Genomic DNA, 54,713 nt, shown 5'->3' on the forward strand with positions numbered 1-54,713 from the left:
CGCCGGCGCACCACCGCCCCCAGATCAGCTACGTCGACCACGACCAGTCCTGGGAACTCTTCTCCAAGCTCTTTCCCGGCATCGGCCCCGACGACCTGCCCGAGGGCAAGGCCTGGGCGGTGGAGCGGGTTTCGCTGTCGACCCACGCCGGCACCCACATGGACGCGCCGTGGCACTACCACCCCACGACCGACCATGCGCTGCAGGAAGGCGGCCGGCCCGCGCCCGGCATCGACGAAGTCCCGCTGGACTGGTGCCTGAAGCCCGGCGTCAAGCTCGACTTCCGCCACATGGAAGCGGGCTACGTGGTCACGCCCGCCGACATCCAGGCCGAGCTGAAGCGCATCGGCCATACCCTCCAGCCGCTGGACATCGTCGTGGCCAACACCCGCGCCGGTGCGCGCTACGGCCAGGAGGACTATTGGGAAAGCGCCTGCGGCTTCGGCCGCGCCGCCACGCTGTGGCTGCTGGAGCAGGGGGTACGGGTGGTCGGCACCGACTCCTACAGCTGGGACCCCGCCTTCAAGTTCGTGGTCGAGCGCTACGAGCGCGACCGCGACCCTTCCATCATCTGGGAAGGCCACAAGGCGGGGCGCGACATCGGCTACTTCCAGATGGAGAAGCTGACCAACCTGGACCAGTTGCCGTCCCATGGCTTCACCATCAGTTGCTTCCCCATCAAGATCAAGCACGGATCGGCCGGCTGGTGCCGCACCGTCGCCATTCTCGATTGACCCGCGAGGCGCGCGACGCCTCGTCCAAGACAACGATCCCGGAGACTCCCCATGACCTTCCTTTCCTGCGCCCGCCTGGGCGCCGCCCTCGCGCTGGCCGCCTGCGCAGTACCCGCCGCCGCGCAGGCGCCTGCCTCGTACCCCGACCGGCCCGTCCACGTCGTCGTGCCGTTCCCGCCGGGCGGCATCGTCGACAACGTCACCCGCAACCTGGGCGCGCGCCTGTCGGCCGCGCTGGGCCAGACCTTCATCGTGGAGAACAAGGCCGGAGCCGGCGGCTCGATCGGCGCCGCCCACGTCGCCAAGGCCGCGCCCGACGGCTACACCCTGCTGGCCGCCTTCGACACCCACGCCGTCAACCCGCTGCTATACAAGCTCAGCTTCGACTCCGACAAGGACCTGGCGCCGGTCGCCTTGATCGGCACCTCGCCGCTCATCCTGGTCGTCCATCCCTCGGTGCCCGCCCGGACCGTGCCTGAGCTGGTCGCGCTGGCCAAGGCCAAGCCCGACGCGCTGAACTACGCCTCCACCGGCGCCGGCAGCTCCAACCAGCTGACCGCGGAACTGTTCAAGGCCACCGCCGGTGTCGAGATGAACCACGTGCCCTACAAGGGCGGCGCACCCGCCATCACCGACGTGCTGGGCGGCCGGGTGCAGGTCATGTTCGTCAGCGCCAGCTCGGTACTGGCCCATATCAAGGCCGGCAAGATGCGGGCCCTGGCCGTCACCACCCGGGAACGCATCCCGGCCCTGCCCGACGTGCCGTCCATCAGCCAGTTCTACCCCGATTTCGAGGCCCGCTCGTGGATAGGCCTGCTGGCTCCGGCCGGCACGCCCCCCGCCACCGTCTCGCGCCTGAACGCCGAGGTCTACCGCGCCTTGCAGACGCCCGAGATGCGGACGTTCTTCGACGCCCAGGCCATCCAGCCCGGCAGCGGGTCGCCCGAGCAATTCGGCGCATTCCTGCGGAACGAGACCAAAAAGTGGGGCGAAATCATCAAAAAACAGGACATCCGGGTGGAATGAGACGGCCGGGAAACCCGCGTGGCGCAAGACCCACGCGGGCGGCTTGCAAGTTTTGAGAATATTATCAATAATTAATCTCATTACGACGTCCACTGCGGCGCCCAACCGCGCCGCAACGAGTTCCGCCATGTACGTTTGTGTCTGCAACGCCATCACCGAACGCCAGATCCGCAGCAGCGTGGAAGCTGGCGCGACTACCCTGGCCGACCTCCAGTTCGACCTGGGCGTGGCGACCTGCTGCGGCTCCTGCGCCGACACCGCCTGCCAGTACCTGCCGGCCGGCGCCAGCGCCTGCGAGCACGCCTACGAAGCGTCCATCTCGGCCGCCAACGGCCGCACCGAAGCCACCGAACTCCCCCCGCCCCGCGCCACGACGCGCCGCTTCCCCATCCACGTCGTCGGCGCCGGCGCCGGCGCCGCCAAGGCGGCGTAGGGGTCCCCCCCCTACGCCCTTCGGGCGCCCCCCAGGGGGCGAAACCGGCGGACTGGCAAAGCCAGATCCGCGGTTTCCTGGGTCTAGTACCTGTTTCTTGGCACGTCACACTGTTGCTACCGCTGGCAGCCAGCGATAGCAACAATGCTACGCGCCAAGACAGCGGTACTAGACCCAGGATGCGGTGGATCCGGCTCCGCCGGTCCACCCGCATCGCCCCCTTGAGGGGGCCCGCGTCAGCGGGTAGGGGGTGGGCTTTCCTTGCGCGCGGCAGCGCGTAGGGGGGATCATTATCATTGTCACTTTCCTAGGCCATTACGGGCGGACGTACGGCCTGCTTGCCTGGCGTCAACAATGCTAACCTTGCCGGATCCATGAATTCTGCAGGGGAAAGAACATGAAAGGCGACAAGACCGTCATCCAATACCTCAACAAGCAGCTCACCAACGAGCTGACCGCCATCAACCAGTACTTCCTGCATGCGCGCATGCTCAAGCACTGGGGCCTGGGCAAGATGGGCAAGCACGAGTACGACGAGTCCATCGAGGAAATGAAGCATGCCGATCGCCTGATCCAGCGCATCTTCATGCTGGACGGCCTGCCCAACCTGCAGGACCTGCACAAGCTGCTGATCGGCGAGAACGTCCCGGAAATCCTGGAATGCGACCTGAAGCTGGAGCTGTCCTCGCAGGTCGTGCTCAAGGAAGCCATCGCCCACTGTGAAAGCGTGCGCGACTACGTGTCGCGCGATCTGCTGCAAGACATCCTGGACGACACCGAAGAACACATCGACCACCTGGAGACCCAGATCGGCCTGGTGGACCAGGTCGGCATCCAGAACTACCTGCAATCGCAGATGGACGAGCAGGGCTGATTCCCCACCCCGCCCGCAGCAAAGCCCCGCCACGCGGGGCTTTTTGCTTTATGCGCGTTCCCGGCTTCACGGAACGCGTCTTGCTGCCCGGTTGGCTTACTTCGACAGGAGACCGCCATGGCCACCGTTCAGGGCAGCAACCCGCTTTCCAAACATACCGACGACGTCCTCAAGGACGAGAACCGCAGGATGCCGGCGGCGGAACTGCCGCGCGAAGACAAGGACAAGCCGGCCGCCGGCGGCGGCGACGAGTTGAACGTGGATGAGCTGGAGGAAGCGGAACGCGGCGGCCCGCCCCGTTCAGGCGGCGGGCCGGACTGAGCGCGGCGTCAGTTATTGCCCGTCGCGGGGCATTCGGCGATGCGGCCCCAGCGATTATCGGTGTTGCAGTATTTCCACCGGGCTTTCTCGTTGCAGATGACCCGGCCGACGACGCCCTGGGAAGCGCAGCGCGCCAGTTCGGCTCGCAGCGACTGGATCCAGGGCTCCTGGCCGCCGGCCGCGTCGGCTCCGGCCACCACGGTGGCGACCTGCTGCGAAGGCGGCTCGACGATGATGCGCGGAGACTGGGCGGCCGCCGGGGGCTCGGCCAGGTGGGCGGGCAGGGGGCTGCCCGGGTTCACCGTCTGCATGTCGGGCGCGATGGTCGAAAGCAGGGTATCGGGCTGCGGTTGATCGGCCGCGGATACCAGGGGAATGGGCGCGCTCGGCTGCACCGGGCGCGATGGGACGCCGCGCGAGCCGTCCACCCTGGGTTGCGGGGGTTCGGGCAGGTAGGTTTCCTGGTCCACCGCCGCCACCGGCGCTTCGCCCGGGCGCCCCTGGGCCACGGGCACGGGCGCCTCGGCCGCGCGGTCGACGGGAGCATTCCAGGACAACCAGAGCCCGAACAGCACTCCCACCACCACGACCATCGCCACGAAGGCCAGGCCCATCAAAATGCGGTTACGCATGTGTACACCTCTTCACTGTGGACCGGCGGCCCCGCCGGTCCCCATGCCCGGGCGGGCCCGTCAGGCGAAAGCGGAATCGCCCACCCTGGTCTGGAACACCTGTCCCCCGTGCTCGCGCAGGGCATGGAACTGCACGTTGGGATAGAGCTCCTGCGCCACCCGCAGCTGCGCCGACGATCCGATCAGGAAAGCGGGCGCCTCGACTACATCGTAGGCGATGTGCTGCATGTTGGCGTCCATGAACTTCTTCAGGTCCTTGGGGTTCTCGGCCGTGATCCAGCGCGCCATCGAATAGCGCGCCGGCAGCATGCGCGCGGCCACGCCGTATTCGGTCTTGAGCCGATGCGCCACGACCTCGAACTGCAGCTGGCCGACGGCCCCCAGCAGCAACGGGCCTCCGGCCACCGGCCTGAACACCTGGATGGCGCCTTCCTCGCCCAGCTGGGTCAGGCCCGTGCGCAACTGCTTGGTGCGCAGCGGATCGGCCACCTCCACCGCCTGGAACAATTCGGGCGCGAAGAACGGCAGTCCGGTGAACTGCAGCGCCTCGCCTTCGGTCAGCACGTCGCCCAGTTGCAGCACGCCGTGGTTCGGAATGCCGATGACGTCGCCGGCATAGGCCTCGTCCAGCAGCTCGCGCCGCTGCGACAGGAACGAGACCACGTTGTTGGGCCGCGTTTCCTTGCCGGTGCGGCAGACCTTCAGCCGCATGCCGCGCTCGAAACGGCCCGAACAGACGCGCACGAAAGCCACGCGGTCGCGATGGGCCGGATCCATGTTGGCCTGCACCTTGAAGACCACGCCGGTGAATTTCGGTTCATCGGGCTGGACCTCGCGCTGCAGCGCATGGCGCGGACCGGGCGCGGGCGCCTGCTCGACCAGCGCGTCCAACACTTCCTGCACGCCGAAATTGTTGATGGCCGAGCCGAAGAACACGGGCGTCTGCTTGCCGGCCAGGAACTCGGCCTGGTCGAACGGCGGCGCGGCGCCTTCGATCAGGTCGATCTCGCCGCGCGCCTGCTCGAACGCCGCGCCGAAGCGGCGCGCGATCTCGGGGTTGTCCAGCCCGTCGATGATTTCGTCGTGCTGCTCGCTCAGCCTGTCGCTGCCGGCCTTGAAGACCCGCATCCGATCGCGCCGGATGTCGAACACGCCGCCGAAGGACTTGCCCATGCCGACCGGCCACGCGAAGGGCACGGCATCCATGCCCAGGTGGGACTCGATCTCGGACAGCAGCTCCAGCGGCTCGCGCACCTCGCGGTCCATCTTGTTGACGAAGGTGATGATGGGCGTATTGCGTGCCCGGCACACCTGCAACAGCCGGATGGTCTGCGGCTCGACGCCGTTGGCCGCGTCGATCACCATCAGCGCCGCATCCACGGCCGTCAGCACGCGGTAGGTATCTTCCGAGAAGTCCTGGTGGCCCGGGGTGTCGAGCAGGTTGATGACGGTATCGCGGTATTCGACCTGCATGACCGAGGACGCCACCGAAATGCCGCGCTGCTTCTCGATCTCCATCCAGTCGGACGAGGCGTGCCGCGAGGCCTTGCGTGCCTTGACGCTACCGGCGATCTGGATCGCGCCGGCGAACAGCAACAGCTTTTCGGTCAGCGTGGTCTTGCCCGCGTCGGGGTGGGAAATGATGGCGAAGGTGCGTCGCCGGGCGACTTCGGAGGATATGGTCATCGCGCGGAATTTTAACCGGAGACGGGATCGGGCGCTTGATCCGTCCGGCCGCCACGGCAGCAAGCGCCGTGCCGCGGCGGCTCGGCTCCGCCCACCGCGCATTTAGTCCTATTCAATACTCCAACTTGATTTTAGTCTCAAATGGTATTAACCTTGGCTTGCATGCACGACACAGGAAAGCATCATGGCCATTCCTGCTTCCAAGACCCCTGAACTGACCAGCCAGGCCGCCACCGACGCGGCCCTGCGCACCTTTTTCCGGATCGCCCAGGCTTGGCAGCTCAATGCCGAAGAGTCGGCCACCCTGCTGGGCGTCCCGCGCTCGACCATGTTCCGCTGGAAGACCGGCCGCGCGCCTGCGCCGCTGCCGCGCGACACGCTCGAACGCCTGTCGCTGGTCTTCGGCATCTACAAAGCGCTGCAGGTCCTGTTGCCCGTCCCCGAACGCGCCGACGCCTGGCTGCGCCGCCCCAACGACGCGCCCCTGTTCGGCGGCCGGCCGGCCCTGGAACGCATGCTCACCGGCATGACCAGCGACCTGTACGTGGTGCGCACCTATCTCGATGCCCAGCGGGGGGGCTGGACATGACGCCTGCCGTTGCCGAGGTGCAATGGACGCCCTGCCACCGGCTCGTCCCCAGCCGCTTTCCGCCCGCCGGCCTGTACGACCGGGTGGCCGATCCGGCCGACCTGGACGTGGTATTCGCTATCGAGAACCTGACCAATCCGCGCGTGCGCGACGAAGCCGGGAACCTGCGCCTGGTCCCGCCGGAAGACCGCATTTCCGGTCCGGGCACCACCCCCATCATGGCGGCCTTCACCCATCTGAATCCGGCCGGCAGTCGCTTCACGGACGGCACCTGGGGGGTGTACTACGCCGGGGAAAGCCTGGAAACCGCCGTGGCCGAGACCATGCACCACCGCGCCCGTTTCCTGGCCGCGACGCACGAGGTCGCCATCGAGATCGACATGCGCCACTACGTGGCCGACCTGGCCGCGCCGCTGCACGACCTGCGCGGCCTGCGGCCGGCCTTGCCCGCCATTTACGATCCGGACGACTACACGGCCAGCCAGGCGCTGGCCCGCCAGCTCCGGCTGGCGGGCAGCTGGGGCGTAGCCTACGACAGCGTCCGCCGCCCCGGCGGCCAATGCGCGGCGGTGTTCCGGCCGCGCGGCCTGTCCCGCTGCCGCCAGTCCCAGCACATTGCGTTCGTCTGGGACGGCCACCGCATGAGCGGGTGGTATTCCAAGTCGGCATTGCGGTCGGTCTGATTTTTCAAGCCTCGTTCCACCGGCCGCCCGGGCTGCCTGCCCCGTGCCCGGCCTTGTGGCTCGCGGGTTTCCTGGCTGCTACCGCCGGTCCACTGATGGGAATCGATTATTGGCGCAATTTCGATTTTCGAATATGGTTACGTCGAACGCGGGGCGCTGATATCGTCACAATTGGTATCAAGCGCAGCAGATCGCGGCGTGCGGCCGCAACGCAGTACGGATATCCGCGCCAGGGCACCGTGCCCTGGCGCGCAAGACCTCATTCCTTATCCGGAGGAACACGACAATGAAAATACGTTTGTGGGGTTGTGTACTGGGCATGGCGCTGAGCGGCACGGCCGCGGCGCAGACCCCGTTGAAGATCGGTTTCGTGGGCGAGATGTCGGGCCAGCAGGCCGAGTACGGGCTGCAGATGAGCAACGGCGCCAAGCTGTTCCTGCAGGAACACGGCGACGTGGTGGCCGGCCGCAAGATCCAGCTCATCATCAAGGACGTGGGCGGACCGAACCCCGAAGTGGCCAAGCGCGTGGCGCAGGAACTGATCACGCGCGACAAGGTGGAATTCCTGGCCGGCTTCGGCTTCACGCCCAACGCGCTGGCGGTGGCGCCGCTGGCCACCGAGGCCAAGATTCCGATGGTGGTCATGAACGCGGCCACCTCGTCCATCACCGAGCGCTCGCCCTACGTGGTGCGCACCTCGATGACGCTGCCGCAGAACGCCTACGCCATCGCCGACTGGGCGCTGAAGAACAACATCAAGACGGTGTACTCGCTGTACGCCGACTACGGTCCGGGCCAGGACGCCAACGCCCAGTTCCGCAAGACCTTCACGGGCGGCGGCGGCAAGATCGTGGCCGAGGTGGCGGTGCCGCTGAAGAACCCGGAGTTCGGCCCCTACATGCAGCGCATCAAGGATGCCAAGCCCGATGCCGCCTTCCTGTGGTTCCCCTCGGGCGAGCTGTCGGTACTGATGCTGCGCGCCTACCGCGAGCGCGGCCTGGAGCAGGCCGGGATCAAGGCGCTGGGCACCGGCGACGGCACCGACGACATGTTCCTGGACAGCATGGGCGACGTGGCGCTGGGCCTGACCACCTCGTTCCACTATTCCGCCGCCCACGACTCGGCCAAGAACAAGGCCTTCATCAAGGGCTACGAATCGCAGTTCGGCACCTCGATCCGCCCCAACTTCATGGCGGTGGGCGGCTATGACGGCATGGCGCTGATCTACGAGACCATCAAGAAGCTGAACGGCAAGATCGACGGCACGAAGGCGGTCGAGGCCATGAAGGGGGCCAAGTGGGAAAGCCCGCGCGGGCCCGTCATGATCGATCCGGAAACGCGCGACATCGTGCAGAACATCTACATCCGCAAGGTCGAACGCCGCGGCAACCACTTGTACAACGTCGAGTTCTCGCATCTCGACGCGGTCAAGGACCCCGGCAAGGCCAAGTAAACGCAGCACGCGCCCGGTCCGCCCGCTTCGGCGGGCCGGCATAAGTTTTTTAGACCGGTGAAAAAGCATACGCGGCTGGATCGGCCGCGGCCGGGCGCGGACAATGGCAACACCGCCCAGAAGGACCCTGCATGAAGCCGTCTTGCCGGTCTGCCATGGTCCCTGCGGCGGAGCGATCTGCAGGAGATCATGGACTGTCCTAACCGCATTCCGCGGCCCGCCTTCGTCCGGGCCGCCATCTTCCCCCCGCACGTCACCTGGAAGCACACATGGGCATCGTAATCTTCGACGGCCTGGCCTACGGCATGTTGCTGTTCCTGATCGGAGTCGGCCTGTCGATCACCATGGGGTTGATGAACTTCGTCAACCTCGCCCATGGAGCCTTCGCCATGGTGGGCGGCTACGTGGCCGCGCTGGCCATGAGCCGCCTGCAGGTACCGTTCGTCGCCAGCCTGGCACTGGCCTTCATCAGCGCGGCCGTGGTGGGCGCGCTGCTGGAGTTCGTCTTCTTCCGCCGGCTGTACCGCGCGCATCCGCTGGACCACGTGCTGCTGTCCATCGGCATCGTGTTCGTGTTCGTGGCGGGCGGCACCTACCTGTTCGGTCCCACCATGCAGCCCTTCACCGCGCCCGAATGGCTGCGCGGCCAGATCTCGCTGCTGGGCATGGACGTGGGCGCCTACCGGCTGTTCCTGATCGTCGTGGGTTTTGCCGTGCTGGCGGCGCTGCTGCTGCTCATCAACAAGACGCGCTACGGCGCCATGGTGCGCGCGGCGGTGGACAACCAGCGCGTGGCCGCGGGCCTGGGCGTGCGGGTGGACCGACTGTTCTTCCTGACCTTCTCGTTCGGCTGCGGCCTGGCGGGGCTGGGCGGCGCGCTGGGCCTGGGCATGCTGGGGCTGGATCCGTCCTTCCCGCTGAAATACATGATCTATTTCCTGATCGTGGTCTGCGTGGGCGGGGCTGGCACCATCGTCGGTCCCTTCGTCGCAGCCGTGCTGGTGGGCATCGTCGACGTGGGCGGCAAATACTACATGCCCGAACTCGGCGCCTTCCTGATCTACGTGTTCATGGTGGTCGTATTACTCGTACGCCCCCACGGCCTGATCCCCAAGAAGGGGCTCGTATGACCAAACTCAATCTGAATCCGCGCCAGATCGTGGCGCTGGAAGTGGTGTTCTGGCTGGCGCTGGCCTCGACCTACTTTCTCTTGCCCGAGAAGCTGGTCCTGATCACGCAGATCATGATCACCGGCCTGTTCGCGATCGCGCTGGACATCGCCCTGGGCTACGCCGGCATCCTGACGGTGGGCCATGCGGCGTTCTTCGGCATCGGCGCGTACCTGGCGGGCCTGCTGGCCAAGTACGGCTGGGGCGAACCGTTCTCCGGGCTGCTGCTGGCGCTGGCGGTGTGCGCGGTGCTGGGCTATCTGCTCAGCTACCTGATCGTGCGCGGCAGCGACCTGACGCGGCTGATGATCACCATAGGCGTGTGCGTGCTGTTCTTCGAGCTGGCCAACCGCCTGACCCCCATCACCGGCGGCGCCGACGGCCTGCAGGGCGTGGACATGTGGCCGGTGCTGGGCCAGTTCCGCTTCGACCTCTGGGGCAAGACGGCCTTCATCTACACCTTCTGCATCGTGCTGCTGATGTTCCTGGCGGTGCGCCTGATGCTCAAATCGCCCTTCGGGCTGGTGCTGCGGGGCATCCACGACAACCGGCGGCGCATGCTGGCCATCGGCTCGCCGGTGGATTCGCGCCTGCGCCTGGCCTATTGCTTCTCGGCCGCCATCGCCGGCGTGGCCGGCGCGCTGTTGGCGCAGACCACGCAGTTCGTCGGGCTGGAGATGCTCAGCTTCAACCGCTCGGCCGAAATCCTCATCATCCTCATCCTGGGCGGCACCGGGCGTCTGTACGGCGGCCTGATCGGCGCCCTGCTGTACATGACCGTGCATGATTTCTTCTCCGACTTCGATCCGAAGTTCTGGATGTTCTGGCTGGGCATCTTCCTGATCCTGGTGGTCATGATCGGCCGTGGCGGCGTGCTGGGCGTGCTGTCCAAGGCCTTCAAGGTAAGGGAGCAACGCCCATGACGACCGCGACCCTCGCGACGCCCGCGCTGCGCACCCGGAACCTGACCAAGCGCTTCGGCGGCTTCACCGCCGTCAACGGCGTGACGCTGGACATCGCGCCCGGCTCGCGCCAGGCGCTGATCGGACCGAACGGCGCCGGCAAGACCACGCTGATCAACCTGTTGACCGGCATCCTGCGTCCGACCGAAGGGCGCATCAGCCTGGACGATGACGACATCACCCACCTGCCGGCGGACAAGCGTGTGCACCGCGGGCTGGTGCGCACCTTCCAGATCAACACGCTGTTCCCGCGCCTGACGCCGCTGCAGGCGGCCTCGCTGGCCATCTCCGAGCGCGAGGCGCTGGGCAAGGTCTGGTGGCGCACGCTGCGCAGCTGCTCGTGGGTGGCCGACGAAGCGCACGCGCTGCTCAAGCAGTTCAACCTGGCCCAGTACGCCCACGTCGACACCGCCGAGCTGCCCTACGGCAAGCAGCGCCTGCTGGAGATCGTGCTGGCGCTGGCCGCCCAGCCTCGCATCCTGCTGCTGGACGAGCCGGCCGCCGGCGTGCCCGAGGACGAAAGCGGCGAGTTGTTCGAGGTGATCGCCGGGCTGCCCAGGGAAATGACGGTGCTCTTCATCGAGCACGACATGGACCTGGTATTCCGCTTCGCCCAGCGCATCTCGGTGCTGGTGGCGGGCGCCGTCCTGGTGGAAGGCACGCCCGCGGAAATCGCCGCCGACCCGCAGGTGCGGGCGGCCTACCTGGGGAATTCGCGTGTCTGATTTCCTGCAAATCGAAAACCTCACGGCCGGCTACAACGACGCGGTCGTGCTCAGCGACCTGTCGGTCGCGATCGAACGCGGCCAGAGCCTGGCCATCCTCGGGCGCAACGGCGTGGGCAAGACCACGCTGCTCGAGACGCTGATGGGCAACACCACGGTCAAGCGCGGCCGCATACGGTGGCTGGGCGAGGACATCACCCGCCTGCGCCCGGCCGACCGCGCGCGCCGGGGCATAGGCTGGGTGCCGCAGGAGCGCGAGGTGTTCCCGTCGCTGACTGTGCGCGAGAACCTGGAAGTCATCGCGCGCGGCACGCACTGGACGCTCGAGCGCGTGTACGGGCTCTTTCCGCGCCTGCGCGAGCGCGCCGGCAACTACGGCGGGCAGCTCTCGGGCGGCGAACAGCAGATGCTGGCCATCGGCCGCGCGCTGATGACCAACCCGCAGTTGCTGCTGCTGGACGAGCCCATGGAGGGCCTGGCTCCCATCATCGTCGAGGAGCTGTCCGAGGCGGTGCGCCGCATGTGCGCCGACGAAGGCCTGACCGCCATCATCGTCGAGCAGCATCCGGTCCTTGCGCTGTCCATGTCGCAACACGCCATCGTGCTCGAGCGCGGGGTGGTGGCCTATGCCGGCGGCAGCGCCGAGCTGGCCGCCGACACGCAACTGCTGGACCAACTGCTGGGTGTCGGCAAGCGCGCCGCGGTTTCCTGATTCGAATCTCCGGCGCAGTCGGTGCCGGCTCTCACGGCAAGGAGTCGTCTGATCATGAAAGGTAGACAAGCGGGATTGCGCTGCGGGCTGGCCGCGGGCGCGTTGATGGCGGCCGCCTGCGCGCAGGCGCAGGGCGTCGTGAAGGTGGGCTTCATCGGCGAAATGTCGGGTCCGTTCGCCGAGTTCGGAAAGCAGATGGAAACGGGCGTGCAGCTCTACCTGAAAGAGCATGGCGACACCGTGGCCGGCAAGAAGGTCGTGGTCATCGTCAAGGACGTGGGCGGCCCCAACCCCGAGCTGGCCAAGCGCCACGCGCAGGAACTGGTGGTGCGCGACAAGGTGGACTTCATCGCCGGCTTCGCGTTCTCGCCCAACGCGCTGGCGGTGGCGCCGCTGGCCACCGAGGCCAAGAAACCCATGGTCATCATGAACGCCGCCTCGGGCAGCCTGCCGTCCACCTCGCCCTACATCGTGCGTACCTCGTTCTCGCTGCCCGCCATCGTGCCGCCCATCTCGCAATGGATGATCAAGCAGGGCTACAAGACGACGTACTCGATGGTGGCCGACTACTCGCCCGGCCACGAGGTCGAGGCGGCCTTCATGGATTCGTACAAGAAGGCCGGCGGCACGGTGGTGGGTTCGGTGCGCACGCCGCTCAGCACCATGGACTTCTCGGCCTACATGCAGAAGATCAAGGACCTGAAGCCCTCCGCGGTCTTCGCCTTCGTGAACGGGGCCGACGTGGCGCAATCCTTCATGCGCGAGTACCGCGCCCGCAACCTGGCCGAGGGCGGCATCGCCATGGTCGGCACGGGCGACATCACCGACGAACCCACCATCGATTCAATGGGCGACACGCCGCTGGGCGTGGTCACCGGCTATCCGTACTCCATGGACCACGACTCGCCGCTGAACAAGAAGTTCGTGCAGGCCTTCAAGGCCGCGCGCGGGCAGCAGGCCCGCCCCAACATCATGGCGGTGGCCGGCTACGACGGCATGGCGCTGATCTACGAGGCCCTGCGCAAGACCCAGGGCAAGACCGACGGCGACGCGCTGATCGCCGCGATGAAGGGCGTGAAGCTGGAAAGCCCGCGCGGCCCGATCGAGATCGACGCGGCCACGCGCGACATCAAGCAGCGCGTCTACATGCGCAAGGTGCAAAGGGTCGACGGCCGGCTGGCCAACGTCGAATTCGAGACCATCGAACCCCGATAGGAGGCTCGCCCATGTCCGCAGCGGACTCCGCCTGGCTGTCGAAGACGGCGGCCGAACTGCACGAGGCCTATCGCGCCCGCGCGCTGTCGCCGCTCGACCTGGCCACGGCGCTGATGGACGCGGTGGCCGACGATGCGCGGGAGCTGAACGCCTTCTGCCTACTGGACCGCGACGCCGCGCTGCAAGCCGCCGAGGCCTCCGCCCGGCGCTGGCGTAGCGGCACGCCCATCGGCCCGCTGGACGGCGTGCCCGTGTCGATCAAGGACCTGGTCGACGTGGCCGGCTGGCCCACGCGGCGCGGCTCGGCCATCACGGCCGGCGCGCCGCCCGCCGCCGCGGACGCGCCCAGCGTGGCGCTGCTGCGCCAGGGCGGAGCGGTGCTGTTCGGCAAGACCACCACCACCGAGTTCGGCTGGCTGGCCGACTCCGAGTCGCCCTATACGGGCATCACGCGCAACCCGCTGGCGCCGGACCGCAGCGCCGGCGGCTCGAGCATGGGCGCGGCGGCGCACGTGGCCAAGGGCTGGGGGCCGCTGGCGCTGGGCAGCGACGCCGGGGGCTCGATCCGCATCCCCGCCTCGTACTGCGGACTGGTCGGGCTCAAGCCCACCTTCGGCGCCATTCCGTCGGGGCCGCGCCTGAGCGCCTTCGCCGAGTACGCGCACCTGGGCCCCATCGCCCGCACGGTGGCCGATTGCCGGCTGGCGCTGCAGGTCATGGGCCGGCCGCACCCGCTGGACCCCCATTCGCTGTATGCGCGCGCGCAAGAGCTGCCGCCGCGCCGGCCCGCCATCGGCTACCTGACCGACGCCGGCCCCGATACGGGGCTGGATCCCCGGGTCGAATCAGCCGTCGAGGAACTGGCGCAGCGGCTGGGCCGCAGGGGCCATTCCGTCGTGCGCCTGCGCATGGACTGGATGTCGCTGGCCGAGAACGCCTGGGCCCTGTGGGAGAACCGTCTCTACGAGTCCTTCGTCGATGCCGCCCCTGGCCAGCGCGCCCAGCTCGACCCGCGCCTGCAACAGCTGTGCGAACGCGGCGCCGCGCACGGCGCCGAACGCCTGGCCCGGGCGCGGACGCAGTTGCGCGATGTGGCGACCCAGCTCACGCTGGCCTTCGCCGACGTCGACCTGCTGCTGACCCCCGCCAGCCCGGCCGGCGCGCCGCGGGTGGGCGCGCTGTGCGCCGACGATCATCCGCTGCGCGACCACATCCGCCAGACCTTCAACTGGCAACTGGCGAACCCCTATACCTTCCCGTTCAACCTGAGCCAGCAGCCGGCCCTGTCCATGCCGCTGACCACCGACGCCGGCGGCCTGCCCGTCGGCTTGCAGATCGTCGGCCGCAAGTATCGCGACGACAATCTGCTCGACTTCGCGCAAATGCTGGAGTCCACTCATCTTTTCCAGGAGTCCGAACATGCCTAAGATAATCGTGCAGTCCGCGCAGGCCCCCGTCACCGGGTTCACCGACAAGAGCACCCCCTCGCCGCTGGCCCAGGGCATCCGGGCGGGCGACTTCCTCTACGTCTCGGGCCAGGGCCCGCTGGACCCGGTTACCAAGGACGTCGTGTCCGACGACATCCGCGAGCAGACGCGGCGCACCTTGCAGAACCTGATGGCGGTGCTGGAGGCGGGCGGCGCCACCGCGGCCAACATCGTCAACATGCGGGTATGCCTGCGCGACGTGGCGGATTTCCCCGCGTTCAACGAGGAATTCCGCGCGTTCATGGGCGGCGAGAAGGTCACCCGCACCTGCATAGGCGGCACGCCGCACCGCCCGGGCGTACGCGTCGAGATCGACTGCGTCGCCTACTTCGGCTGAGGAGGTCCTATGTTCAAGATGCCCATCGTCGACCTGATGAAGCAGGGCGACGAGCTGGCCGCCAGCGGCAAGCGGGTGGCCGTGCTCTGGCAGGAACCCGAGTCCCTCGTGTTCCTGGCCCGCGGACGCGAGTACCGCAGCGAGTTCCACATCAACCCCAGCGACGAGATGATGTACATGGTCAAGGGGCAGATGAACCTGCACTACCGCACGCCCGACGGCAAGGAAGAGATCGCCGTGCTGCCGCAGGGATCGGTCATCTACACGCCGGCGGGCATCCCGCACTCGCCGCGCTTCCCGCCCGACGCCTACCTGCTGGTGCAGGAACGCAAGCGCAAGCCGGAGGAGATCGACCGCTTCCAGTGGTTCTGCCCCAGTTGCGACACGCTGCTGCACGAGGAATCCTGCCACGTCGCGGACTACAAGGCCGACCCCGTGTCCAAGGCCTACCAGCGCTTCTTCGACAGCGAGGAATTCCGCACCTGCAAGTCCTGCGGGACGGTGATGCCCAAGCCCTGAGCCGGACTTTTTTTGTTGCCCCCCTGGGGTGCAGCGCCGCCGCGATGCGGCAAGCGTGGTGGCTTTTTCCACCGTCAGTCGGGCTTGACCCCCGCCGCCTTGATGATGTCGCGCCAGCGCGCGGTCTCGGCGGCGATGAAATCGCCGAACGCGCGCCCGGTCAGGGCCTTGCCTTCGCCGCCTATCCCGGCCATGCGCTCCTTGAACTCGGGCATCCGGGTCACCGCTTCCAGCTCGCGCTCCAGCCTGGCCACCGCCTCCGGCGGTGTGCCGGCGCGGGCCAGCACGCCGAACCAGCCGCCGGCGACGAAATCGGGCACGCCGGCCTCGGCCATGGTCGGCACTTCGGGCAGCATGGGCGAGCGCTCGGCGCTGGTCACCGCCAGCGCGCGCAGGGATCCGTCCTTGATCCGCGGCGCGACCGCCGCCACGGCCGAGGGCATCATCTCGATCTGCCCGCCCAGGAGATCGGTCACCGCCGGACTGCCGCCCTTGTAGGGCACGTGCGCCGAGGTCGCGGATCTCCTTGACCGCGCGTCCCGCCGACCGGTAGGGGAAGTCGCTGCCCATCAGGATCTGCGTGGCCGGCACCAGCTGGCGCAGCGCCGCCATCGCGGGCGGATTCAGGATGGCGGCCGTGTCGTAGTGCAGGCGCCGGAATTCGTCCATGGCGCGGGTCGGCCAGCGCGGCGCGGTGGGCGAGCCCGCGAACAGCGCGTCGATGCGGCTGGCGAAGCTGGGCAGCGACCCGCCGCCGTGCGACAGGATGAAGCGGATGTCCGGGCAGCGCGACAGCACACCGTTGATGTAGAGGCTGGCGGCACAGCGTGTCGTGTCGGTCGGGTACTCCAGCGACACCTTGGTCTCGGGCACCAGGTTGCCGCAGCAGTTGGCGGCCGTGGGGTGGAAGTAGACCGTGGCCTTGCGCCGGTTCAATTCCTCGAACACCGGGAAGAACGCCGGATCGCCGGCCCAGCGGTCGCCGTAGCTGGTCAGCAGGCCCACGCCGTTGAGCTTGAGCTCGTCCAGCGCATGGGCGATCTCGCGCAGGCTGCCCTCCACGTCGGGCAGCGGCACGGCCGCGAACATGCCGAACCGGCCGGGATGATCGGCGATCATCTTCGCGCCGTATTCGTTGCACTCGCGCGCCAGGCGCCGGCCCTGCGCCACGTCGCCGAAGAACACGCCCGGCGTGGAAATCGACACGATGGCCGTGACCACGCCCTGCCTGTCCATGTCGTCCAGCGACTTGCGCGGCGACCACTTGTCGAACATGTCGGCGGGCGCGCCGGGCGACGAATCGACCACGCCGTCGCGCGCGGCCGCCAGGTAGGCGGGCGGAAAGATGTGATGGTGCGTATCGATGCGATGAGGGGCGGCGCCCTGCGCACCGGCGCGGCCCGACAACGCCAGGCATCCGGCGCACAGCGAGGCGTAGCCCGCCAGTCCCTTCAGCGCGCGCCGGCGGCCCGGCTGCGCGAGCGTCGGCGCGGCGATTGCATGGTGGTCGGTCGGCATTGCCCGGTTCCTCGTTCGGTCATCGACGGGCGCATCTTATGCCGCGGCTCCACGCGTGTCGCATTGCAAATAATCATGGATCTATGAGCAAAAACGGGGGCGGAAAAACGCGGGCGCGAGCGCGTCCGGGCGTCGCGGACGAACGACGGCGACGCGTGGCGACAAGGGGGGAATCAGCCGCGGAACTTCAGGCCCTGGCGAATCTGCGCGGCCAGTTCGGCCAGCCGGGGGCCGACGTGTTCCACCAGGCGCTGGCGATCGACCACATAGGAAGAACCGCCCAGGATCAGGGCCATGGGCGGGTTGCCGTCGTTCAGTTCCAGCGGCACGCCCACGGCGTTGATTTCCTTTTCCCAGTCGCCCAGGGACAGCGTGAAACCACGCGCCTGGTAATCCTTCAGCCCTTCCTGGATGCCCTTCAGGATCCTGGGCCACTGCGCGCCGTAACGGACCTTCTCGGCGGCGAACAGCTTGTCGCGCTCGCCGCGGTCCATGACCGCGATCAAAGCGCGGCCCATGGCGGTCGTCACCAGGGGAGTGCGCGATCCCGATTGCACGCTCATGATCAGCGCGCCGGAACCGCGCGTATGTTCCAGGTACACCGCGTCGGCCTCGTCCCGGTAGCCCAGGGCGCAGCACAGGTTCAATTCTTCGGACACCCGCTCCATCAACGGCTTGGCGACCTGCCGGATGTAGGACCCGGCCATCGCCCAATACCCGAGCGCCAACGCCGACGTGCCCAGTTCGTAGCGGCCGGTCTGCGGCGAACAGGCCAGGTAGCCCAGGCGGGTCAGGGTATAGGTCAGGCGCGACACCGTGGGCTTGGTCAGGCCCGTGCGCTCGGCCAGCTCCTGGTTGCCCAGCGACGTGTCGCCCTGGGTGAAGGCCTTGAGGATGCTCAGCCCCCGGGCCAGCGCGGTCACGAATTGCCTGCCCGGATCCTCGTCGGCATCCGGCTCGGCAAATGGCACCGGGCTGATCGCCCTCGATTGGGAAGTTCCTCTCATCCGAGCTGCTCGCAAACTTCGTTGACACGCGCAAAAGTTGTTGGGTAGGATACCCCAAAAGTTTGCGAAACTTAGTTTCGCATTACGAACCACCAGGGAGACTAGGCCGCCCACGGCCTGGAATGCATAACCGTCCCGCGGGCAGGGGAGCCGCGGGCTTCGTCACGACAATGAAGGGTCGAGCATGAATGTCAAAGCTGTCTTGAAGGCCGCCATCGGGACCATCGCGCTGGCAACCAGCCTGGGCGCCCACGCCGAATGGCCGGAACGCCCCATCACCCTGGTCGTGCCGTGGCCGCCGGGCGGCGGCGTGGATGCGGCCGCGCGCGTGGCCGGTCCCATGCTGGCCAAGCAGCTCGGCCAGCAGGTCGTCGTGGTCAACCGGCCCGGCGCCACCGGCAGCATAGGCGCGGAGTCCGTCGCCAAGGCCGAGCCCGACGGCTACACCTTGCTGTGGAGCTCCCTGACCAGCCATGCGATCTACGCCTCGCTGTACGAACGCTCCACGCCCTTCGACCTGGAGAAAAGCTTCACGCCGGTCTCGGTGTTCGGCAGCATTCCGTTCGTTATCGTGGTCAATCCCGGCGTCAAGGCGAACTCCGTCCAGGAACTCGTCGCGCTGGCCAAGGCCAGGCCGGGCGCGCTGACCTTCGCCTCCAGCGGCAATGGCTCGGTGCAGCATCTGGCCGGGGAAATGTTCAAGCGCGCGGCGGGCGTGGACCTGCTGCATGTCCCGTACAAGGGCATCGCGCCGTCGCTGCTCGACCTGGTGGGCGGCCAGGTGAACATGAGCATCGAAAGCCTGGCGGCCACGCTGCCCCACATCCGCAACCAGAAGCTGCGCGCGCTGGCCGTCGCCTCGCCCGAGCGCATCAGTCTCCTGCCCGACGTGCCGACCGCCGCCGAGGCCGGCCTCAAGGGCTACGACGTCAGCGCCAAGCTGTTCGCGCTGGCGCCCGCCGGCACGCCCGCGTCCGTCATCGACAAGCTCGACCGCGCCTTCAAGCAGGTCTTCTCCGACAAGGCGGTGCAGGAACCGCTGCTGGCCCAGTCCATCATCACGCGCTACGCGTCGCCGGCTGAATCGGCCAAGCTCATCCACGATGAACTGGCCACCTTCAAGACCGTCATCCGCGAAGCCAACATCCGCCCCGAGTGACCGCCAAGATCCGCTACCTTCCCGAGCAGACCGATCCGGCGCACCTGTACAAGCTGGTGGCCGGCCTGGTCGTGCCCCGGCCCATCGCGCCGCAGCTACACCCTGGTCCTGGGCGAGGCCGTCGCCATCCACGTGGATCCCGACGTGGTCGACCCGGAAGGCCGCATCGACATGGCCGCATTGCGCGGCGTGGGGCGGCTGGCCGGCCGCGAATACTGCCGGCTGGGCGATGCCTTCCGCCTGGAACACGATTCGTTCAACCGCTACGGACGGCGGCCATGACCGCGTCCCAAGCCCACCATGGAAACTTCATCGACATGAGCAAGCCGGTGTACCGCATCGGACAGATCGTCCCCAGCTCCAACACCACCATGGAGACCGAGGTGCCGGCCATGTTCCGCGCGCGCGAGACCGTGGCTCCGGAACGCTTCACCTTCCATTCCAGCCGGATGAGAATGATGAAGGTCAACAAGGAGGAACTGGCCGCCATGGACGCGCAGGCCGACCGCTGTGCGGCCGAGCTCAGCGACGCCGCCGTCGACGTCATCGGCTATGCCTGCCTGGTCGCCATCATGTCCATGGGCAAGGGCTACCATCGGGTTTCCGAAGAAAAGCTGACGCGCATCGCCGCGGCGGGCCATCCCGATACGCGGGTCGTGACCAGCGCCGGCGCGCTGCTCAACGGCATCCGGGCGATCGGTGCCCGCAAGGTGTCCGTCGTCACGCCCTACATGAAGCCGCTGACCCAGCTCGTGGTGGACTACATCGAATCCGAAGGCATCGAGGTGCTGGACGCGATCTCGCTGGAGATCGACGACAACCGCGCCGTCGGCAACCGCGACCCGCTGGCCCTGGTGGAAATCGCCGACAGGCTCGATGTCCGGGGCGCCGATGCCATCGTACTGTCGGCTTGCGTGCAGATGCCGTCGCTGGCCGCGATCCCGGAGGTCGAGGCTCGCCGCGGCCTGCCGGTCCTGTCGGCCGCGGTGGCCACGACCTACACCATGCTGCAGCGCCTGGACCTGCCCCGACATGTCCCGCGGGCCGGCGCGCTGCTCAACGGCTCCTATTAGGGCGCGAACGATGAACAACAACGCCGCGGCGGTCTATCGCAAACAGGGCCTGGGCGCCCGCAGTGGCTGGGGCCGGAAGCCGGCCCTGGTCGTGGTCGATTTCGTCAATGGTTTCAACGATCCCGACGTGCTGGGCGGCGGCAATATCCCGGCCGCCATCGCGGCCACGGTCACGCTGCTGGCCGCCGCCCGGCGCGCGAAGCTGCCCGTGGCATTCACCCGCATCGTCTACGCCCCGGGCGCCGACAGCGTCTTCTGCATGAAGATACCGGCCCTGGCCTCGCTGCACGAGGAGAACCCGCAAAGCCACGTCGTCCCGCAGCTGGCAGTCCGGCCCGAGGATGCCGTCATCCGCAAGACTCAGCCGTCGGCCTTCTTCGGCACCGACCTGGCGGGATGGCTGATCCGGCGCGGCGTGGACACCGTGCTGGTGGCCGGCAGCACCACTAGCGGCTGCGTGCGCGCCACCGTGGTGGATGCGATGAGCTTCAACTTCCGCCCCGTGGTGGTGGCCGACTGCGTCGGCGACCGCGCGCTGGCCCCGCACGACGCCAGTCTCTTCGACATCGGCCAGAAGTACGGCGAGGTGCAATCCCTGGCCGAGGTGCTGGCCACGCTCGACACCCTGGAGGCCCCATGCCACTGAGTCCTTCGCAACTGACCCGCTGCTGGACGGAAGTCCTGGAGCTCTCGAAACTGGCCCCCGGCGAGAACGTGCTGATCCTGACCTCGCAGAACTCCGACCCGCGCGTGGTCGATGCCGCCGCCCGGGCGGCCGCCGCGCTGCAGGCGCGGGTGGTCAAGCTGGACATCGCGCCCAACTGGGATACCTGCGAAGTGGGCGCCGATCCCACCGTGGTCAGCGGCGCCTCGCCCATCGACGACGACCCCATGGCGCTGGCCGCGATGAAGGCGGCCGACCTGGTCATCGACACCGTATTCCTGCTGTTCACGCCGGGCCAGCGCGCGGTGCTGGAGTCCGGCACCCGCATGCTGCTGGCCTACGAACCCCCGGAAGTCCTCGCGCGCGTGATGCCGTCGCCGGACGACCGGCGCCGCGTGCTGGCCGCGCGCGACGCCTATGCGCGGGGACGCCGGATCACCGTCACCTCCGCGGCGGGCACGCGGCTGACGGCGTCCATCGGCGCCTATCCGATCACGGCGGAGTACGGCTACGTGGATAGCCCCGGCCGCTGGGACCACTGGCCCAGCGGCTTCGTCGCCCGCCTGCCCGACGACGGCACGGCCGAGGGCGTGGTCGTGCTGGCGCCCGGCGACATCATCCTGCCGTTCAAGAACTACGTGCAGTCACCCATCACCCTCGAGATCGAGCGCGGAACCATCGTGCGCATCTCGGGCGGGCTGGATGCCGAATTCCTGGACACCTACCTGCGCGGCTTCGACGATCCCGACGCCTACGCCGTATCGCACCTGGGCTGGGGCCTGCAGCCCAAGGCCCGCTGGACCTCGCTCGGGCTGTACGACAAGGCGGCCACCATCGGCATGGAAGCCCGGTCGTTCTACGGCAACTTCCTGTTTTCCACCGGCCCCGGCGGCAGCCGCCGCACCAAGGCGCACCTGGACATTCCCATGCGCAAATGCTCGTTCCACGTCGATGGCCAACCCATGGTCGTGGACGGCGACGTCGTGGCCCCCGACCAGCGCGTCGACGGCGCGCGGCCGCAGTAGCGTGCCATCGACCAACCCAGGATTTCCCACAGCATGCCAGACCTGCCGTTCCTATCCCTAGCGCAACTTGCCCGCTCCTTCGAACGCAAGGAAATATCCCCGGTCGAGGCGCTCGAGGCGCAACTCGACCGCATCGCCGCGCTGAACGAACGCATCAACGCGTTCACGATCCTGGATGAAGACCGCGCCCGCGCGGCGGCACGCGCCAGCGAGGCGCGATGGCTGCGCGGGGCGCCGCTCGGGCCGCTGGACGGAGCACCCTTCACCGCCAAGGACAACCTGATGGTGGCCGGGCTGCCCCATCGGCGCGGCTCGCGCGCGATGCCCGCCGATCCCGTGCCGGACACCGCGCCCGCGGTACTGCGCTGCCAGGAAGGCGGCGCGGTGCTGCTGGGCCTGACCACCATGCCGGAACTGGGCGCGGGCCCCGTCACCATCAGCCCACTCACCGGCGCCACCACCAACCCCTGGGACACGAGCAAGCAGGCCGGCGGCTCCTCGGGCGGCGGCGCGGCCTCGGTGTCGGCCGGCTTCTGCCCCTTCGCGCTGGGTTCCGACGCGGGCGGATCGCTGCGCATCCCCGCGGCCCTGACCGGCGTGGTTGGCTTCAAGGCCACTGGCGGCCTGGTACCCATGTATCCGCCCAACGTGGCCGGCGGCCTGTCCTGCGTCGGCCCGCTGGCCCGCAACGTGCGGGACACCGCCACGGTGCTGGACATCATCGCCCGGCCCGACGCGCGGGACGCCATGGCGCTGCCTTGGCGGCCCGACAGCCTGGGCGGAAATCTCGAACAGGGCGTGCGCGGCAAGCGCGTCGCCCTCAGCCTGACCCTGGGCTACGCCCCCCGGGTGGATCCCGAGATCGCCGGGGCCTTCCGGCAGGCGGGGCAACGCCTGGCGGCGCTCGGCGCCATCGTCGAGGAAGCCGATCCTGACATCGACAACCCTATCGACGACTACCTGGTCCTGCTGCAGGCGGGATACCGGTACGCGCTGCAGCACATGCCGGCGGAGCGGCGCGCGCTGCTGTCGCCCGTCATGGCGGGCATCCTGGAGGACGGCGCCGGCCTGGCGCTGGAGGACTACATGGGCGCGCAAGCGCGCTGCCAGGACCTGGCACGGCGTCTGCACGCCTTTCACCAGCGCTTCGACCTGCTGCTGACGCCCACCGTCGCGGCCCCCGCCTTCGACGCGAACCTGAGCTATCCGAAGGAATTCGAGGAATTTCCCAACCGGCGCGCCTGGACGCCCTACACCTCGCTGTTCAACCTGACGCAGCAGCCCGCCATCAGCATCCCGATGGGACTGACCGCCGCCGGCCTGCCCATGGGCCTGCACATCGCCGCACCGCGGGGCCACGATGCCCAGGTATTGCAAGCGGCGCACGCGCTGGAGGCGGTGTTGGGATTCGAGGCACGCCCGCCGATCTGATCTCCGCCGGACTGGCCAGTGCGCACGCCATCGAATAAAAAGGTGCCTGGATGTGAAGGACACCTTTTTCATGAAGCTTGCGAGCCTGGGGCCGCGCATCTGCATCGTCGGGCCCTCCAACAGCGGGAAGTCCACGCTGGCCGAGGCGATCGCCCGCAAATGCGCCCTGGAGCCGGTCCACCTCGACCGGCTCTACCACCTGCCCCACACTGACTGGGAACCCCGCCCCACGCAGGAATTCACCGCCCTGCACGACGCGGCCATCGCAGGCGAGCGCTGGGTCATGGACGGCAACTATTCCAGCTGCATGCCGCAGCGCCTGCGGCGCGCCACCGGCGTGATCCTGCTGGACATCTCCACGCCGCTGAGCCTGCTGCGCTACCTGCGCCGGACCTGGTTCGAGCGCGACCGTCGCGGCGCCCTGGACGGCGGCCGCGACAGCGTCAAGTGGGCGATGATCCACCATATCGCCGTGGTCACGCCGCGCAACCGCCGACGCTATGTCGAGATGATCGAAGGGCTCGACCTGCCCACGGTGATGCTGCCGTCGGCGGCGGCGATCAGGCGATGCTATCGGCGGTGGGAGCTGGCACGCTAGCGGACACGGTGCCCAGCTTCGCGGCCACGGCCTCCCGACAATCGTAGCTGTACAGCCAGTCGACCCGGCGCCATTTCTCCTGGCTGTTGGTCAGAGCGGCCCAGCGGAACTTCAGGTTGCGCATGAACTTCTTCAGCGGATCGGTCTGGTGGAACATGCGACCCGCCTCGCGCGAGCCCAGTTGCACGCGCGCCGTGCGCGCGGTGCGCAGCTCCTCGTAGGCCTTGAGCGCGGCGGCCGGATCGTGCGGCAGCCCGGCCAGGCACAGCGCCAGCACAAGGCCGTCCTCGATACTTTGCGAACCGCCCTGCGACAGGAAAGGCACCATGGGATGGGCCGCGTCGCCCAGCAGCGTCACCCGGCCCCGGGTCCACACCGGCCAGGGATCGCGGTCGTACAGCGCCCACTTGAACACCTCGTCGGTCGCCTCTATCAGGCCACGCACGATGGGGTGCCAGCCTTCGAACTCCTTCAGCACCTCGGCCTTGTCGCCGCGCGCCGACCACGATTCGAGCCGCCATTCCCCCGCCGGCACGATACCTATCCAATTGATGCGCCGGCCCGCCGACACGTAGTAGTTCACGAAGTGCCGGTGCGGCCCCCACCAGGCGTTGACGTTCTTCTCGATGCCCAGGTGGCGGGCGCGGTCCGCATCCGCCATGCCCCGCCAGGCAAGCAGCCCGGTGAAGCGCGGATCCTGCCCTTCCAGCAACTGGCCGCGCACGACCGAGTGCACGCCGTCGGCCCCGACCAGCACGTCGCCTTCCACGGTCTCGCCCGACTCCAGCACCACGCGCACACCCGCCGCGTCCTGCGCATACGTCTTGACGCGCTGCGCCAGCCGCACGTTCTCGCGCCCGTACGCATCGATCAAGGCATTGTGCAGATCGGCGCGGTGCACATGGTAGTAGGGCGCGCCGTAGCGCTGCGCGCACTCCGGCCCCAGCGGGAAATCGCGGATGGTGCGGCCGCTGGCCCAGTCGCGCGACCGGGTGGCAAGCGGCGCCACCGCCACGGCTTCCAGCGCCGGGGCGATGCCCAGGTCGTGCAGGACCTTGACGGCATTGGGGCCGAGTTGGATGCCCGCGCCGACCTCCTTCAGTACCGCTGTCTGTTCCAGCACCTCGACGTGGCGAAAGCCCAGTTTCCTGAGAGCCAGGGCCGTCGTCAGCCCTCCTATGCCCGCGCCGGCGATCAGGATGCGCGGTTGGTCGTATGAGGCTTTCATGCGTGCTGTTTCTCGCTGTAGGACATGGGGTGATGACCGGATACGATATGTTCGCATTGCGAAACTAAGTTTCGCAAATAGTGTACGAGCGTAGCCAAGCGGCGTCAACGCGGTAAGAGCCCGATACGGAACGCGGACGAAATGAAAGCGGAGAGAAGAAAACGATGGCACGCGCCGCCGAACCGCGCAGGCAGTCCGGCGGCGCGGGGAGACTCAGCCCTGGGGCTTGGGCGTGAAGAGGGCGGGGCGGCGGGCGCCGCCGTTGCGGGCTTCGCCGGCGGGGCGCGCCGCGCCCTGGGAAGCCGGCGCGGCATGGCGCGGCTGGGCTGGCCGGGCCTGGCTGGGTTGGGACGCGGCCGGCCGGCTGGCCGGGCCTTGCCCGCGCGCGGCGCCCTGTCCACGGCCACTCCCGGACGGCTGGCGGCCGCCTGAACCATGTGCTGACTGTCCACGACCGCCGTCACGCGGCGCGCCCTGGCGTCCCTGGCCTTGGCGCGGCGCATGCGAGCGCGGCGGGCGTTCGGCGCGCTCGTCGCGATCGGGCGCCGACACGGTGAAGGCGGGCAGGGGCTCTCGATCGATCTTGCGCTTGATCAGCTTCTCGATGTCGGCCAGCAGCTTGCCTTCCTCGCCGTCGACCAGGGACACCGCCGCGCCCGTCGCACCCGCGCGGCCGGTGCGGCCGATGCGGTGCACGTAGTCCTCGGGCACGTTGGGCAGTTCGAAATTCACCACCTGCGGCAGTTGGTCGATGTCCAGGCCGCGCGCCGCGATGTCGGTCGCCACCAGCACTTCCACCGAGCCGTCCTTGAATCCGGCCAGCGCCTTGGTGCGGGCGGACTGGCTCTTGTTGCCATGGATGGCGGCGGCGGGAACGCCGTCCTTGACCAGTTTCTCGGCCAGGCGATTGGCGCCGTGCTTGGTGCGCGTGAACACCAGCACCTGCTTCCAGCCGTTGCTACGCACCAGGTGGCTGAGCAGGTCGCGCTTCTGTTCCTTCTGCACCAGCAGCACCGACTGACGCACCAGCTCGGACGCGGTGTTGCGCCGCGCGACCGAGACCTCGCCCGGATCGTTCAGCACGCCCTTGGCGAGCGCGCGGATGTCATCGGAGAAGGTGGCCGAGAACAACAGGTTCTGGCGCTTGGCCGGCAGCAGCGCGAGGATCTTGCGGATGTCGCGGATGAAGCCCATGTCCAGCATGCGGTCGGCTTCGTCCAGCACCAGGATCTCGACGCCGGACAGGTCCAGCGTCTTCTGGCCCACGTGGTCCAGCAGGCGGCCGGGGGTGGCGACCAGGATGTCCACCGGCTTCTTCAGCGCGCTGATCTGCGGATTGATGTTCACGCCGCCGAACATCACCATGGATTTAAGCGGCAGGTACTTGCCGTAGATCTGGACGGATTCCTCGACCTGCGCGGTCAGTTCGCGCGTGGGCGTCAGGATCAGGCAGCGCGGCCGGCCCGGGCGCATCTGCGCGGGCCGGTTCGACGACAGCAGGTGCAGCAGGGGCAGGGTGAAGCCCGCGGTCTTGCCGGTGCCGGTCTGCGCGGCGGCCAGCAGGTCGCCGCCCTTGAGCACCTGGGGAATGGCCTGGGCCTGGATGGGGGTGGGATGGGTATAGCCGGCATCGGCGATGGCGCGCATCAGCGGCTCGGCCAGGCCGAGGTCGGCAAACGAAATATCGGAAGTAATCAAGACAACTCCAGCGACGGCCCGTCGCTCAAGCTGAGTGACTCCAATCGAGGCTGACGTACGTATTAACTGGGGATAGGCCGGCCGGAAAACGGCTGTCCGGGTGGAGCCCGGAAGACATGGCGCGCGGCGCCTGGCCGGATGCACGCCTGGATTGGAGCCAGGCGCGAGCCGCGATTGTACCCGGTAATGGCGACCTAGTGTTTACCCTAGTGACGATTTCACCAAGAGGGCGTATATTTACCCTTGTTTCACTATTAAATCCGCGTTTTAAATATAAAACGCGTGGCAGTGACAGCGAACACACCGCGGCGGGCCCTCCCGGACCCGCCTCCACCCGCTCTCGCGGCGCCTAGCCGCCCATGCAGGAGTACACCATGACGGATATGTCCGAACAACAGCAAGTCGCCCGCAGCTGGGACCGCCCCGAAGGCGCTGACTTCGAGACCTGGATGAACTCGCGCGTCGCGCGGTTCTCGACCCGTAAGTACGACTGGGATGCCCTGAAGTTCCAGGCCGACTTCGATCCCAAGTACCGCCGTGCGCAAATGCGCTATGTCGGCACGGGCGGCACCGGCGTCGCCGCCGATTCGAACACCGTGCCTTCCGAGCACTTCACGTTCTCGACCATGGTGATCCCGGCCGGCCACGAAGGCCCCCCGCACCTGCACACCGACGTCGAGGAAATCTTCTTCGTCATCCGTGGCAAGCTCAAGGTGATCCTGGAGAAGGACGGCGAGCGCTTCGAAACCATCCTGACCGACCGCGACCTGGTGTCGGTTCCCCCGGGCGTGTACCGCGAGGAAATCAACATCGGCGACGAAGACGCCCTGATGTGTGTGATGCTGGGCGCCAAGAAGCCCATCACCCCGACCTACCCGCCCGAGCACCCGCTGGCGAAGATCAAACGGTAATAGGCCCCCCTACGCGCTTACGCGCGCCCCCCAAGGGGGCGATGCGGGTGGACCGGCGGAGCCGGATCCACCGCATCCTGGGTCTAGTGCCGCTCTCTTGGGTTGTGGCACCGTTGCTATCGCTGGCTGCCAGCGGTAGCAACGATGTGGCGTACCAAGAAACCGGTACTAGACCCAGGGCGCCGCGGATCCGGCTTTGCCGGTCCGCCAGCGCCGCCCCTCGAGGGGAGCGGCCATAGGCCGCGTGGGGTGGGCTTTCCCTCCGGTCCGCCAGCGCCGCCCCCTTGAGGGGGCCCGCGTAAGCGGGTACGGGGTGGATTTTTTCTGGATTTAGGACGATGCAGACCGATACGTTGGCGCCGGAACCGTCGCCGGAAACGCTGGAGTTGCTCAATAGCCGTTTCGCCGAAAAATCGGTGCAAACGGCCGGGGGCGTGCAGTGTTATCGCGAGGCGGGCACGCCGGGCGCGGACGGCATGGCCATCGTGCTGTTGCATGGCATCGGCTCGGGCGCGGGCTCGTGGCTGCATGCGGCGCTGAAGTTGGCCGAACGCGCGCGCGTGGTCGCCTGGGACGCTCCGGGCTACGGCAATTCGGCGCGGCTGGCGCCGGCCTCGCCGGGCGCGGAAGACTATGCCGGTCGGCTGGACCAGATGCTCGATGCGCTGGGCATCGATCGCTGCGTGCTGGTCGGCCATTCGCTCGGCACGCTCATGGCCACCGCCTATGCGCATGACCTGGGCAAGCAGCGGGTCGCGCGCCTGGTGCTGCTGAGCCCCACGCGCGGCTACGGCAATCCCGCGCTGGCCGAGCGCCAGGAAGCGGTGCGCGCCGAGCGGCTGCGCACGCTGGAACAGGTCGGCATCGCCGGCATGGCGCGCACGCGCCCGGCCAAGATGCTGTCGTCCGAACCCAGCGCCGAGGCCCTGGCCTGGGTCCGCTGGAACATGGAGCGCCTGGATACCGCCGGCTACCGCCAGGCGATCGAGATGCTGTGCAATGCCGACATGGCCGCCTACGCGCCGGCCGCGATGCCGGTCGAGGTCCATTCCGGCGACCAGGACACCGTCACGATCCCGGCCAACTGCCGCGCCATCGCCGAGATGTTCGGCGCGCCCTACGGCTCCATCGCCGTGGCCGGCCACGCCTGCCACATCGAGCGGCCGGAGGCCGTCGCGGCCATACTGGAAGGCGCGCACGCCGCGGCCATCGCCGACGCCACGCCCCGCTGACCATGAACGACGCCGCCATCAGCGAAGACATTCCCGAGCGCTACATCGTCCCGGGCCTGGAGCGAGGCCTGCGGCTGCTCAGCCACTTCAGCCGCCAGAACCGGACACTGTCGGCGCCCGAGTTCGCTCGAAAGATGGGGCTTCCACGCTCCACCGTGTTCCGGCTGCTGACCACGCTGGAAGCGCTGGGCTTCATCGAGCGCACCGAGGGCGGACGCAACTACCGCCTGGGCATGGCGGTGCTGAGCCTGGGCTTCGAATACCTGGCCTCGCTGGAGCTGACCGAACTGGGATCGCCGCTGCTGCAGCGCCTGCGTGACGAGATCGGCTATTCGTGCAACCTGGTGGTGCGCGACGGCCGTTCCATCGTCTACGTGGCGAAGGTCTCGGCGCCCACGCTGTTCCCCAGCGCGGTCAACCTGGGCACGCGCCTGCCCGCGCACGCCACCGTGCTCGGCCGCGTGATGCTGACCGACCTGGACCATCGGGAAATGAGCGAGCTCTATCCCGACGAGGAACTGGAAGTCTATTCGCCCAGCACCCCGTCCACCCTGACCGCGCTGCAGGGCCTGCTGGCGCAGGACCGGGCCAATGGCTACGCCATGGGCGCCGGCTTCTACGAACCCAGCATCACCAGCATCGCCACGCCGGTGCGCGACCACACCGGCCGCGTGGTCGCGGCGCTGGGCGCCGCCCTGCCGTCGTCGCGCGTCGAGCAAGCGCGCGTATCCGAGCTGATCGGCCGCGTGCGCGGCACCGCCGACGAGCTGTCGCGCCTGCTCAACTATTCACCGTCCCATTGACCGGGCAACGCATCGCCCAGGAGCCAACATGCTACGAATCACGATGATAGGGTCGGGGGCCATCGGCCTCTCCGTCCTGTCGCTGCTGAAGAACGATTCCGACGTGTCGATCGACAGCGTCATCGTCGCCCCCGACACGCTGGACCAGGCCCGCGAGCAGGTCGCCGCGATCGCTCCCAAGGCCCAGGTCGTGACCGGCCTGGCCGAGGTCGCCCAGCGCCCCGACCTGCTGGTCGAATGCGCCGGCCACGGCGCGCTGCGTGCCCACGTGCTGCCCGCGCTCGAACAAGGCATCCCCTGCGTGGTGGTGTCCATCGGCGCGCTGTCGGATGTCGAACTGGCGCGCCAGCTGGAAGATGCCGCCAAGCGCGGCAAGACCCAGGTGCAGCTGCTGTCGGGCGCCATCGGCGGCATCGACGCGCTGGCCGCGGCCAAGATCGGTGGCCTGGACTCGGTGGTGTACACCGGCCGCAAGCCGGCCCTGGCCTGGAAGGACACGCCGGCCGACGGCCAGTTCAAGCTCGAGGCGCTGACCGAGCCCACGGTGATCTTCGAAGGCCCCGCCGGCGAAGCCGCCCGGCTCTTCCCGAAGAACGCCAACGTCGCCGCCACGCTGTCGCTGGCCGGCCTCGGCCTGGACCGCACCCAGGTGCGCCTGATTGCCGACCCCTCCAGCAAGGAAAACGTGCACCACGTGGAAGCCAGCGGCGCCTTCGGCAGCTTCGAGATCACCATGCGGGGCAAGCCGCTCGCGGCCAACCCCAAGACTTCCGCCCTGACTGTCTATAGCGTCGTGCGCGCCATCGGCAATCAGGCGCATGCAGTGGCCATATAACCCCCCTACGCGCTGACGCGCGCCCCCCAGGGGGCGATGCGGGTGGACCGGCAAAGCCGGATCCACCGCATCCTGGGGTAACAATAGGCAGACGGAGAACAGTGTTTTTCTTGTCGAGGCCTATATGCGAGAGGGTCGGAGGAGCAGATCCATCTCGCCCTGTCTGAAGCTCATTACTCGGCGTAAGACTGAGCTCGGTCAGGTTATTCAAGGCGGGAAAAACGCCATTTTCCGCCAGCCTGGTTTTACCCCTGGGCGCCGCGGATCCGGCTTTGCCGGTCCGCCAGCGCCGCCCCCTTGAGGGGGCGCCCGTCAGGGCGTAGGGGGTGGGCACTTATTGTCATGGAGTAGTAGTTCATTATGTTTAAGACTAGCACTCGCCTGGCTGCCGGCGCGCTGTTCGCGGCGGTCGCCACCGCTTCTTTCGCCCAGGCTCCCGCGGCCGACGACGCCGCCGCCAAGGCCTCGCTCAAGCACGGCCAGTTCCGCATCATCGCCCCGTTCCCGCCGGGCGGCCCCGTCGACGTGCTGGCCCGCCTGCTGGGCACCGGCCTGCAGAATGAATACGGCCAGAGCGCCGTCGTGGACAACCGTCCCGGCGCCAACGGCAACATCGGCATCGACGCCGTCAAGCGCGCCGCCGGCGACGGCCACACGCTGCTGGTCGTGCCGGCCGGCAACATGACCATCAACCCGACGCTGATGGCCAACCTGCCTTACAACGTGGACAAGGACTTCACCGCGGTTGCGATGATGGCCAAGGCGCCCAACGTGGTCGCCGTGTTCCCCTCGGTTCCCGCCAAGAACATCCAGGAACTGATCGCGCTGACCAAGTCCAAGCCCGGCACCATGGCCTACGGCTCGCCCGGCGTGGGCAGCGGCCTGCACCTGGCCGGCGAACTGTTCAAGGAAGCCACCGGCGCCGACCTGCTGCACGTTCCGTACAAGGGCACGACCCAGGCGCTGAATGACGCGCTGGGCGGCCAGATCCAGGTCATCTTCGGCGCGCTGCCGACCCTGATGCCCCAGATCAAGTCCGGCAAGCTGCGCGCGCTGGCCCTGACCGGCTCCGAGCGTTCGCCCATCATGCCCGAGATCCCCACCCTGGCCGAGACCGGCGTGAAGGGCGTGAACGTGGTGTCGTGGTATGGCCTGTACGTGCCCAGCTCGACGCCGGCCAACATCTCGGGCCAGCTCGCGCGCGACGTGACCAAGATCCTGAACGAACCCGCCACGCTGGAGACGTTGAAGGCCCAGGGCCTGGAGCTGTCGCCGCTGCGCCTGGAAGCCTTCCGCAAGTTCCAGGCCGACGAGACCAAGACCTGGGAAAAGGTGATCAAGTCGCAAGGCATCACCGCCGGCTGACGAGCGCTTCGGGGCTTGCGCCCCGCACATGCATCACCGACGACCCCTCGCCCCGGCGAGGGGTTTTGTTTTTGCGCCGCGGCCCGGCGTGGCCCGCTTCGGGCGGGGGTCCGACATAGCGGGCCCGCGGCCGGATCAGGTGGCCGGACCCGGCCTGCTCCAGCGCGTGGGCCAGCCATCCCACGCAACGTCCCATGGCGAACAGCGCCAGGGGCGCGTGCGGCGGCAGGTCGTGCACGTCGGCCAGCACCGCCAGCGCGAAATCGATATTGGGCGATTCGCCCACCAGCCGCTCGACCTGGCGCGCAAGATGCCGGTAGGCGGCCGGCACGGCCAGGCTATCAAGCAGCGCGGCCGCGCGGGGATCGCCTTCGGGATACAGCGGATGCCCGAAGGCCGGGAATCCCTGTCCCAGCCGCAGTCGCTCGCGCACCTCGGTCTCCATGTCGCCGCCGGCCGCCGCATCCATCCACGCCTTCAGGGCCATGGGCGCGCGGCCATGCAAGGGGCCGGTCAGGGTGGCCAGTCCAGACAGCACGCCCGCCGCCAGGCTCGCGCCGGTCGAGATCGCGACGCGCGCGGCGAAGGTGGAAGCATTGAGTTCATGGTCCGCCATCAGGCACAGCGCCTGGCGGATGGCGGGCTCGGCGCGCGGCCGCTCCCACGCGGCGGCCACCTGCTCGCTGATGGTGCCGCCCGCGCGCAGTACCCGCGCGCCGAACATCGCTCCGGCCAGCGTTGCCAGCACGGCCCGCGCCTCGTCCTTCAAGGCCGCGGCCGCCCGGCCATGCGTAGGCAGGTCGGCGGCGGCGCGCGTGGCCATGGCAACCAGCCCCAGGTGCACGGCGCCGGCTTCGTCCCGTGCCGGCGCCGCGCGCGCACGCGTTCCGGCCATGCCAGGCGCCGCATCGGCGTCCCACAGCAGCCTGGCCACGTCTTCGAGCTGGCTGCCCCGCGCAAGCTCGACGGCGTCCAGGCCGCGGTACCACAACTGGCCATCCTGGACGGTGGAAACGGCGGAGGGCAGCACCGGCGCTCCCCATTCCAGCGTCTCGCCCGCGATGGCTTGCGCATTGCGCTGGCCACGCGGCCGGCCCGCCATGCGCACCACGTCGTCGCGATGATAGAGGCTGCGGCGCGGGTCCTTGCCGTCGCGCTTGCAGCGGACCTTGCCCCGGCTGACATAGGCATACAGCGTCTGCGCGCGCACCCCGGTCAGTTCGATCGCTTCCTGCGCCGTCATCCAGGCCATGGCTTGCCTTTATATTGACAAAATAAATCAAGATTGACGTCAATACTATTGCATACCAACATCCAGCCAGCAACAAGGAGAGCATGATGACGATTGGTCTGGATGATGTGATTGCGGCGGAAACGGTGCTGTCGGACGTGGACGGCCTACAGGGCAGGCTGGTCATGCGGGGCCGCTCGCTGGACGACCTTGCCGGGCACGCCGGCTATGAGGCGGTGATGGCGCTGCTGTTCGACGGATTCTTCGAGCGCGCCCCGGCCTCGTGGCAGGCGGCGCTGGGCGCGGCGCGCCGGGAAGTGTTCGAACATCTGTCCTTCGCCGATCCGGCGTTGGTCGCTCAGGAGCCCATCGACGCGATGCGCGCCCTGACCGCCAGGATCGCCGATGGCGACGAACCCGCGACCGCACTGCGGCTGGTGGCGGCACCGGCGGTGTTCACGACCGGCCTGGTCCGGCTGCGCAACGGCCTGCGTCCCATTGCTCCGGATGCCAGCCTCGGCCACGCCGCCGACATCCTGCGCATGGCCGGACTTCCCGCGGAGCCTCTGCAGGCCCGCGCGCTGGACACGTACCTGGTTACCGTGGCCGATCATGGCCTGAACGCATCCACGTTCGCGAGCCGGGTCGTCGCATCCACCCGCGCCGGGCTGGTGTCGTCGGTGCTGGCGGCCATCAGCGCCCTGAAGGGCCCCTTGCACGGCGGCGCGCCCGGACCCGTGCTGGACATGCTCGACGCCATCGGACGAGCGGACCATGCGCGCGCATGGCTGGAGGCCGCGCTGGACCGCGGGGACAGGCTGATGGGCTTCGGACACCGGGTCTATCGGGTCCGCGATCCGCGCGCCGACGCGCTCAAGGCCGCCTTGGGCCCGCTGCTCCGGGACGGCCGCGCCGACCGCGAACGCGCCGCGCTCGCGCAGGCGATCGAAGCGGCGGCCCTGGATACGCTGCGCCGGCGCAAGCCCGGCCGCGCCCTGGAGACGAACGTGGAGTTCTACACCGCGCTGCTGCTGGATGCGCTGGGATTCCAACGCGATACCTTCACCTGCGTCTTCGCGATGGGGCGCGTCGCCGGATGGATCGCGCATGCGCGCGAGCAGGCCTCGACGGGACGCTTGATCCGCCCGCAGTCCCGCTACGTGGGCCCGCCGGTAGGCGAGGCGCAAGAACGCTGACGCATGGACGTCGCGGCTCCTCGTCTCGCGCATCCTGGTGGGTTGGGGTAGACTCGGCCATTTTGCCCAGCCGTTCCGCAAGGAACGGGCCGTTGTCACTCGAATCGGAGGCCGTTGGTCTTCCGGGCTTTCGTTGTGCCCATCCCCTTGGTCGCAAGACTCTTTTCCAAGGAGCATCGACACCATGCAAGGCCTGCACCTTACCGCAGATCTTTATCACTGCGCCTGCGAGTCCGCCCTGATGACGGACTCCGACACGCTGGCGCGCCTTTGCCGCCGCCACACGCTCGAAGCCGGCCTTACGCTGGTCGACGAAAAGTGGCACACCTTCCCCGACTTCCAGGGCCAGCCCGGCGGCGTGACGGGCATGCTGCTGCTGGCCGAATCGCACCTGGCCGTCCATACCTGGCCGGAACGAAACGGCGTGACGCTGGACGTCTATGTCTGCAACTTCCAGGAAGACAATTCGCGCAAGGCCGAGGCCCTCATGAAGGCCATCGTGGAAGCCTTCCGGCCGAGCGACATGCAGCGCCAGCATCTGAACCGCGGCGACGTCGACGGGCCCGCGGACGCGGGCGAACTGGTGCTCGAGGACGTGGCCGGCCAGGCGTACTTCGGCTTCCGGTTCGAGCGCCGCATCCTCAACCGTCAGACCGCGTACCAAAGACTGGAACTGCTGGAGTCGGCAACGCTGGGCCGCACCCTGCGACTGGACGGACGCTACATGACGTCCGAGGCCGAGGAATTCTTCTATCACGAAGCCCTGGTGCATCCGGCCGCCACGGCGCATCCCGCGCCCCGGAACGCCCTCATCATAGGCGGAGGCGACGGCGGCGCGCTGGAGGAATTGCTCAAGCACCGCGGCATCGAACGCGTCACGCTGGTCGACCTGGACGGCGAGGTCATCGACGCGGCACGCCGCTACCTCGAGAAGATCCATCGGGGCGCCCTGGACGATCCACGCGCCACGGTACTGGTCGAGGACGGCGTTGCCTTTCTCGCACGCACGTCCGACCGCTACGACCTGATCCTGCTGGACCTGACCGATCCGGACACGCCGGCCGGCCCGCTCTACACGCCCGGATTCTTCCGCCGTTGCAAGCACGCCCTCGCGCCCGGGGGGGCGCTGGTGCTGCACATGGGCTCGCCCTTCCACCAGCCCGAGCAGGTTCGCGAGCTTTGCGGCACGCTGCGCGGCCAGTTCGCGCACGTGCGGCCCTACGGCGTGCACATCCCGTTGTACGGCACGTACTGGGGCCTGGCGGTGGCGTCGGATGCGCTGGACCCGGACACGGTGCCGGGCGAGACGATCCACGCCCGCCTGGAGGAACGCCGGATCGGCGACCTGGAGTACTACAACGCGCGGGTGCACGGCGCGCTGTTCGCGCTGCCGAACTTCTACCGCCGGCTTACCGCGAACTGAGCCGCGCGCTGGCGCCCGTCATTGCTTGACCCACCCCGAGGCGGCAATGATGGGCTCCCATTGCTCCAGCTCCGCCGCAATGCGCTGCCGCAAGGCCGACGGCGAGCCCGGCCGGGGATCGAACACCACCGCCGCCATGCGCTCGCGCACCTTGGGCACGTCCAGCGCCTTGTTCAACGCGGCGTTGTAGCGGGCGATCAGGGGTTGCGGCGTTCCGGCCGGCGCGAACAGGCCGACCCAGAAATCCAGCCGCAGCGGATAGCCCGACTCGGCGGCCGTGGGGATCTCGGACAGCAGCCCGGAGCGGCGCTCGCCCGTCACGGCGATCACGCGCAGCTTGCCGGCGCGATGGAACTCCAGGAAATCGCCCAGCGCCGTGATGCCCGCCGCGATGTGCCCGCCGGCCAGGTCCTGGACCATGGGCACCGAACCGCGATAGGGCACCGCGGACAGCGGCAGTTTCTGCGACCTCGCCAGCGCGTCCAGCTGGAATTGCGGCTTGCTGCCAGGCGCGGACACGCCCACGCCGCCCGACGCCGGATGGGCCTGCACGTAGCGCATCAGGCCGGGCAAGTCCTTGATGCCGCTAGCCTGGCTGACGGCCAGCGCGCCCGCGTAGTCGGCCACCATGCCGACCGGCGCGAAATCCGTCCGGCTGTCGAAGCCGGGCCTGGCCACGGTCAGTGGCACGATGACGGCGGTGTGGTCGGGCGCGACCATCAGCGTGCGGCCATCCGGCGCGGCACGCTTGAGCGCCTGGGCCGCCAGTTGTCCGCCGGCGCCGGCCAGGGTCTCGACCACCACGGGCACTCCCAGGTCGCCCTGCATCTGCTCGGCCACCAGCCGCGCGACCACGTCTATGGTGCCGCCGGCGGGAAAGCCGACCAGTATCCTGACCGGCCCCGGCACCTCGGGGCCGGCGGCCGCGACGGCGCAAGGCAGCGCCAGCAGGGTCGTGGCAAGCAGGTGACGCAATGCGCGCAGCGATTTCATGAGGCACTCCGGGTGGATGACAGCAGCACCTGGCGCGACACGCGCCGGGCATCGACTTCTATCTCGATGTCGCGCACCGGCGGCCGTACCCAGTGCCATTCCAGCCCGCCCGCCAGCAGGCCGCGGCGCGCGAACTCCGACGCGATGGCCGGATACAGGTCATGGACGGTGTACAGGTTCATGCCCGTGACATCGTGCGCCGACATCCCCAGCGCGTCGAATCGCGATTGCAGGTCGCCCAGCGCGAAGCGCAGCTTGTCGAGCAACGCGTCGGGCGAGGTTTCCCCCAGCCGCACGATGCTTGCGCGGTAGTTGGGCCGGTCCGGGCATTCGGCCGCGCCCGAGGTCACGAAGTCGGGCGGACCCTCCGTTTGCGCGGGCACGGTATAGCTGAACGCGTAGAAACCCGGTTCGGCGGGCGCATCGGCCTCCGGTATCAGGTTGCAGCGCGCGACGGGATTGGCCTCGTCCTTGAAAAGCCCCCATTCGGCCAGCGGCTGCACGTAGCGGCGATTGAAGGCGATGAACTCGGGCTCGCTCATGGGCGCGGGCGAGCGCAGTTCGCAGGCGCAGAGCGCGGCAGGCGGCCGGCCCACGGCGGCCAGGTGGTCGCGGATGCGGGCGAAGCCCTCGGCCAGCGGCACCGGCCGGGCAAAGCGCGCACGCTCGATGACATGGCCCGCGTCGGCGATGACGGCGGCGCTGTACTGGAATCCCCCTGGCAGGTAGCGATAGTTGCCGGGAGCGAATGCAATGAGTTCCGCCATGGATGCGAGCCCTTCGTCGAAGACATGCGATGCCGCATTTAATACGAATACGTAGTTTCTTGCGATCAGGAAAATCCCGGAAACGCCGGCGGCTGCTAGTCATCGAAACCCAGCATCTTGCGCAGCAGGGCGGTAAGCTGTTCGCGTTCGTCCTTGTCCAGCCGCTGGGCCAGCCGGGCCTGGTAGCGGGGCGCGACCGCGACCGAGGCCGCCATGACCTCGCGGCCGGTTTCCGTCAGGTCCAGGCAGAAGGTTCGCCGGTCGGTTTCCGAGCGGCGGCGGACCAGGTAGCCCTTGGCGGCGGTGCGCGCCACGAGATCGCTGCACGTGTTCAAGTCCAGCCCGATGGCCTGCGCGACCTGGCTTTGCGAGGCGCCGGGCATCTGGTGGACGGCCACCAGCAGCGCCATCTGGCGTGACGTCGCGCCCTCGTCGGACATGCTGGCGAACAGCGCCTCGGCCTCGAAATGGGCGCGGCGCAGCAGATGGGGGAGATGGCGGCGCAGGTCGAAATGCTTGGGGGATTTCAGGGCGGGCCTCCGGGTGGCAATGCGCAGGCATTGTAGAGGACGGGTCCGGGCGTTCGCGCCGTCATGCCGCGCGCCATGGCGGCCGGGGCCGGAAGGCCTTCTTCAGCATGTCGACGAACAAGCGGGCCCGTGCCGAGGCGATGCGCGACTGCGGCACCAGCGCCGTCACGTCGGCGTCGGGCAGCCGATGACGCGGCAGCAACGCCACCAGCGATCCGTCGGCCACCGCGGAGGCGACGTCCCATTCCGAGCGCACCATGATGCCCCGCCCGGCCAGGCACCACTGGCGGATGACTTCGCCGTCGTTGCTTTCCATGGCCGGATGCACGCGCACCGTGTGCAGGCGGGGTTCGCCCCTGCCTTCGCGCTGGGTGAAGCGCCACAACGTCACGTCCTCGTCGTTCTCGCGCAGCACCAGGCAGGCGTGGCGCGCCAGGTCGGCAGGACTGTCGATGGGGGGCGCGCCGCGCAGATAGGCCGGCGCGGCGCACAGGATGCGCCGGTTGGGCGCGAGGCGGTGCGCCACCCAGCGCGAATCGGGCATCTCGCCGATGCTGACCAGCACATCGAAGGCATCGCGTCCGTGCACGGGCTGGCTGGGCAGCATGAGGTTGTCGGACAGAAAGAGCTGGACCTCGACCTGCGGATGGCTGGCTCGAAACGCATCCAGCAGCGGCGCGAGATGCCGGCGGCCGAAACCGAACGGCCCATGCACCTTCAGCTTGCCCGCCACCACCTGGCTGCGCTGCTGCAAGGCTTCCTCGATGGCCTGCATGCGTTCGATGACTCCGGTGGCATGCTGGGCCAGCAGGTGTCCCTCGTGCGTCAGCTGCAGGCGGCGCGTGGTGCGCATTGCCAGCCGCACGCCCAGCCGCGCCTCGAGCTGGCCGAGGCGCTTGGTGACCGCGGGCGGAGTGACGTTCTCCTCGCGCGCCAGGGCGGCCAGGCTGCCTACCCGGTCCAGCGCCAGGACGAAGCGCAGGTCGTCGATGTCCAGCTTCATCATTAACCTTTTGGTGAATGAAGAAATTCTATTCCATTAACCACAGATGACCTTGGGGCTCCTACACTGGCCATCACTCACCGACCTTGCCCGACTGCCATGACCCGCCAATACGACTTCGTCCTGTTCGACCTGCTGACCGCGCTGCTGGACTCCTGGACGCTGTGGAACAGCGCCGCCGGCGGCGAGGAAGCGGGCCGCGCCTGGCGCGCCGCCTACCTGAAGCGAACCTATGCCTGCGGCGCCTACCGTCCCTACGAAACCCTGGTGCGGGAAGCCGCGGCCGAGACCGGCCTGCCGCTGGCCGTCGCCGACGCGCTGGAGGAACGCTGGTCCGAACTCGCCCCCTGGGACGGCGTGGCGACGGTGCTGGAAAGCCTGCGCGGCACGCACCGCCTGGGCGTGGTGACCAATTGCTCGGAACGGCTGGGCCACCTGGCCGCCGGCCTCCTGAACGTTCCCATGGACGTGGTCGTGACCTCGGAACGGGCCGGTTACTACAAGCCCGATCCCCGCCCCTACCGCATGGCGTTGCAGGAACTGGGCGCCCGGCCCGGCAACACGCTATTCGTGGCCGGGTCGGGCTACGACCTCTTCGGCACCTCGGCTGTCGGCATGGACACCTTCTGGCACAACCGCGTAGGCCTGGCGCTGCCCGACGGCGCGCCGGCCGCGCGCCAGGAAGCGCACGGCATCCTGCCGGTGCTGGAACTCGCCAACAGCCCCCGGCGCGGCTGACAACCCCAACGCCGCCGGACCTTTCCCCTTCCAGGAGTCCCCATGAGAATCGCCGCCATCGCCGCGGGGGCGCTGTTCGCGCTCGCCGCCACCTCTTCCGCCCGCGCCCAGGCCTGGCCCGAGAAGCCCATCACCCTGATCATGCCCTTCCCCGCGGGCGGTCCCAGCGACGCGCTGGGGCGGGCCGTGGCGGCCAGGCTGGGGCCTCGGCTGGGCGTCCCGGTCGTGGTCGAGAACGTCGGCGGCGCAGGCGGCTCGATCGGCATGCAGAAGCTGGCGCGCGCCGCCGCCGACGGCTATACCATAGGCTTCGGCACCATAGGCACGCATGCGGCCAACATGATCATGTATCGCAAGCCGCTGTACGACGCACGCAAGGATTTCGAACCCCTGGGCCAGGTCGGGTCGGCCCCGCTGTTGCTGCTGGTCAAGCAGAGCCTGCCGGTCAACGACTTCCCGCAGTTCGCCGACTACCTCCAGGCCCACAAGACCACGATGTCGTACGGCAGCGCGGGCGTAGGCTCGATCGCGCACCTGGCCTGCCTGCTGCTGCTGAGCGACATGAAGGCCGAAGTCATGCACGTGCCCTACAAGGGCGTGGCGCCCGCCATGACCGGACTGATGGGTGGCGAGACCGACTTCATGTGCGACCAGACCACTACCTCGCTGGCTCAAGCGGCCAGCGGACGCGTGCGCGCCGTGGCCGTGCTGACGCGCGAACCCTTCCCCGGCCTGCCCAAGGTCGCCACGGCGCAAAGCAGCGGCAGGACCACCATCGACTTCCGCTCGTGGAACGCGCTGTTCGCGCCCCGCGGCACGCCACCCGCCATCGTGGACAAGCTCAACGCCGCCATCAACGACGCCCTGGCCGACCCCGCGCTGGTCAGGCAGATGCGCGACGTGGGCGTGGAATTCCCCGCCCGCGCCGACAATACGCCCGGCCACCTCGCCCGGCTGGTGGACAGCGAGATCGCCCGCCTGCGCCCCATACTCCAGGCCAAGAACGTCTACATCGATTGAACCCAGGCACATCATGCAACTGAACGAACTCGAAACCCCGGTCCTGGTGCTGGACCGGAACAGGATGGACCGCAACATCGCGCGGCTGCGCGAGCGGCTGGCTCCCTTCGGCGTCGCGCTGCGGCCGCACGTCAAGACCAACAAGTCCGCCGACGTCGCTCGGCGCCTGGGTCCGCCCGGCACACCCATCACCGTCTCCACGCTGAAGGAAGCCGAATACTTCCTGGACCACGGCTGGACCGACATCCTCTATGCCGTCGGCATAGCCCCTTCCAAGCTGCCCCACGTGGAGCGCCTGGCGCGGCGGGGAGCCAGGCTGACGCTCATCCTGGACAACGCCGAGGCGGCGGTGGCCACCAGCGCCTACGCGCGCGACCACGGGCTGGAACTACCCGTGCTGGTCGAGATCGATACCGACGGACACCGGTCCGGCGTCAAACCCGAGGACCCGGCGCTGCTGGAGATCGCCGCCCGCCTGTCCGCGCGCGAAGGCGAGGGCGCCTGGGTCGCGGGCGTGCTGGCCCATGCCGGCGATTCCTACAACTGCCGCTCCACCGAGGCCATCGTCGCCATGGCCGAGCAGGAGCGCGCGGGGGCGGTCCGGGCCGCGCAGCGCCTGCGCGAGGCCGGCCACGCGGCGCCGGTGGTCAGCGTGGGCAGCACCCCCACCGCGCATTTCGCGCGCTCGCTGGACGGCATCACCGAAGTGCGGGCCGGCGTGTTCGTGTTCTTCGACCTGGTCATGAACGGCCTGGGCGTCTGCCGGACCGACGACATCGCCCTGTCCGTGCTGTGCACCGTGATCGGCCATCAAGAGGAAAAGGGCTGGCTGATCACCGACGCGGGCTGGATGGCCATGTCGCGCGACCGCGGCACGGCCCGGCAACCGGTGGACCAGGGCTATGGCCTGGTGTGCGACCTGGATGGCAAGCCGCTGCAGGACCTGATCATGATCGATGCGAACCAGGAACACGGCATCGTCCGCCACCGCGCCGACCCCGCCGCCACGCCCATGCTGCCGGTGGGCACCCTGCTGCGCATCCTGCCCAACCACGCCTGCGCCACCGCCGCCCAGCACGGCGCCTATGCCGTGGTGGCGGGAGACACCCGCGTCGAGGCCCGCTGGCCGCGCTTCGGAGGATGGTGATGGGCGAGGTCGCGTCACCGGCCGTGGCGGGTCTTGCCGCGCCGCGCGGCCATTACTCGCACGTGGCCACGGGCGGTGGCCTGGCCTTCGTATCGGGACAACTGCCGCTGGACGCCTCGGGCGAACCGCGCGCCGACCTGCCGCTGGACGAGCAGGCCGCCCTGGCCCTGTGCAACGTCGAAGCCGCGCTGGCCGCGGCGGGCTGCGGCTGGCGCGACGTGATGAAGGTCACCGTCTACCTGGCCGGGGTGGAACATTGGCCGGCCTTCGACCAGGCCTATCGCCGGATGCTGGGCGATGCGCGGCCGGCGCGGGCGGTCGTGCCCGTGCCGGCGCTGCACTATGGCGTGCTGGTGGAGGTCGAGGCCGTGGCGCTGCGGCCCGCGCCATAGCCGTCCTTCAATCCAGCACGATATTGGCCTCGGCCGCGATCCGGCGGAACTTCGCGATGTCCTGCACGACCTGCCTGGCCAGGACATCGGCCGGTTCGTACTGCACGTTCAGCCCGATGTCGTAGGCCTTGGCGCGGAAGGCCTCGTCCCTGGCCAGGGCCTGCGTGGCGCGCGCCAGCCGCTCCACCACGGCGGGCGGCGTGCCGGCCAGCGCCATCAAACCTTGCCACCAGGTCATGTCGTAACCCTTCAGGCCCGCCTCGTCCACCGTGGGGACGCCGGGCAGGCGCGGATCGCGCGCGATCCCGGTGGTGGCGATGGCCTTGACCTTGCCCGCATCGACGTAGGGCTTGGCCGCGCCGTCGTGGGTACAGCTGACCTGCCCGGCGATCACGTCCTGCAGCGCCGGGCCGCTGCCGCGATAGGGCACGTGCACGATCTTCACGCCGGCCATCACGTTGAACAGCTCGCTGGAGAAATGATTGCCCGTGCCCGGACCGGCGCTGGCATAGCTCAGCTTGCCCGGATGGCCCTTGGCGTAGGCCACGAGCTCGGCCACGGTATTGGCCGGCACCGAAGGGTGGCAGACGATGGTGCTGGCATACCAGAACAGCTTGGCGATGGGCGTGAAGTCCTTGACCGGATCGAACGGCAGCGAGACGGCCGTGGCCGGCAGGGTGCCATGCGTGATGGAATTGGCGTACAGCAGGGTATAGCCGTCGGGCGCGGCGCGCGCCGCTTCCGACGCCCCGATGCGCGTGCCGCCGCCGCCCTTGTTCTCCACGTACACCGTCTGGCCCAGCAGCTCGCCCAGCTTCTGCGCGACCAGCCGCGCGGAAACGTCGGTCACGCCGCCCGGTGCATAGGGCACGATCAGCTTGATGGGCTTGGCCGGATACGGCTGGGCATCCGCCCGTCCGGCGGCCAGCGCCAGGCCCGCCGCGAACAACGCGGCCAGGTGCCGCCTGCGTCCCGACACGACAAGTCCTTGCTTCATCTCCACTCCTCCTTTGCCGCGCGGCCTCTCTGCGGAGGCTGGCGGATCATGGTTCAGGCGCGTTCGGCGTCGAAAGTGATGTTGACCTTGCGGAAGGCCTCGACCACCTCGGGGCCGAAGCGCCGGCTCACCTCTTTCCCCACCTCGGGGGAATAGACGACGGTATCGCTCATCCGCTCCTGCCCCTGGATGATGACGAACAGCCGCGCGGTCTCCTTGCCCGTGTTGCGAAAGGACCGCATCGCGCCGGTGGGCACGCCGACCAGGTCGAAAGCGCGCACCGGCAGGCGATACTCGTCCTCGAAGCCCCAGGTGATGTCCCATTCGCCGTCCAGCACGAAGAACGATTCCTGCGTGTCGAAATGCGCATGCGGCAACGGCCCGTCGTCCGGTACGCATTCGGCGATCGCCACGTACAGGCCGGGGCCGCCCTTGAGCGGCGCATCCTGCGAGCGGCCGACGTGTCCCTCCGGCACCAGCAGCGGGAACACCGAACTGGCGGTCAGCCATTCGGTGGCCTCGGCGGGGATGGCGCTGCGCGCGTTCAGGGCGCGCTTGTACGGCACCAGCGTGGCGAAGCGCGTCACGCGCTGCGCCATCATGTCCGGATCGACCTCTCGTCCCCGCCCCGGCTCGACGCGCGCATTCAGCGCGGCCAGTTCCCGCGCATCGACCGCCGTGGGCAACGGCCCGGGGAATACCGCGGGATAGGCGCAATCGGGTTCGCCGTTGAGCAGCAGCAGCGCTTTGGCGCCGTCCGCGCCATGGCAGGAAACCTCGTGCAGCACGTCGGCGGGTATCGACAGCATGTCGAAGCGTCCCAGGCGGATCTCGTGCGTCAGGTCGGGTCCGAAGCGCACGCGCAGCGTGCCCGCCAGGCACAGGATGTTCTCCATGGCGTCGGGGTTGCGATAGGGCAGCGAGCCGCGGCCCGCCTCCCACGCCGCATAGCCTGTGCAGGCTCGGGCGGGGCTGGGCACGCGGGGCTCGGCGAAGCGGCCGTGCGTGTTGCGGGCCCCCATCAAGGCCACCAGTTGCCCGCCCCACAGCGCCCGCACGGCGTCGGCACGCGCGCCTTCGCGCTCCGCGCCGGCATAGTCGTCGAACCGCGCCGTGCGGGCGCCCATGGCTTCGTACGAGACATCCAGGGTTTTCATCCAGGCTCCATCGAAAGGGAATAGGGCCGGCCACGGCCGGCTAACAGGCGGCGCGCAGCCGCGAGACGAGAAAGGCGGCGGCATCGTCCAGCCTCTCTCCGGAAAGTTCCAGGTGGGGGCCCGGGTAGGCCACCAGCCGCTTGTCCTGGCTGCCCAGCGCGTCGAACAATTCGGCCACGCCCGCGCGGTCGAAGACCTCGTCGTCCCACTGCTGGGTGAACCAGACCGGGATGCGCAGTCGCCGCGCGGCGGGTGCCAGGTGCTCGCTGGCGGGATACGAAGCGCCCCACAACCCCAGCACGGCAGCGCGCACCCGTCCGTCCGCGGCCAGGTAGGGCAATCCGTAGGCCGTGCCCATGGAAACGCCGATGTAGCCCACAGGCCGGCCCGCCAGCGTCGGCCACGCCAGCAGGGCATCCAGGAAGGCGCGCCAGTCGGCCGTCATGCCGTCGCGCGCGAAACCCTCGCGCCACGCGGTGCGGAAATCGGCCTTCGCCTTGCCCGGATCGCGCGAGCCGTCGGCGCGGCGCTCGCCATGCGCCGGGCCGTCGATGGCGGCGACCGCATAGCCCTCGGGCAACAGGCGGTCGCGAATGGCGAGCACGGCCGCCGATTCCTTATGGCCACTGCCGCCATGACAGGCCAGGACCAGCCCGGCACAGGAGGTCTCGGGCAGCCAGGCGATGCCCGGCACGGCGCGGCCCTGGACGGCAAGCCGCAGCCGCTCTTCCCGCCACGGACGGTCCACAGGAGAAATCAGGTGATCTTGCATGCCGGCGATTACAGCAAGCCGGCCCCGCGCGGCACAATCGCGCGCCGCCGATACCGCTATTGAGGACCGTCGATCGCCGCGTCCTGCCGCAGCTGCGCGGCCACGTCGCGCATCACGCCTCGCAGCCAGATATGCGCGGGCTCGCGGTGCACGCGCTCGTGCCACAGCATGCTCAGGTCGGCGCGATCGGTGTCGAAGGGCAGGGGTAGTATCTGCAGCGGCAGGGTGCGCGCCGCGTCGCAGGCGATGCGCTGGGGCACGATGGCCAGCATGTCGGTCACCGCCACGACATCGGCCGACAGCAGCACGTTGGGCACCCGCAGTCCCACGTCGCGGGCCAGGCCGCGCCGCTCCAGGATGTCGTCCACCATGACCTCGATGGTCGGATAGGGCACCGGCCCCGTCCCCCACACCACGTGCGGATAGGCCAGGAACTGCTCGAGCGTGAGCGAGCCCCGGATGCCGGCGTGGCCGGCCGCGGCGATGCAGACGATGCTCTGCGGATACAGTACGGTCTGGTGCAGGTCCTGCGGCACCTGGCGGACATAGCCGATGACGAGATCGCCTTCGGCGTCGCGCAGGTACTCGTGGGTACGGCGGATGTCCACCGGCCGCGAGGTGAAGCGCAGCCGCGGCGCCTCGCGCCGGGCGCGGGTCATCAGGCCCGGCAGGAACTGGCGCGCCACGCCCTCGGACGCCAGGATGCGGAAATGCCCCTCGGCCACAGCGGGCACGAACTCGTCGGTGCCGCGCGTGGCCGCATCGATCAGCTCCAGCGCCTCGTGCACCTTGCGCGCGAGCTCCATGCCTCGCGCGGTGGGCTCCATGCCCGACGAGGTCTTGACCAGCAGCGGGTCGTGGAAGATCTCGCGCAGCCGGGCCAGCGCGCTCGACATGGCCGACTGGCCGATGCCCACCCGCTCGGCCGCGCGCGTCACGTGCCGCTCGCGCATCAGGGCGTCGAGATAGGTCAGCAGCTGGAGGTTGATTCGCTTGTGGTCGGACATGCGGCTGGGGTGTTCCGGATCCGGGAACCGGCGATGCCTGTCATTGTAGCCATCGGGCCTCCTTGCGGCCGCGCAATCCCAGGACCGCTTCGCTGACCAAGCCCAGGGCGCGGTTGAGCGGCTTGTCGCGCCGCATCACCCAGGCCAGCGTGCGTTCCAGGCCGGGCGCGAGGCGGATCACGTCCAGTCCGCCGTGTCGGCCGGGCGGCGCCACCGCAAGCCCGGGCAGGATGGACCATCCCAGGCCGGCGGCGACCATTTCCTTGATCGCCTCGACGCTGCCCAGTTCCATGACCGGCTTCACGCGGCAGCCCGCGCGCGCGAACCACTCATCGATCAGCCGCCGGGTGTTGGCGCCCGTCTCGAACAGCACCAGCGGCCGACGCGCCAGCGCCTGGGGCGAGATTCGCCGTACCGGCGCCTCGCCCTTCGGGGCGATGGCAACGAAGGCGTCCTGGACGACGGGCGTGATGTCCAGGCTGCGTCCGGTGGCGGGCAAGGTCACCAGCGCGGCATCCAACGCATTGTCCTCCACCCGCCTCAGGATCTCGGGCGTGTTCCCGGTACTGACCACGATATCGATGGCCGGCATCCTGCGCTTGAGCTGGCGCAGCACTGGCGGAAGCAGATGGATGCACGCCGTGGCGCCGGTACCCACGCGCACCAGCCCGCCCGGCGTGCTGGCATGGCGCTGCATGGCCGCCTCGGCATCGTCCAGCGCCAGCTTGATGCGCGCCGCATGCTCCAGCAGCAGTGCGCCGGCCTGCGTCGGCGCCACCCGGCGTCCCACCCGCTCGACCAGTCGCAATTGCAGGCGTCGTTCCAGTTCGCGGATCTGGTGGCTGACGGCGGGTTGGGTCATGCCCGCCCGTTCGGCGGCGGCGGTGAAGCTGCCCAGTTCCATCGCGCTGCTGAAAGTCAGCAGATAGGCGGGATTCAGCGATTTCATAGAAGTCGTTTATGCATTGCATAAAGGGATGTCGATTCATTTATGTAACGCCTGACGCTAGAGTTCGGCAACGACCTGCCTCATTTCCTCCGCCACGATGTCCGATCCCGCCGCCAGGCCCCTTCGCCCGTCCGCCACCGGCGGCATCACGGCCACCCTGGTCGTGTGCCTGGGATGCGCACAGATCGTTTCCTGGGGAACCATGCATTACCTGGTGTCCGTGTTCGGGCCGGCGATACAGGCGGAACTGGGCTGGAGCGCCGGTTTCGTCCACGGCGGCTTCTCGTGCGCGCTGGCCGTCATGGGCCTGTCCTCGGTCTGGGTAGGCCGCAGGATCGACAGACATGGCGGCCGCGCCCCGATGATGGCCGGCTGCGCGCTGGGCGCCGCCGGCTGCGTCACGCTGGCCGCCGCCCACCATGGCGCCGTCTACTACATGGGCTGGGTGCTGCTGGGGCTCGGCATGCGGCTCGCCCTGTACGACGCCGCCTTTGCCGCGCTCGCCCACCTGGGCGGCCCGGCGTCGCGCCAGACCATGTCCCAGGTCACGCTGTTCGGCGGACTGTCTTCCACCATCTTCTGGCCATTGGGCCAGTGGCTGGGACAGGAATGGGGCTGGCGCAGCGCGCTGGCCGTCTACGCCTTGCTGCTGCTGGCCTCGTCGCTGTTGTACCTGGCCCTGCCGCGCGGCCACGGGCCGGATACCGCCGGCACCGCACCGGGCCGGGACGCACCGGATCGGCCGGCGGTCCGCGCGGACGTGCTGTTGTACGGCTGCATCGCCACCCTGGCCCTGTTCATCCAGACCGGCATGTCGGCGCACCTGCCCGGCATCCTGCGCGGGCTGGGCTGGACGCCCGGCATGGCGGTCTCGCTGTCCGCGCTGTTCGGCATCGGCCAGGTCGCGGGCCGGGTGGGCATCGCCGCGATGGGACGCCGCGCCCGGACGCTGACGGTCAACCTGCTGCCATGCCTGTTGTTGTGCCTGTGCTTCGCCGCCGCCCTGGCGGCGGGCGCGACGCTGCCGGGCGCACTGGCCTTCACGCTGCTGTATGGCGCCGGCAACGGCATGGCCACCATCATGCGCGGCGCCATTCCGCTCGCCCTGTTCGACGCGCGCAATTATGGACGTATCGTGGGGGGCGTGCTGCGCCCCGCGTTCATGCTGAGCGCCGCCGCGCCGGTATGCTTCGCCCTCGTCATCGGGCATGTCGGCCACGCCGGGCTGCTGGCCGCGGCGCTGGCCATGGCCACGGCGCAGCTCGCGGCAGCCCTCTTCCTTCGTCACCGCCACCAGGATTCCCCATCATGACTCATCCCGGCACCCTCATCGTCACCGGCGGCAGCCGAGGCATCGGCGCGGCCGTCGTGCGGCTCGCCGCGGCCTCGGGCTACGACGTCTGCTTGACCTACCGCGAACAGGCCGACGCGGCCCGCGCTCTGGTCCAGGACATCCGGGCCATGGGGCGGCAGGCGTGCTGCGTCCAGGCCGATGTCGCGGACGAGGCGGCGCCCGGACTGGCCTTCGACGCGGCGGCCGCGCTGCCCCATCCGGTGACCGCTCTCGTGAACAACGCCGGCACGACCGGCCCCATCGGAGCGTTTTCCGCCGTCGAGACGTCGGTGTTGCGGCGCGTACTCGACGTCAACGTCCTTGGCACCATGCTGTTCAGCCGACAGGCCGTGCGGTACTGGGCGGGCAGGAGCATGGGCGGAAGCATCGTCAACATTTCCTCCGTCGCGGCCACGCTGGGCGCGCCTCACGAATACGTGCACTATGCCGCGTCGAAGGCGGCGGTGGAGGGCTTCACGGCCGGGCTCGCGCGCGAGACGGCAGGCCTGGGCATACGGGTCAACGCCGTGTCCCCGGGTACCACGCTGACGGACATCCATGCGGCCGCGGGCGAACCGGACCGGCCTTCGCGCATCGCCGCCCGGGTGCCCATGGGAAGGGTGGCGCGGCCGGAGGAAATCGCCGAGGCGGTCGTCTGGCTGCTGTCTGAAAAGGCCGGCTACGTCTCCGGCGAGATCCTCAAGGTGGCCGGCGGCCTGTAGACACCGACGGGCACAGGCCGTGCTGCGTGATCGCCGCCGGCGCGCAGCCACTCCAGGGCCAGCGGCCACAACAGGTCCTGGTAGTCGCTGTGGAAGAACGCGAAATGCCCGATCGCCTTGCTGCCCACGTCCTCGGGCGCGATGCGCAGGTGCGTGCGTTCGCTGCGCGTGAAGTAATCCAGGGTGCGCTCGATGGCCGCCACCGTGCCGAAGGGATCGTCGGTCAGGCTGATCGCCAGGATGCCGGCCCGCGCGGAGGCGGCAGGCAGCGCGGCGCCGCCGAAGGCCCGGCGGGCGCTGGGCCGGTCTTCGTAGCGTGGCGTGGGCGTGCTCCAGTCCAGCGCGACACCTGTGGGCGTATCTTCCAGCCAGCCCAGCCTGCGGCCGGGGAAATAGCCACATGCCCGGGCCAGCAGCGGCATGGCCAGATGCCACTTGGCCACCATGCGCCAGCGTACCGAGGCATCATAGTCCCGCCAGTACGCGAACTGGGCGCCCACGGTAACCATCCTGCCGATCCGCGAACAGGACGCGGCCAGCGCGGGGGCCCAGCCGCCGAAGCTGTGCCCCACGAGATGGATATCGCGGCCCGGCCACATGGCCGCGGCATAGCCCAGCACGGCCTCGCAGTCCTTCGCGCCCCAGTCGGTCCAGCTTGCCTGGAAACCGCGCAGGCGGTCCGGACGCGACTCGCCTATGCCGCGGTAGTCGTAGGCGACGACGTCCATGCCGTTGTCATGCAGGTACTGGGCGAAGCGGAAGTAATAGCGGCACTTGACCGAGGTGGCCGCGTTGATGATCACCACCGGCCTCGTCACCGCGCCCACGTCGACCCCGCGCCAGACAAAGCCGCCCAACGGATAGCCGTCGGCGGCATGAATGACGACGGGCAGCGCGGCGGCGGGCCGGTCGAAGCCGGCGGGCGGGGGCTTGGGCAGGGCGCTCATGGTGGCTTTGGATCGAACAACGCCCTACGATACCCCGCTCGCCCGGACCGCACCAGCCCGCAAGGCGTGCGGTCCGCTCAATCCGCGGCGGCGCATCCTTCGGCGAACGCCGCCGCGGCCAGCAGCTCGAGATCGCGGCCAGGCGCGCCTATCAGTTGCGCCCCCAGCGGCAGACCCGCCGGCCCACGCCCCATCGGTAGGGACAAGGCGGGCAGGTGAAGGAAGGTCCACAGCCCGCCGTAGCGCGGCGAGCCGGTCTCCGTGCCGACCTCGGCTTCGCCGTCGGCCGCCGGATACAGCAGGACGTCGGCGTCGTCGAACAGGCTGGCGGCCTCCTGCTGCGCGGCGCGCATCGACTCCCGCAGTCCGGCATACCCGGCCATGGACAGGTCCGCCTCGGCCTCGACCCGCTGTTGCAGGCGCGGGCTGAGCCGATCGTGGTGCCACCGGCGTTCGTGCGCCAGCGAATGCCGCAACTCGAACGCCGACAACCGTGCCTGGAGCGCGACGGCGGCTTCCAGTCCCGGCGGCAGATGCACGGTCCGCAGCCGGGCGCCCCCACGCTCGAGCCGACGGGCGAAAGCCAGCAGCGCCTCGACGGTTTCGGGCCGGGCGGCCGCCCACAGGCTCGATTCGCATACCGCGACCCGGGGCAACCCGGGCTCGCGCGCAGGCGCGGGGCCGAATACGGCATGTCGCGCATCGGCCACCGTCCTCGCCAACACGCCTATCGTGTCCAGGCTGGGGCTCGCGTGCTTGAGGCCGGACGTGTTGATCAAGCCGTAGGACGGCTTGTAGCCGACGACGCCGCAGTAGGCCGCGGGGCGGATGATCGACGCGCTGGTCTGGGTCCCGAATGCCAGCGGCACCATGCCGTCTGCCACGGCGGCGGCCGAACCGCTGGACGAGCCGCCCGGGGTGCGCGACGGATCCAGCGGATGGCGCGTGGCGCACGGTGTCAGCGTGGCGAACTCGCAGGTCTCGGTCTTGCCGAGCAGGATGCCGCCCGCCTGGCGGGCCGCCGCTATGCAGGCGGCATCGGCCGCCGGACGATGGCCGGCATAGATGGGCGAACCGTAGGCGGTTGGTAGATCGGCGGAATCCAGGATATCTTTGGCGGCGAACGGCAAGCCGCGCAGGGGCCCGGCCGCGGCGCCACGATCGGCCTGCCGGGCGTGGGCGATCGCCCGCTCCCGGTCGATGTGCGCGAACGCGCGCACCGTGGCCTCCCGCTCGTCGATGCGGTCCAGGCAGGCCCGCACCAGGGCCTCGCTGGTGAGACTGCCTTCCTCGATTGCCCGCAGGGCGGACAGCGCGCTAAGAAAATTGGGGGCTGGGGTCTTCATGCCGGGTCAACCATGTCAATAGAACGAACGGCCTTCGGGGCCGCTCCATACATCGGGAAAAAAGTGCCACTGCTTTCCATGCGCCTGCTCCACACGTTCTCGGTCGTCGCGGAAGAGCTGCATTTCGGCCGGGCCGCCGAGCGGCTCCACATGACCCAGCCGCCGCTCAGCCAGCAGATCCGCCAGCTGGAGCAGCTGATCGGAGCCGAGCTTTTCCATCGCACGACGCGCTCGGTCAGCCTGACGCCCGCCGGCCGCATCCTGCATGACCGCGCGAAAAAGATCCTGCAGGACGCCGAAGCGGCGGCGGACGCGGCCCGGCGCGCCGCCAGCGGATCGGCCGGCAGCGTCGCCGTCGGCTTCACCGCCAGCTCCATCTACCGCACGCTGCCGCGCCTGGTCTCGGCCTTCCGCCGCCAGTACCCCGAGGTCGAATTGCGGCTGGAGGAAATGCGGCCCGAGCCCATGCTCGATGCGCTGCACGCCGACAAGCTGGACGTCGCGCTGCTGCGGCCGCCGGAAAAGTCCCTCGCCGACCCGCGCCTGGCGCACAGCGTCATCGCGCGGGAGCGGCTGGTGCTGGCACTGCCCGCCGATCATGCCCTGGCGCATCTCGAACAAGTGCCGGTCAGCAACCTGGACGGGCTGCACCTGATTGGATTTTCTCCCGATCAGGCACCGTACTCGTATGAACTGTGCCAACGGCTCTTCCATGCGGCGCAAGTCGTGCCGCACGTGGTCCAGGCGAGCATCCTGCCGACCATGCTGGCGCTGGTCGAGGCGGGCATGGGCGCGGCGCTGGTGCCGGCCTCGGCCCAGGCTACCTGGAGCGGCGCCTTGCACTACCGGCCACTGGCGGACACGCAGGAAAACATCACCACGCTGTACGCGGTCCGCAGGCAGGACATGCGCAACCCGGCGGCCGAGAAATTCGTCGACCTGGCCGCAATGCAGGGCGGCGTGCCGCGCGAACCGTAGCACGCGTCCGGCCTATTGGGCCGTGATCTTGGCGGCGCGGATCACCTTCTCCCACTTGGTGTTCTCGTTGGCGATGAATTTGCCGAACGCCTCCGGCGAATCGCCCACCACGCGCGCGCCCATGTCCTCGAGCTTGCGCCGGATATCGGGTTGCCCCAGCACCTGGCGCACGGCACCGTTCAACTTTTCGACCACCGGCTGCGGCGTGCCTGCCGGCGCGACCAGCCCGTACCAGTTGGTGAACTCATAGCCCGGCACGCCGGCTTCGGCCACGGTGGGCGCGTCCGGCAGCAGCGGCGAGCGTTCGCTGCCCAGTATCGCCAGCGCGCGCAGCCGTCCGTCCCGCACGTAGGGCAGCGCCTGGAGCAGGCTGTCGAACGACGCCGACACCTGCCCGCCTATCAGGTCCGACAGGCTCTGCCCGCTACCCTTGTAGGGCACGTGCGTCAGCTTGGTACCAGCCAGGCTGTCGAACAACTCGCCGGCCAGGTGCGGTCCGCCGCCTATGCCCGACGACGAATAGGTCAGATGGCCGGGGCGCGCCTTGGCCAGGTCGATGAATTCGCGCAGAGTCTTGGCCGGCACCGACGGATGCACCAACAGCGCGAACTGCACTTCCACCACCTTGCTGACCGGCTTCAGGTCGCGCTGGACGTCGACGCGCATCGAATACAGGTACGGATTGACCGCCAGGTTGCCCATCGTCGCCATCAGGGTGGTGTAGCCATCGGGCGCGGCCTTCGCCACGTTCTCGGTGCCGATCACGCCGCCTGCGCCGGCCCGGTTCTCGACCACGACCGATTGGCCCAGCAATTCGGCCATGCGGGGAGCCACCAGCCGGGCGACGATGTCCGTCCCGCCCGCCGGGGCGAATGCGACGACCATGCGGACCGGCTTGTCGGGATAGGTCTGCGCGCTGGCCGGACCGGCCGCGGCCGCCGCGGCCATGGCCCACGCGGCGTGGCGGAAGGGGGAAGAAGAAAGGATCTTGCGCATGGCGTGCTGTCCTGGACGGAATAATGAGACCGGGAAACAGCCGTTCCCGGAGCGACGCCGCACTCTAGCCCTGGCCGGCGGCACCGTCCAATTCGAAAACACGCATCGATTGAGTCGCTCCGGCACTCAATCGGCGCGGCGCGCCACGGTCAGCCCGGAGGTCTTGTCGTAGACGATCTGCCGCAGCCAGCGGTACGCCGGTTCGGCATGCAGGCGCTCGTGCCAGTACTGGTGTATCTGGAAATTGGCCAGTTCCAGCGGCGGCGTGAAGATCCTCACGTCCAGCAGCCGCGAGAACAGCGTGCCCAGGTCCTCGGGCACGGTCGCGATCAGGTCGGCCTGCGCCACCAGGAAGGGCAGGGCCGAGAAGCGCGGCACGTGCAGGATGACGTCGCGCGTCAGGCCCCGCTCGGCCAGAGCCTGTTCCATGGCGTAGTACTGCGAGCCGCTGTTCACGTACATGGCATGGCGGCAACGCAGGAATTGCTCCAGCGACAGCGAGTCCCGAATCTCGGGATGATGGCCGGCGACCATGCAGACGTAGCGCGTGGTGCGCAGGTTCTGCTGGCGCGCCCAGTTGGGCATGCCCAGGAAGTAGCCGATGGCCAGGTCGATGTTGCCGCTGTCCAGGGCGTCGACCACCTCGTCGGGACGCAGGTCCACGATGGTCAGGCGCGCGTGGGGCGCGTGCTTGCGCAGATGCGCGAGCACCTGGGGCATCGCGACGATCATGCCGACGTCGTTGATGTAGACGCGGAAATTGATGGTGGTGCTGGCGGGCGTGAATTCCGACGAAAGGTCCACCCCCTTGAGCACTTCCAGCACCTGCGCGATCTTGGGCGCGATGCCGTCCGAGAACGGCGTGGGCCGCATGCCGCGCGAGGTGCGCACGAACAGCGGATTGTCGAAATGGGCGCGCAGGCGCTTGAGCGCGGCGCTGACCGCCGGCTGGGTGAGATTGAGTT

56 protein-coding genes and 2 pseudogenes (2 of these 58 only partly in view) are annotated in these 54,713 nt (G+C 68.9%); 37 read left to right on the top strand and 21 right to left on the bottom strand.

All coding sequences use genetic code 11. The features are described from left to right. From CDO46_RS13015 to CDO46_RS13035, 5 genes are all read left to right on the top strand, one after another. A protein-coding gene (locus tag CDO46_RS13015; protein ID WP_087838891.1) for a cyclase family protein crosses the window boundary here: on the top strand, positions 1 to 734 show its 3' portion. Its footprint begins 52 nt before the window's first position; the window shows 734 of its 786 coding nt (coding positions 53–786); its start codon lies off the left edge, out of view; it ends in the stop codon at positions 732 to 734. Between the two features lie 51 nt (positions 735 to 785). Then, on the top strand, positions 786 to 1,760 hold the full coding sequence (locus tag CDO46_RS13020) for a tripartite tricarboxylate transporter substrate binding protein (RefSeq protein ID WP_087838892.1): 975 nt from the start codon (positions 786 to 788) through the stop codon (positions 1,758 to 1,760). Positions 1,761 to 1,887: 127 nt separating this feature from the next. Beyond that, positions 1,888 to 2,193 carry a bacterioferritin-associated ferredoxin gene (locus tag CDO46_RS13025; protein WP_087838893.1) on the top strand — a complete coding sequence of 102 codons (306 nt, stop codon included), beginning with the start codon at positions 1,888 to 1,890 and terminating at the stop codon, positions 2,191 to 2,193. A 397-nt stretch (positions 2,194 to 2,590) separates the two neighbouring features. Beyond that, the gene (gene bfr / locus CDO46_RS13030; protein WP_087838894.1) at positions 2,591 to 3,067 is read left to right on the top strand and encodes a bacterioferritin; all 477 of its coding nucleotides are present in this window, start codon (positions 2,591 to 2,593) and stop codon (positions 3,065 to 3,067) included. Positions 3,068 to 3,184: 117 nt separating this feature from the next. Beyond that, on the top strand, positions 3,185 to 3,388 hold the full coding sequence (locus tag CDO46_RS13035; RefSeq protein ID WP_087838895.1) for a hypothetical protein: 204 nt from the start codon (positions 3,185 to 3,187) through the stop codon (positions 3,386 to 3,388). Between the two features lie 8 nt (positions 3,389 to 3,396). Here CDO46_RS13035 and CDO46_RS13040 read toward each other — a convergent pair whose 3' ends face one another. Then, positions 3,397 to 4,020: a hypothetical protein gene (locus CDO46_RS13040; protein WP_140416862.1), complete on the bottom strand. Its 624-nt coding sequence runs from the start codon at positions 4,018 to 4,020 to the stop codon at positions 3,397 to 3,399. A 60-nt stretch (positions 4,021 to 4,080) separates the two neighbouring features. Further along, on the bottom strand, positions 4,081 to 5,706 hold the full coding sequence (locus tag CDO46_RS13045) for a peptide chain release factor 3 (RefSeq protein WP_087838897.1): 1,626 nt from the start codon (positions 5,704 to 5,706) through the stop codon (positions 4,081 to 4,083). 184 nt (positions 5,707 to 5,890) lie between these two features. Here CDO46_RS13045 and CDO46_RS13050 point away from each other — a divergent pair, with 184 nt between their 5' ends. The 11 genes from CDO46_RS13050 (at position 5,891) to CDO46_RS13100 (ending at position 15,557) form a co-directional block, all read left to right on the top strand. After that, positions 5,891 to 6,295: an antitoxin Xre-like helix-turn-helix domain-containing protein gene (locus CDO46_RS13050; protein WP_087838898.1), complete on the top strand. Its 405-nt coding sequence runs from the start codon at positions 5,891 to 5,893 to the stop codon at positions 6,293 to 6,295. Then, the gene (locus CDO46_RS13055; RefSeq protein WP_087838899.1) at positions 6,292 to 6,978 is read left to right on the top strand and encodes an RES family NAD+ phosphorylase; all 687 of its coding nucleotides are present in this window, start codon (positions 6,292 to 6,294) and stop codon (positions 6,976 to 6,978) included. Before CDO46_RS13050 ends, CDO46_RS13055 begins: the two co-directional genes overlap by 4 nt. A gap of 286 nt (positions 6,979 to 7,264) precedes the next feature. After that, positions 7,265 to 8,431, top strand: a complete 1,167-nt coding sequence (locus tag CDO46_RS13060) for an ABC transporter substrate-binding protein (protein ID WP_087838900.1) — start codon at positions 7,265 to 7,267, stop codon at positions 8,429 to 8,431. A 269-nt stretch (positions 8,432 to 8,700) separates the two neighbouring features. Continuing rightward, on the top strand, positions 8,701 to 9,561 hold the full coding sequence (locus CDO46_RS13065) for a branched-chain amino acid ABC transporter permease (RefSeq protein ID WP_087838901.1): 861 nt from the start codon (positions 8,701 to 8,703) through the stop codon (positions 9,559 to 9,561). Next, the gene (locus tag CDO46_RS13070) at positions 9,558 to 10,523 is read left to right on the top strand and encodes a branched-chain amino acid ABC transporter permease (protein ID WP_087838902.1); all 966 of its coding nucleotides are present in this window, start codon (positions 9,558 to 9,560) and stop codon (positions 10,521 to 10,523) included. Before CDO46_RS13065 ends, CDO46_RS13070 begins: the two co-directional genes overlap by 4 nt. Then, a complete protein-coding gene (locus CDO46_RS13075; protein ID WP_087838903.1) occupies positions 10,520 to 11,287 on the top strand; it encodes an ABC transporter ATP-binding protein in 768 nt (255 codons plus the stop codon). Before CDO46_RS13070 ends, CDO46_RS13075 begins: the two co-directional genes overlap by 4 nt. Then, positions 11,280 to 11,999, top strand: a complete 720-nt coding sequence (locus CDO46_RS13080) for an ABC transporter ATP-binding protein (RefSeq protein ID WP_087838904.1) — start codon at positions 11,280 to 11,282, stop codon at positions 11,997 to 11,999. The genes CDO46_RS13075 and CDO46_RS13080 overlap by 8 nt, the downstream gene beginning before the upstream one ends. Positions 12,000 to 12,053: 54 nt before the next feature. Continuing rightward, the gene (locus tag CDO46_RS13085) at positions 12,054 to 13,214 is read left to right on the top strand and encodes an ABC transporter substrate-binding protein (protein ID WP_087838905.1); all 1,161 of its coding nucleotides are present in this window, start codon (positions 12,054 to 12,056) and stop codon (positions 13,212 to 13,214) included. Between the two features lie 11 nt (positions 13,215 to 13,225). Further along, positions 13,226 to 14,641, top strand: coding sequence for an amidase (locus CDO46_RS13090; RefSeq protein WP_087838906.1), 1,416 nt, complete (start codon positions 13,226 to 13,228; stop codon positions 14,639 to 14,641). Then, entirely contained in the window at positions 14,634 to 15,038 is a 405-nt protein-coding gene (locus CDO46_RS13095; protein WP_087838907.1) for a RidA family protein, read from the top strand. Before CDO46_RS13090 ends, CDO46_RS13095 begins: the two co-directional genes overlap by 8 nt. A 9-nt stretch (positions 15,039 to 15,047) precedes the next feature. Then, complete coding sequence (locus CDO46_RS13100) at positions 15,048 to 15,557, top strand: cupin domain-containing protein (protein ID WP_087838908.1); 510 nt, start codon at positions 15,048 to 15,050, stop codon at positions 15,555 to 15,557. Between the two features lie 74 nt (positions 15,558 to 15,631). On the opposite strand, the pseudogene CDO46_RS13105 reads toward CDO46_RS13100, so the two are convergent. The 3 genes and pseudogenes from CDO46_RS13105 to CDO46_RS13115 all read right to left on the bottom strand — a co-directional run. Then, positions 15,632 to 16,066 (bottom strand): annotated as a pseudogene (locus CDO46_RS13105) (Bug family tripartite tricarboxylate transporter substrate binding protein); the annotation flags it as partial. Between the two features lie 43 nt (positions 16,067 to 16,109). After that, positions 16,110 to 17,075, bottom strand: a pseudogene (locus CDO46_RS28820) (amidohydrolase family protein); the annotation flags it as partial. Positions 17,076 to 17,248: 173 nt separating this feature from the next. Beyond that, positions 17,249 to 18,082: an IclR family transcriptional regulator gene (locus CDO46_RS13115; RefSeq protein ID WP_087838910.1), complete on the bottom strand. Its 834-nt coding sequence runs from the start codon at positions 18,080 to 18,082 to the stop codon at positions 17,249 to 17,251. A 184-nt stretch (positions 18,083 to 18,266) separates the two neighbouring features. On the opposite strand from CDO46_RS13115, the gene CDO46_RS13120 reads away from it, so the two are divergent. The 7 genes from CDO46_RS13120 (at position 18,267) to CDO46_RS13145 (ending at position 24,032) form a co-directional block, all read left to right on the top strand. Then, positions 18,267 to 19,241, top strand: coding sequence for a tripartite tricarboxylate transporter substrate binding protein (locus tag CDO46_RS13120; protein WP_087838911.1), 975 nt, complete (start codon positions 18,267 to 18,269; stop codon positions 19,239 to 19,241). 132 nt (positions 19,242 to 19,373) lie between these two features. Beyond that, a complete protein-coding gene (locus CDO46_RS28370; protein ID WP_165963137.1) occupies positions 19,374 to 19,523 on the top strand; it encodes a hypothetical protein in 150 nt (49 codons plus the stop codon). A 35-nt stretch (positions 19,524 to 19,558) separates the two neighbouring features. Next, on the top strand, positions 19,559 to 20,314 hold the full coding sequence (locus tag CDO46_RS13125; protein WP_087839104.1) for an Asp/Glu racemase: 756 nt from the start codon (positions 19,559 to 19,561) through the stop codon (positions 20,312 to 20,314). Positions 20,315 to 20,324: 10 nt separating this feature from the next. Then, the gene (locus tag CDO46_RS13130) at positions 20,325 to 20,960 is read left to right on the top strand and encodes an isochorismatase family protein (protein WP_087838912.1); all 636 of its coding nucleotides are present in this window, start codon (positions 20,325 to 20,327) and stop codon (positions 20,958 to 20,960) included. Beyond that, positions 20,951 to 22,003, top strand: a complete 1,053-nt coding sequence (locus CDO46_RS13135) for a 2,5-dihydroxypyridine 5,6-dioxygenase (RefSeq protein ID WP_087838913.1) — start codon at positions 20,951 to 20,953, stop codon at positions 22,001 to 22,003. Before CDO46_RS13130 ends, CDO46_RS13135 begins: the two co-directional genes overlap by 10 nt. 33 nt (positions 22,004 to 22,036) lie before the next feature. Continuing rightward, positions 22,037 to 23,434: an amidase gene (locus tag CDO46_RS13140; RefSeq protein WP_087838914.1), complete on the top strand. Its 1,398-nt coding sequence runs from the start codon at positions 22,037 to 22,039 to the stop codon at positions 23,432 to 23,434. Between the two features lie 70 nt (positions 23,435 to 23,504). Then, complete coding sequence (locus CDO46_RS13145; protein WP_087839105.1) at positions 23,505 to 24,032, top strand: AAA family ATPase; 528 nt, start codon at positions 23,505 to 23,507, stop codon at positions 24,030 to 24,032. On the opposite strand, the gene CDO46_RS13150 is transcribed toward CDO46_RS13145, so the two are convergent. Continuing rightward, positions 23,995 to 25,260: an FAD-dependent monooxygenase gene (locus tag CDO46_RS13150; RefSeq protein ID WP_165963136.1), complete on the bottom strand. Its 1,266-nt coding sequence runs from the start codon at positions 25,258 to 25,260 to the stop codon at positions 23,995 to 23,997. The two genes, CDO46_RS13145 and CDO46_RS13150, sit on opposite strands and share 38 nt — an antisense overlap. A 213-nt stretch (positions 25,261 to 25,473) precedes the next feature. Then, the gene (locus CDO46_RS13155) at positions 25,474 to 26,907 is read right to left on the bottom strand and encodes a DEAD/DEAH box helicase (protein WP_165963156.1); all 1,434 of its coding nucleotides are present in this window, start codon (positions 26,905 to 26,907) and stop codon (positions 25,474 to 25,476) included. Positions 26,908 to 27,332: 425 nt separating this feature from the next. Between CDO46_RS13155 and CDO46_RS13160 the strand changes: the two genes are divergently transcribed. From CDO46_RS13160 to CDO46_RS13180, 5 genes are all read left to right on the top strand, one after another. After that, on the top strand, positions 27,333 to 27,869 hold the full coding sequence (locus tag CDO46_RS13160; protein WP_087838916.1) for a cupin domain-containing protein: 537 nt from the start codon (positions 27,333 to 27,335) through the stop codon (positions 27,867 to 27,869). Between the two features lie 338 nt (positions 27,870 to 28,207). Then, positions 28,208 to 29,101, top strand: a complete 894-nt coding sequence (locus tag CDO46_RS13165) for an alpha/beta fold hydrolase (RefSeq protein WP_087838917.1) — start codon at positions 28,208 to 28,210, stop codon at positions 29,099 to 29,101. A gap of 2 nt (positions 29,102 to 29,103) precedes the next feature. Next, on the top strand, positions 29,104 to 29,904 hold the full coding sequence (locus CDO46_RS13170; protein WP_087838918.1) for an IclR family transcriptional regulator: 801 nt from the start codon (positions 29,104 to 29,106) through the stop codon (positions 29,902 to 29,904). Positions 29,905 to 29,932: 28 nt separating this feature from the next. After that, the gene (locus tag CDO46_RS13175; protein WP_087838919.1) at positions 29,933 to 30,739 is read left to right on the top strand and encodes an aspartate dehydrogenase; all 807 of its coding nucleotides are present in this window, start codon (positions 29,933 to 29,935) and stop codon (positions 30,737 to 30,739) included. A 360-nt stretch (positions 30,740 to 31,099) separates the two neighbouring features. Next, entirely contained in the window at positions 31,100 to 32,104 is a 1,005-nt protein-coding gene (locus CDO46_RS13180) for a tripartite tricarboxylate transporter substrate binding protein (protein ID WP_087838920.1), read from the top strand. On the opposite strand, the gene CDO46_RS13185 is transcribed toward CDO46_RS13180, so the two are convergent. Further along, the gene (locus CDO46_RS13185) at positions 32,091 to 33,356 is read right to left on the bottom strand and encodes a citrate synthase family protein (RefSeq protein WP_087838921.1); all 1,266 of its coding nucleotides are present in this window, start codon (positions 33,354 to 33,356) and stop codon (positions 32,091 to 32,093) included. The two genes, CDO46_RS13180 and CDO46_RS13185, sit on opposite strands and share 14 nt — an antisense overlap. A gap of 83 nt (positions 33,357 to 33,439) precedes the next feature. On the opposite strand from CDO46_RS13185, the gene CDO46_RS13190 reads away from it, so the two are divergent. Further along, a complete protein-coding gene (locus CDO46_RS13190) occupies positions 33,440 to 34,531 on the top strand; it encodes a citrate synthase/methylcitrate synthase (RefSeq protein ID WP_207958625.1) in 1,092 nt (363 codons plus the stop codon). A gap of 184 nt (positions 34,532 to 34,715) precedes the next feature. Next, complete coding sequence (gene speE / locus CDO46_RS13195; RefSeq protein ID WP_087838923.1) at positions 34,716 to 35,954, top strand: polyamine aminopropyltransferase; 1,239 nt, start codon at positions 34,716 to 34,718, stop codon at positions 35,952 to 35,954. An 18-nt stretch (positions 35,955 to 35,972) separates the two neighbouring features. On the opposite strand, the gene CDO46_RS13200 is transcribed toward speE, so the two are convergent. The 4 genes from CDO46_RS13200 to CDO46_RS13215 all read right to left on the bottom strand — a co-directional run bounded on the left by CDO46_RS13200 (position 35,973) and on the right by CDO46_RS13215 (position 39,250). Continuing rightward, positions 35,973 to 36,947 (bottom strand): tripartite tricarboxylate transporter substrate-binding protein, encoded by a 975-nt coding sequence (locus tag CDO46_RS13200; RefSeq protein ID WP_165963135.1) that lies wholly within the window; start codon positions 36,945 to 36,947, stop codon positions 35,973 to 35,975. Then, positions 36,944 to 37,714 (bottom strand): hypothetical protein, encoded by a 771-nt coding sequence (locus CDO46_RS13205; protein ID WP_087838925.1) that lies wholly within the window; start codon positions 37,712 to 37,714, stop codon positions 36,944 to 36,946. Before CDO46_RS13205 ends, CDO46_RS13200 begins: the two co-directional genes overlap by 4 nt. Before the next feature lie 95 nt (positions 37,715 to 37,809). After that, positions 37,810 to 38,154: a MarR family winged helix-turn-helix transcriptional regulator gene (locus CDO46_RS13210; RefSeq protein WP_087838926.1), complete on the bottom strand. Its 345-nt coding sequence runs from the start codon at positions 38,152 to 38,154 to the stop codon at positions 37,810 to 37,812. A gap of 151 nt (positions 38,155 to 38,305) precedes the next feature. Continuing rightward, the gene (locus tag CDO46_RS13215) at positions 38,306 to 39,250 is read right to left on the bottom strand and encodes a LysR family transcriptional regulator (protein WP_243724502.1); all 945 of its coding nucleotides are present in this window, start codon (positions 39,248 to 39,250) and stop codon (positions 38,306 to 38,308) included. Between the two features lie 96 nt (positions 39,251 to 39,346). Between CDO46_RS13215 and CDO46_RS13220 the strand changes: the two genes are divergently transcribed. Genes CDO46_RS13220 through CDO46_RS13235 form a run of 4 tightly spaced genes read left to right on the top strand, consistent with a single transcriptional unit; the run spans position 39,347 to position 42,544 of the window. After that, on the top strand, positions 39,347 to 39,985 hold the full coding sequence (locus tag CDO46_RS13220) for an HAD family hydrolase (RefSeq protein ID WP_087838927.1): 639 nt from the start codon (positions 39,347 to 39,349) through the stop codon (positions 39,983 to 39,985). Between the two features lie 42 nt (positions 39,986 to 40,027). Beyond that, on the top strand, positions 40,028 to 41,005 hold the full coding sequence (locus CDO46_RS13225) for a tripartite tricarboxylate transporter substrate binding protein (RefSeq protein ID WP_087838928.1): 978 nt from the start codon (positions 40,028 to 40,030) through the stop codon (positions 41,003 to 41,005). 13 nt (positions 41,006 to 41,018) lie between these two features. After that, positions 41,019 to 42,152: a DSD1 family PLP-dependent enzyme gene (locus CDO46_RS13230; RefSeq protein ID WP_087838929.1), complete on the top strand. Its 1,134-nt coding sequence runs from the start codon at positions 41,019 to 41,021 to the stop codon at positions 42,150 to 42,152. After that, positions 42,152 to 42,544, top strand: a complete 393-nt coding sequence (locus CDO46_RS13235; RefSeq protein WP_087838930.1) for a RidA family protein — start codon at positions 42,152 to 42,154, stop codon at positions 42,542 to 42,544. Before CDO46_RS13230 ends, CDO46_RS13235 begins: the two co-directional genes overlap by 1 nt. A 7-nt stretch (positions 42,545 to 42,551) precedes the next feature. Here CDO46_RS13235 and CDO46_RS13240 read toward each other — a convergent pair whose 3' ends face one another. From CDO46_RS13240 to CDO46_RS13260, 5 genes are read right to left on the bottom strand one after another with little or no spacing between them, the layout of a single operon-like run. Continuing rightward, on the bottom strand, positions 42,552 to 43,541 hold the full coding sequence (locus CDO46_RS13240; protein ID WP_087838931.1) for a tripartite tricarboxylate transporter substrate binding protein: 990 nt from the start codon (positions 43,539 to 43,541) through the stop codon (positions 42,552 to 42,554). A gap of 53 nt (positions 43,542 to 43,594) precedes the next feature. After that, positions 43,595 to 44,698 carry a cupin domain-containing protein gene (locus tag CDO46_RS13245; RefSeq protein ID WP_165963134.1) on the bottom strand — a complete coding sequence of 368 codons (1,104 nt, stop codon included), beginning with the start codon at positions 44,696 to 44,698 and terminating at the stop codon, positions 43,595 to 43,597. A gap of 40 nt (positions 44,699 to 44,738) precedes the next feature. Beyond that, positions 44,739 to 45,470: an alpha/beta hydrolase gene (locus CDO46_RS28035; RefSeq protein WP_140416863.1), complete on the bottom strand. Its 732-nt coding sequence runs from the start codon at positions 45,468 to 45,470 to the stop codon at positions 44,739 to 44,741. Between the two features lie 56 nt (positions 45,471 to 45,526). Further along, the gene (locus CDO46_RS13255) at positions 45,527 to 46,477 is read right to left on the bottom strand and encodes a LysR family transcriptional regulator (protein WP_087838934.1); all 951 of its coding nucleotides are present in this window, start codon (positions 46,475 to 46,477) and stop codon (positions 45,527 to 45,529) included. A gap of 40 nt (positions 46,478 to 46,517) precedes the next feature. Continuing rightward, a complete protein-coding gene (locus CDO46_RS13260; protein ID WP_087838935.1) occupies positions 46,518 to 47,426 on the bottom strand; it encodes a LysR family transcriptional regulator in 909 nt (302 codons plus the stop codon). A 97-nt stretch (positions 47,427 to 47,523) separates the two neighbouring features. Here CDO46_RS13260 and CDO46_RS13265 point away from each other — a divergent pair, with 97 nt between their 5' ends. Together CDO46_RS13265 and CDO46_RS13270 are read left to right on the top strand one after the other, a co-directional pair. Continuing rightward, complete coding sequence (locus tag CDO46_RS13265) at positions 47,524 to 48,738, top strand: MFS transporter (protein WP_087838936.1); 1,215 nt, start codon at positions 47,524 to 47,526, stop codon at positions 48,736 to 48,738. Beyond that, the gene (locus tag CDO46_RS13270; protein WP_087838937.1) at positions 48,735 to 49,481 is read left to right on the top strand and encodes an SDR family oxidoreductase; all 747 of its coding nucleotides are present in this window, start codon (positions 48,735 to 48,737) and stop codon (positions 49,479 to 49,481) included. The genes CDO46_RS13265 and CDO46_RS13270 overlap by 4 nt, the downstream gene beginning before the upstream one ends. On the opposite strand, the gene CDO46_RS13275 is transcribed toward CDO46_RS13270, so the two are convergent. Together CDO46_RS13275 and CDO46_RS13280 are read right to left on the bottom strand one after the other, a co-directional pair. Next, positions 49,439 to 50,428 carry an alpha/beta fold hydrolase gene (locus tag CDO46_RS13275; protein ID WP_087838938.1) on the bottom strand — a complete coding sequence of 330 codons (990 nt, stop codon included), beginning with the start codon at positions 50,426 to 50,428 and terminating at the stop codon, positions 49,439 to 49,441. The two genes, CDO46_RS13270 and CDO46_RS13275, sit on opposite strands and share 43 nt — an antisense overlap. A 77-nt stretch (positions 50,429 to 50,505) precedes the next feature. Then, positions 50,506 to 51,774, bottom strand: a complete 1,269-nt coding sequence (locus tag CDO46_RS13280) for an amidase (protein WP_087838939.1) — start codon at positions 51,772 to 51,774, stop codon at positions 50,506 to 50,508. Positions 51,775 to 51,837: 63 nt separating this feature from the next. Between CDO46_RS13280 and CDO46_RS13285 the strand changes: the two genes are divergently transcribed. Beyond that, entirely contained in the window at positions 51,838 to 52,752 is a 915-nt protein-coding gene (locus tag CDO46_RS13285; protein WP_176400732.1) for a LysR family transcriptional regulator, read from the top strand. 12 nt (positions 52,753 to 52,764) lie between these two features. On the opposite strand, the gene CDO46_RS13290 is transcribed toward CDO46_RS13285, so the two are convergent. Together CDO46_RS13290 and CDO46_RS13295 are read right to left on the bottom strand one after the other, a co-directional pair. Further along, positions 52,765 to 53,748, bottom strand: coding sequence for a tripartite tricarboxylate transporter substrate binding protein (locus CDO46_RS13290; protein ID WP_087838941.1), 984 nt, complete (start codon positions 53,746 to 53,748; stop codon positions 52,765 to 52,767). Positions 53,749 to 53,874: 126 nt separating this feature from the next. Further along, positions 53,875 to 54,713 carry the 3' portion of a LysR family transcriptional regulator gene (locus CDO46_RS13295; RefSeq protein ID WP_087838942.1) on the bottom strand. Its footprint extends 85 nt past the window's final position, so only the last 839 of its 924 coding nucleotides appear in the window; the start codon falls outside the window, past its right edge; it ends in the stop codon at positions 53,875 to 53,877.

Source organism: Pigmentiphaga sp. NML030171 (genome assembly GCF_002188635.1).
In the GTDB taxonomy this organism is placed as follows: Bacteria; Pseudomonadota; Gammaproteobacteria; order Burkholderiales; family Burkholderiaceae_B; genus Pigmentiphaga; species Pigmentiphaga daeguensis.

Bases quoted from the DNA above. Each gene is read 5' to 3' on its own strand.
- CDO46_RS13115 (WP_087838910.1), bottom strand. From the start codon at position 18,082: ATGAGAGGAACTTCCCAATCGAGGGCGATCAGCCCGGTGCCATTTGCC.
- CDO46_RS13255 (WP_087838934.1), bottom strand. From the start codon at position 46,477: ATGTCCGACCACAAGCGAATCAACCTCCAGCTGCTGACCTATCTCGAC.
- CDO46_RS13275 (WP_087838938.1), bottom strand. From the start codon at position 50,428: ATGAGCGCCCTGCCCAAGCCCCCGCCCGCCGGCTTCGACCGGCCCGCC.
- CDO46_RS13155 (WP_165963156.1), bottom strand. From the start codon at position 26,907: ATGCGCGCCATCGCCGATGCCGGCTATACCCATCCCACCCCCATCCAG.
- CDO46_RS13045 (WP_087838897.1), bottom strand. From the start codon at position 5,706: ATGACCATATCCTCCGAAGTCGCCCGGCGACGCACCTTCGCCATCATT.
- CDO46_RS13260 (WP_087838935.1), bottom strand. From the start codon at position 47,426: ATGAAATCGCTGAATCCCGCCTATCTGCTGACTTTCAGCAGCGCGATG.
- CDO46_RS13280 (WP_087838939.1), bottom strand. From the start codon at position 51,774: ATGAAGACCCCAGCCCCCAATTTTCTTAGCGCGCTGTCCGCCCTGCGG.
- CDO46_RS13090 (WP_087838906.1), top strand. From the start codon at position 13,226: ATGTCCGCAGCGGACTCCGCCTGGCTGTCGAAGACGGCGGCCGAACTG.
- CDO46_RS13060 (WP_087838900.1), top strand. From the start codon at position 7,265: ATGAAAATACGTTTGTGGGGTTGTGTACTGGGCATGGCGCTGAGCGGC.
- CDO46_RS13230 (WP_087838929.1), top strand. From the start codon at position 41,019: ATGCAACTGAACGAACTCGAAACCCCGGTCCTGGTGCTGGACCGGAAC.
- CDO46_RS13130 (WP_087838912.1), top strand. From the start codon at position 20,325: ATGAACAACAACGCCGCGGCGGTCTATCGCAAACAGGGCCTGGGCGCC.
- CDO46_RS13065 (WP_087838901.1), top strand. From the start codon at position 8,701: ATGGGCATCGTAATCTTCGACGGCCTGGCCTACGGCATGTTGCTGTTC.
- CDO46_RS13070 (WP_087838902.1), top strand. From the start codon at position 9,558: ATGACCAAACTCAATCTGAATCCGCGCCAGATCGTGGCGCTGGAAGTG.
- CDO46_RS13160 (WP_087838916.1), top strand. From the start codon at position 27,333: ATGACGGATATGTCCGAACAACAGCAAGTCGCCCGCAGCTGGGACCGC.
- CDO46_RS13180 (WP_087838920.1), top strand. From the start codon at position 31,100: ATGTTTAAGACTAGCACTCGCCTGGCTGCCGGCGCGCTGTTCGCGGCG.
- CDO46_RS13095 (WP_087838907.1), top strand. From the start codon at position 14,634: ATGCCTAAGATAATCGTGCAGTCCGCGCAGGCCCCCGTCACCGGGTTC.
- CDO46_RS13210 (WP_087838926.1), bottom strand. From the start codon at position 38,154: ATGTCCGACGAGGGCGCGACGTCACGCCAGATGGCGCTGCTGGTGGCC.
- CDO46_RS13120 (WP_087838911.1), top strand. From the start codon at position 18,267: ATGAATGTCAAAGCTGTCTTGAAGGCCGCCATCGGGACCATCGCGCTG.
- CDO46_RS13270 (WP_087838937.1), top strand. From the start codon at position 48,735: ATGACTCATCCCGGCACCCTCATCGTCACCGGCGGCAGCCGAGGCATC.
- CDO46_RS13175 (WP_087838919.1), top strand. From the start codon at position 29,933: ATGCTACGAATCACGATGATAGGGTCGGGGGCCATCGGCCTCTCCGTC.
- CDO46_RS13185 (WP_087838921.1), bottom strand. From the start codon at position 33,356: ATGGCCTGGATGACGGCGCAGGAAGCGATCGAACTGACCGGGGTGCGC.
- CDO46_RS13040 (WP_140416862.1), bottom strand. From the start codon at position 4,020: ATGCGTAACCGCATTTTGATGGGCCTGGCCTTCGTGGCGATGGTCGTG.
- CDO46_RS13025 (WP_087838893.1), top strand. From the start codon at position 1,888: ATGTACGTTTGTGTCTGCAACGCCATCACCGAACGCCAGATCCGCAGC.
- CDO46_RS13020 (WP_087838892.1), top strand. From the start codon at position 786: ATGACCTTCCTTTCCTGCGCCCGCCTGGGCGCCGCCCTCGCGCTGGCC.
- CDO46_RS13135 (WP_087838913.1), top strand. From the start codon at position 20,951: ATGCCACTGAGTCCTTCGCAACTGACCCGCTGCTGGACGGAAGTCCTG.
- CDO46_RS13165 (WP_087838917.1), top strand. From the start codon at position 28,208: ATGCAGACCGATACGTTGGCGCCGGAACCGTCGCCGGAAACGCTGGAG.
- CDO46_RS13150 (WP_165963136.1), bottom strand. From the start codon at position 25,260: ATGAAAGCCTCATACGACCAACCGCGCATCCTGATCGCCGGCGCGGGC.
- CDO46_RS13035 (WP_087838895.1), top strand. From the start codon at position 3,185: ATGGCCACCGTTCAGGGCAGCAACCCGCTTTCCAAACATACCGACGAC.
- CDO46_RS13190 (WP_207958625.1), top strand. From the start codon at position 33,440: ATGATGACGATTGGTCTGGATGATGTGATTGCGGCGGAAACGGTGCTG.
- speE (WP_087838923.1), top strand. From the start codon at position 34,716: ATGCAAGGCCTGCACCTTACCGCAGATCTTTATCACTGCGCCTGCGAG.
- CDO46_RS13290 (WP_087838941.1), bottom strand. From the start codon at position 53,748: ATGCGCAAGATCCTTTCTTCTTCCCCCTTCCGCCACGCCGCGTGGGCC.
- CDO46_RS13215 (WP_243724502.1), bottom strand. From the start codon at position 39,250: ATGATGAAGCTGGACATCGACGACCTGCGCTTCGTCCTGGCGCTGGAC.
- CDO46_RS28035 (WP_140416863.1), bottom strand. From the start codon at position 45,470: ATGCAAGATCACCTGATTTCTCCTGTGGACCGTCCGTGGCGGGAAGAG.
- CDO46_RS13075 (WP_087838903.1), top strand. From the start codon at position 10,520: ATGACGACCGCGACCCTCGCGACGCCCGCGCTGCGCACCCGGAACCTG.
- CDO46_RS13265 (WP_087838936.1), top strand. From the start codon at position 47,524: ATGTCCGATCCCGCCGCCAGGCCCCTTCGCCCGTCCGCCACCGGCGGC.
- CDO46_RS13200 (WP_165963135.1), bottom strand. From the start codon at position 36,947: ATGAAATCGCTGCGCGCATTGCGTCACCTGCTTGCCACGACCCTGCTG.
- CDO46_RS13220 (WP_087838927.1), top strand. From the start codon at position 39,347: ATGACCCGCCAATACGACTTCGTCCTGTTCGACCTGCTGACCGCGCTG.
- CDO46_RS13055 (WP_087838899.1), top strand. From the start codon at position 6,292: ATGACGCCTGCCGTTGCCGAGGTGCAATGGACGCCCTGCCACCGGCTC.
- CDO46_RS13125 (WP_087839104.1), top strand. From the start codon at position 19,559: ATGAGCAAGCCGGTGTACCGCATCGGACAGATCGTCCCCAGCTCCAAC.
- CDO46_RS13225 (WP_087838928.1), top strand. From the start codon at position 40,028: ATGAGAATCGCCGCCATCGCCGCGGGGGCGCTGTTCGCGCTCGCCGCC.
- bfr (WP_087838894.1), top strand. From the start codon at position 2,591: ATGAAAGGCGACAAGACCGTCATCCAATACCTCAACAAGCAGCTCACC.
- CDO46_RS13245 (WP_165963134.1), bottom strand. From the start codon at position 44,698: ATGAAAACCCTGGATGTCTCGTACGAAGCCATGGGCGCCCGCACGGCG.
- CDO46_RS13235 (WP_087838930.1), top strand. From the start codon at position 42,152: ATGGGCGAGGTCGCGTCACCGGCCGTGGCGGGTCTTGCCGCGCCGCGC.
- CDO46_RS13170 (WP_087838918.1), top strand. From the start codon at position 29,104: ATGAACGACGCCGCCATCAGCGAAGACATTCCCGAGCGCTACATCGTC.
- CDO46_RS13205 (WP_087838925.1), bottom strand. From the start codon at position 37,714: ATGGCGGAACTCATTGCATTCGCTCCCGGCAACTATCGCTACCTGCCA.
- CDO46_RS13240 (WP_087838931.1), bottom strand. From the start codon at position 43,541: ATGAAGCAAGGACTTGTCGTGTCGGGACGCAGGCGGCACCTGGCCGCG.
- CDO46_RS13085 (WP_087838905.1), top strand. From the start codon at position 12,054: ATGAAAGGTAGACAAGCGGGATTGCGCTGCGGGCTGGCCGCGGGCGCG.
- CDO46_RS13140 (WP_087838914.1), top strand. From the start codon at position 22,037: ATGCCAGACCTGCCGTTCCTATCCCTAGCGCAACTTGCCCGCTCCTTC.
- CDO46_RS13100 (WP_087838908.1), top strand. From the start codon at position 15,048: ATGTTCAAGATGCCCATCGTCGACCTGATGAAGCAGGGCGACGAGCTG.
- CDO46_RS13050 (WP_087838898.1), top strand. From the start codon at position 5,891: ATGGCCATTCCTGCTTCCAAGACCCCTGAACTGACCAGCCAGGCCGCC.
- CDO46_RS13145 (WP_087839105.1), top strand. From the start codon at position 23,505: ATGAAGCTTGCGAGCCTGGGGCCGCGCATCTGCATCGTCGGGCCCTCC.